A 41,136-nucleotide genomic window follows, 5' to 3' on the forward strand; every position below is an offset into this window, starting at 1 on the left:
ACCTCATGATAACTTTTCTGTAAAAAACCTACACTTGTGAGCTCTCCCCCTCTCCCCCTCTCCCCTATCTCTTGCTTAGTAGGGATTTTAAAGTGTTTCTTAAAATTCGATCATCAAGAAGAAGAATTAAATCTATTTTGGGTCTTCCAAACTAAACCAGAACAGAAATTAGTCAAAATATGGGCTATAACAGGGATGATCAAATTACTAGTAATTAAAGCCACATATCCTAACAAAAAACCCACAACTGCAGCCCAGAGAGCATAAGACCACTGTTGTGTACCATTCATATGTAGGATACCAAATAAACAACTAGAGATAATTACAGCGGCTAAATTTAAACCTAAAGCAGGTAACATAATACCCCGAAAGAGTAATTCTTCACTTAAACCAGGTAATAACCCTAACCAAATTAAATCAGACCAAGTCAAAGGTTTAATAACTAACTCTAAATAAGCATCAGCACTTTGACGATAAGCCGGCCAAAAATGATAAATTACACTACTAGCAATACTGATAACTCCTGCCAAAGCTATGCTCCAAATCAAAGCTTGAGAGGTAAATTCCCAAGCCAATATCTCAACAGAGCCGATTTTTTGCCAGAGTTTAGCGATCATCACAATAATAATCGCTGTAATTGCCATAATTATTAAAATTTGACTACGAGTTAAGGGTTCTAATTCAGAATTGTTGGGTTCATTCACAATAATTTACTTTTGGATAATGATGATAATTCCGGACGGAGAGACTCAATAGCAACTCCTGCGTTTTCAGCGACAATTACTCCTAAAGCCTCCAAATAAGATTGTACTCTAATTGCTTTAATTCCTAGGGATTCTGGTGTAACCTGCATTCTGGTCTGGTTTTCTCCTACAGCAATTACTTGAGTTTTTAGCTGACTAAAACCAAGAAGAGCAGGACTTCCACAAGCATCACCAGGAACAATTACCGCATCTACTTGGTCAGCCCAAATTGTCTCTAAATTAGCTCTAGATTGACTAGTAATTAAACGAGGAGCTCGACTCAAACCTACTAAAATACAGGGGAAAAAGGTATAACCTAATTCTTCAGCAGCAGCTTTCGGGGATAATTCTGGTTCTAAAGGTAGGGGTTGTAAAGCAGGTGCATGAGCTGCAGGAATACCAAAATTACGTACAATTAGATGGGAAATCACCGCTTCAGCTCCAGCAATGGGATCTACTCCCGAACCCTGGCGATAGTCTTGCAGCGCGGGACTGTTTTCTTCATCGGGAAAGCGCGCTACTACAGCGATCGCCTCTACTTTGGCGGTTTCAATCAATTTAGCAGCAGCTCGTAACAAACTACCTGGATTACTAATAGTTCCCCAACTTGCTCCACTAGGAGCGGAGCGCAACTCTACCCCTAGGGGAGCATCGGTAATCAGATAATCTTGGATAGTCAATCCCAATGTTGCTCTGAGTGCATCAGCTGCTTGCAGGTGTCTAAGCTGTAATTCTGGTTCTATCCCCTGGTCAAGAATTATGCCAATGGAGTTGTATTTAACTGGAGTTAATCCCCAATTTCCTAGGGCGAATTGGTCTAGAGCATAACCTTCTACATAGAGTATTTTGGGGTCTGACCAATAGAGTTGCGCACCATTGAGAACGTTAGGATGAGTAATCAAGCGATCGCATCCTTGGGCGATCGCCCTAGCTACGGGTAAAGCATCTCCTGCGTAGCCTCCTATTTTAGCGCCTATTCCTGTAGGTACTAACAAAACTACCGTATATGGTTTACTAGACACCTAGTTTATGGTTTCGTTACAATTGCTTCTATTGCTGCTTTTTGCTTAACTGGATCTACTTTAGTAATTGACCAGCGTAGGGGCTCTCCGCGTTTTTGTAGTTCTGCTTCTATCTCTTGTTGTAAGGCTTGAGGGTTTCCTTGCAGATCTATTTCTGCTGTAATAAAGTGCGTTGTCATTATTGCTTCTCTCTTAGGATTGACCAAATTGTTTGCTATAAACTATTTCTTCTTTTTCCGATTCAATCACCAGATCTGATTGAGGATAAGCTACACACAGAAGCGCATAACCTTGTTGTTGCAATTCTGGCGATATTCCCATTCCCTCACTTTGTTCTACTGTTCCTGATTTGATTAAGGCAGCACAAGTAGTGCATACTCCAGCTAGACAAGAGCTAGGTAAATCTATACCTGCTTTTTGAGCAGAAGCTAAAACTGTCTCATCTTCGGGAACTTGAATTGTGTATTCTTCACCTTGGTGTTGAATTTTAACGGTATAAGTTGTGGTCATCTCAACTATAGTTGTTTTTTTGGTTCTTTTAACTATTGTGCCAAAATTTAGCCCAAGAAATAAATATTAAGAAAATTAACTAAATTTTAATCTTAATTGCAGTTTTAGCCCTTTTGCGCTCATTTAACTCCAGAAGATGATAACTTAAGGAACACTTAAAACTAATTTACTAACAAGATGAAAGCAGAAAAAGATTTATTAGGAGCAGCAGCTACCGCAGCGTTAGGAGCAGGTGTTGTAACTTCTTATGCTGTGAGTCGAGGTCAAAACCCTTTGCTTGCTTTGGGAATAACTCTAATGGCGGCGGTTTTTGCGGTTATTTGTCACCAAGCCGATTTAATTTGAACAAAAATCCCCGCGAAAGCGCGGGGAGTGTTTTTAAGGTTAGTTAAGTCTTTGACGAGAAAAGAACTTCTCTAACTGAGCTTGACTTTCTTGTAAAAGCTGCTCGCGACTATCCTTGGTAGGTTTAAGAGGTGGTACTAAATTGCGAGCTTGTAGAGTCATATGTATTTGTAGATCCGCTACATATTCGCTGATTTCTTGTCCAGGTATTTTATTGTGTTGATTCATAATTTCTTATTGTGTTCAAAACCCAATCTTAAATCAGGCTAACACTTTTTCTGCGGTTGAAACACCAAGTCGTCAAAATTTCACAATTCTCAATATAGCGCTACGCGCAAGGCACTCTTGCAAGAGGCAAAAGCTAATACTAGGTTTCATGACTCAAAAATGCGTACTGCTATATATGGCGCTATGGGCAATTCATGCCAAAAGGGAAGTGTGGGGGGTGTGGGAAGCAGGGAGCATGGTGCAGTGTGCTAGTTGTAGAATATAATACCACCTAAAACTTAACACTTAAATTAATTTTTTCTTTTGCATCTGATTTTACTCATCCTCAAGTTCTTGTGATAATTCTGCTAGAGTTTGATAACTTAGTTTTTCTTGAAGGTGTTGATGTTTTCCCCGTCGCGAAAGACGTCGATATTTTTTGCTTTCTAATTTAGGTTCGTAATACTCTTCTCCTGAAGCACCTATTTTTAGTTTGAGTTGGGATTCAGGATCTGCTTGTTGCTGTTGTTGAGTCTCTAGATTGATCATTTCCTCAAGAAACTTGAGATAATGTTCGTAACGTTCCCAATCACCCCTGACTACACAATTAGGTTCGTCTCGGTGGAGACAATCGTTAAATTGACAGTTATTTTCTCTGAGCAGTTGTCTAATTTCGGGAAAGAAACTAGCAATTTCATTAGAGGTACAAGTTAAATTAGGTTGATTAAAGCCTGGACTATCGGCAACAAAACCATCTCCAGGTAAGGGGAATAACTCGACATGACGGGTGGTATGACGACCATGATGTAACTTTCCTGACACGCTATTAACTCGCTGATTAACTTCAGGAATTAAAGCGTTAGTTAAAGTAGATTTCCCTACTCCAGATGGACCTGCTAAGATAGTTATCTTTCCTTGTAGTCTTTCTTGCAGTTGCTTTAGACCCATTTGAGTTTTAACACTGACAATAATAGGATCATAACCCCAATTAAGTAACTTCTCTCGCCAATATTGCTGTGTATCTGTGGTGACTAAATCCGCTTTATTTAAACAGAGACTCAGATCAAGCTGACTAGATTCGGCTTTAACTAGAAAACGACTTAATTGCCAAGGATCTAGGGGAGGATCTGTAAAGGCAAATAACAGTAATAAATGGTCAACGTTGGCGATCGCTGGGCGAGAAAGTTGATTAGAGCGTGGTAAAATCTCGATAATTGAGCCTCTACCGTCACTATTTTGGGGTTCTACCGTTTTAACGCGATCGCCTACCATGACTTTTTGTCCAACTTTTTTCAGACGAGTGCGACAGGTACAGAGTAATTCTTTACTATCTGTGCGGACAAAGTAATAATTTGCTTGTACCGCCATCACCGTCCCTTGCAGGTAGTTTTCTAACCGTTCCTTACTCATTCGGGAGTCTTTTTCCGCACATAGAGAGCATAAAACTGGTCACGATTGTCGCAGGCTTCTACTTGGTGTCCATCCATAATCAAGCTATCGGGTACTTGTTCGATGGGCTCACCAGGATCTAGCCAAACTTCTAGCAATTCTCCTGGTGACATTTTCCCTAGTTGTATTTTGGTGCGGACAAAATTGAGAGGACAGGGTGTCCCCCGCAGATCTAAGAGTATAGCGGCATTCTTCATTTATGGAATAAACTCCCTAAGAATCCTTCTAAACCACCTTTCCCTGTATTTTCTTTCCTGATTTCTGCTAATTTATGCAAGAGTTCTTTTTCTTCATTGCTAATTTTCTCGGGGATATGGACATTTACCGTGATGAGATGGTCACCGCGACTGATATCGTTACCTAATTTGGGGACTCCGTGATCTTCTAGGGTTAGAACTGTACCTGGTTGAGTTCCTGCGGGTATAGTAATCTCTTCAGGTCCATCGACGGTATTTACTTCGAGCCGACAGCCTAAAATTGCTTGTAGATAGCTAATAGTAATTTCTGAGAGGATATTAATACCCTGTCGGCGAAACTCTTTGTGTGGTTCAACGGAGACAAATACGTATAAATCTCCTGGTGGACCACCTTTAGCCCCTGCATCTCCTTCGCCACTGACTCTTAAACGAGTTCCATTATCTACTCCCGGGGGGATATTAATTTTTAGCTTTTTAGTTACTTGTACGCGACCTACACCTGCACAGGTTTCGCATTTTTCTTCGATAATTTGTCCTTCCCCATTACAAGTTGGACAGGTAGAGACTTGGGCGAATGTGCCAAAGGGTGTACGTGTAGCTCTGCGTACTTGACCAGTCCCGCTACAGGTTGGACAGGTTTTTGAGCCTGTTCCGGGTTTAGCCCCACTACCTTTACAGGTTTGACAGGTTTCTAGATGAGGTATTTTGATTTCTTTTTCCCCACCGAAGATAGCTTCACTAAATTCTAGTTTGAAATCTAATCTGAGATCATCTCCTCGTGTTGGACCTCGTTTGGCACTTCGGGGTTGATTTACCCCGCCAAAACCAGAGAAGATACTTTCAAAAATATCAGCAAACCCTCCTGTAAAGTCTGAGGCGTCGTAGCCGCCTGCTGCCGCACCTCCTGAGACTCCTGCTTCACCAAAGCGATCGTATCTGGCTCTGGTTTCTGGTTCGGAGAGAATTTCATAAGCGCGGTTAATTTCTTTAAAACGCTCTTCTGCGCCTACTTCTTTGTTAACGTCGGGGTGATATTGTCGAGCGAGACGACGATAGGCTTTTTTTATGTCTTCTTTGCTGGCGTCTCTGGAAACACCAAGGGTTTGATAATAATCTTTGGGCATAGATAGCTATTTTGGTTAAAAATTACAGAATTTGTACTTATCTTTTTAGTCTACCGCTTCATAATCTCCGGTGACTGTTTCATCTTGCTCATAATTGAATTCAAAAAAGGTATCTAAACCTCCTTCTTCTGAGAATTCTTCCTCTGATATTTGATTTAACTCATTTAAGATTTCCTCCTCTATTGTTCTAAATTCTTCATCTTCTACGGCTTCAAAGCCATAGCGAGTTTCTTGAGTTGCTTCTCCGTAGATAATCACACCCAAACCATATAGTTTTTCGCGGAAGGTGTTAGCTAACTCTTTAACCTCATCTATACTGTAATTATTACTTAAAGCCGTTTCTAGTTGTACTCTTTGGCTTTGCATATCTTCTTGGAAATCTAGAGGTATGATTTTAGCATGAGTTCTCAAACTTGACTCGTATTCACGGAATAACTCATTAATCTCATTTTTCAGTTGAACAAAGACTAAGCGACGACGATCTTGTTCTGCGTATTTTTCCGCTTCTTCACGCATTTGTTCTATTTCTTTACTGTTTAAAGACCCTGTATTAGAAATAGAAATTGTTTGTATTTTCCCTGTTCCTCTGTCTTGGGCTTCTACTTTGAGAATACCGTTTACATCTATTTCAAAGGCTACCTCTATTTGGGGTACACCTCTAGGGGCGGGGGGAATTCCTGTGAGAATGAATTTACCTAGGCTTTTGTTATCTTGTGCCATAGCTCGTTCACCCTGCAATACGTGTATTTCTACTGAGGTTTGTCCGTCTGTGGCTGTAGAGAATATTTGCGATCTACTAGTAGGAATGGTGACGTTACGCTCAATTATTTTGGTAAATATTTCCCCATAGGTTTCGATGCCCAAAGATAGGGGAGTTACGTCTAAGAGTAGAAGATCTTCTACTTCTCCTCCGAGTATTCCTCCTTGAATTGCTGCACCTAAAGCTACTGCTTCATCGGGATTAACGGTGCGATCTAGAGGAATATCTGGGAAGAGATTTTGGATCACTTTTTGAATCGATGGTATTCTGGTAGAGCCTCCTACTAGAATAATACGATCTATTTCTGATTCTGATAGATTAGAATCTTTGAGAGCTTGCTCTACTGGTTGAATAGTGTTTTCTCTTAATTCTTTGGTTAGTTCTTCAAATTGAGTCCGCGTAAATTCTACTTCTAGGTGTTTTGGTCCGTTTTCGTCGGCGGTAATAAAGGGTAGATTAATCGATGTGGCGAGTATAGTCGATAACTCTATTTTGGCTTTTTCTGCTGCTTCACGCAGACGTTGAATCGCCATTTTATCTTGTCTGAGTTCTACTTGTTCTTCTTTGTGGAAATTCTCTAATAACCAGTTGACGATGACGTTATCAAAATCATCTCCCCCGAGGTGGTTATTCCCCGAGGTAGATTTTACCTCAAATACACCGTTACCTATTTGCAGGATCGAGACATCAAAAGTCCCTCCACCTAAGTCAAATACTAGGATATTTTGTTCTGTTTCCTGTTTATCTAATCCATAGGCTAAAGCTGCTGCTGTGGGTTCGTTGATGATTCTGAGTACTTCTAACCCTGCGATTGTTCCCGCGTCTTTGGTAGCTTGACGTTGAGCATCTGTGAAGTAAGCAGGTGTAGTAATTACCGCTTGGGTTACGGGTTCATTTAAAAATTGTTCAGCGTCTGAGCGTAATTTTTGCAGAATCATTGCCGAGATTTCTTGGGGGGTATAAACTTCATCCCGAATCTGGACATTAACTGTGTCGTCTTTCCCGTTAACACAATTATAGGGTACACGCGATCGCTCTATTTCTGTTTCTTCCCAACGACGTCCGATAAATCTTTTAATACTATATATAGTATTTTCGGCATTGGTTACCGATTGCCGCTTGGCTAGTTGACCAACTAGACGTTGGTCTCCTTTAGCAAAAGCCACGATACTGGGGGTTGTTCTTGAACCCTCTTGATTTAAGATGACGATGGGTTTACCCCCTTCAATCACAGATACACAACTATTAGTTGTGCCTAGGTCGATTCCAATGACTTTTCCCATAGCCGGCGGCGGTACAATTAATTAAATAAAATTTTTCTAGTTTTCTGCTGTTTCTGTAGTCGAGTCATCCACTTCCTCTTTGGGTGCTGCTACTTTTACCATAGCATGACGCAATACTTGATCGTCTAAAAGGTAACCTCTGATTAATTCTTCGATGACTGTTCCTTCTGGGTGTTCATCCGTTGGCTCTCTTAACATTGCTTCATGATAATTAGGGTCAAAGGGTTGACCTTCGGGGCGCATTGGTGATACGCCAATACGTTTGAGACTATCTACTAGGATTTTATATACACCTTGATAACTTTTATGGATCGCTTTTTCTCCATCGTTATTGGGTTTTAGTTGTGTTCTTGCACGTTCAAAGTTATCAATTACAGGGAGTAATTCCAATATTGTATTGCGCTTAACCTGACATTCTAACATTTCTCGATCTTTGTTGCTACGTTTACGAAAGTTATCAAAGTCAGCGGCAATTCTGATGTATTGTGTTTTAAAGCTTTCAGTTTTTTCTGTTTGTTCTTCTAATTGCTGTTTGAGTACAGCTACCTGTTCTTGTAGGGCTGTGATTACCTCTTGATGGTCTTGATTTTCGGTTGTAGTTGTTTCAGTTGTTGGAGATTCCTGCACTTCTACCTCTTGATTAGTAAAGGTTTCCGCTGAATTGTCAACATTGATTTCGTTTGAGTTCATGGTTTCTGGAATTGATGGATAATTAGCTTCAGGAGTAGCTTATTCTCTTGAACAAATTTTAGCATATCTGAGCTATGGTTCGTTATATTTCTTAATCAGGACTCGAACTAGAAAAAATTTTGCTGATGATCTTAATTTTAGTCCAACTTTTGGGAACTATAATCTTAGAACCAGGTAATTTATACTTATATTTTCATGAATAAATCTTCACTCCATAACAAATCATCACGAGCACTTGTACCTAGAGATTTCTTTTTCCCGTTTGGGAATAAGCTGATTGAAGCGGGTTATGTGCAACGTGAACAACTGAAACTAGCTTTACAGAAAAAAGAAGAGTCAGGAAATTCCCTGATTAACATTTTAGAAGAGTTAACTAATCGTAAACTTCCTTCAGAATTAGTCAGACAATATAAGAAACACCAATTATTTGAGCTCAAGGTGTTTTATGGTGTTGATTGCGTTGATCCTGAAGTAGATAGCATCGCTAGTATTCAAATGGCGTTGCTAATTGAGAAGGTTATTCCCATAGAAGTATGTAGGCGTTATAAACTATTGCCCATCAAAAAAGAAGAAGAAATACTGTTAGTGGCGATGGTTAATCCTGATGACTTAGAAGCTTATGACGAATTACGTCGGATTTTAGGTCAGAAAAAGCTGAGTTTACAGCGAATGGTAATTACCAAAGAAGATTATCAAAGATTATTAGATGAGTACCAAAACGCTGAATCAAAACGAGATAAAGAAAGAGCTGAAGAATTAAAACAAAAGACTTTAGAAAAACTCAGTGATGTTACCGAAATCATTGAGAATATCGAGGTAGCACCTGATGAACAAGATGATCAATCAGATGTTATTACTGATGAAAATGATAATAGTGCACCACCAATCATCGCACTAGTTAATAAAATTTTGGTTAAAGCCTTGAAAGAAGGAGCATCAGATATTCACATCGAACCTCAAGAAGAGGATTTAAAGATACGTTTCCGTAAAGATGGGGTATTGACTCAAGCATTTCCACCGCTACCTAAACATATTATCACACCAGTAGTAGCTAGATTTAAAATTATTGCAGATTTGGATATAGCAGAGCGCAGAATGCCCCAAGATGGTAAAATTAGACGGGTTTTCCAAGGCAGAAAAGTAGATTTTCGGGTCAACAGTCTGCCGAGTCGTTACGGAGAAAAAGTAGTTTTACGGATTCTAGATAACTCAGCAACTCAATTAGGATTAGATAAACTCATCAGCAATCTAGATACCTTAGCAGAAGTAAGAGAGTTAGCGGGGCGTCCTTTTGGGTTGTTTCTAGTAACAGGACCAACAGGATCTGGTAAATCTACATCATTATACTCAATTTTAGCAGAAAGAAATAATCCAGGGGTAAATATCAGTACAGCCGAAGACCCCATCGAATATTCACTACCAGGAATTACCCAAGTACAGGTAATTAGAGAAAAAGGGATGGATTTTGCCTCGATCCTCAGAGCCTTTCTGCGACAAGATCCTGATGTGATTCTGGTGGGGGAAACCAGGGATAAAGAAACGGCGAAAACGGCGATCGAAGCAGCTTTAACAGGACACTTGGTGTTAACCACTTTACACACTAACGACGCAGCAGGGGCGATCGCTCGATTGGATGAGATGGGGGTAGAGCCTTTTATGGTGTCGGGTGCGTTACTAGGGGTTTTAGCGCAAAGATTAATGCGACGGGTATGTAGTGAATGTAAGGTAGCATATCAACCATCCCAAGAAGAATTAGCCCGTTTTGGCTTATCAGCGATGAAAGATAAGCAAATAACCCTCTATAAAGCGAACACTGTCAGTGCCGAAGAAATGCAAGCGGCAAAACTGAATAAAACACTGTGTCCAAAATGTGGAGGTATTGGCTATAAAGGGAGGGTAGGGGTATATGAGTTGATGAAAAATAGTGAACAAATACAAGCTTTGATTAATCAGGGTGCAAGCACTGACCGCATCAAAGAGGTAGCAGTAGAGGAAGGAATGGTGACTCTACTAGCCTATAGTATCAATTTGGTACTAGAAGGACACACCACTCTAGAAGAAGTTGAAAGGGTAACCTTTACAGATTCTGGTATAGAAGCGGAGCTAAGAGCGAAGCGTAAATCAGTCCTCATCTGCAAAACTTGTGGAGCAGGATTACAACCAGAGTGGATAGATTGTCCTTACTGTATGACACCACGTTTCCAAGATTAAGGAGAAAAAAATTATGGAATTAATGATCGAAGATTTGATGGAACAATTGGTAGAAATGGGTGGCTCTGATATGCACATTCAAGCAGGAGCGCCTATTTATTTCCGTATTAATGGCAAATTAGGACCAATCAACGATGAGCTACTCACTCCCCAAGAATGTCAGCGTCTAATTTTTAGTATGCTCAATAATACTCAACGCAAGGAATTAGAGCAAAATTGGGAGTTAGACTGTTCCTATGGTGTCAAAGGGTTAGCACGTTTTCGGGTAAATGTTTATAAAGAAAGAGGTTGTTACGCTTCTTGTTTACGAGCTTTATCCTCGAAAATTCCTAATTTTGAACAGTTGGGTTTACCAGATATCGTCAGGGAAATGGCGGAAAGACCCCGCGGAATGGTGTTAGTAACAGGACAAACAGGATCAGGTAAAACTACTACCCTAGCAGCAATTTTAGATTTAATTAATCGTACCAGAGCAGAGCATATTCTAACGGTAGAAGATCCGATCGAATATGTGTTTAGTAACCATAAAAGTTTATTTCACCAACGTCAACGAGGAGAAGATACGAAAAGTTTTGCTAATGCGCTCAAATCAGCGTTAAGGGAAGACCCAGATATCATTCTAGTGGGTGAACTACGGGATTTAGAAACCATTTCTCTAGCAATTACAGCAGCAGAAACAGGTCACTTAGTGTTTGGTACTCTACATACAAATTCAGCCGCAGGTACTATAGACAGGATGATTGACGTGTTTCCTGCAGGACAACAAGCACAAATACGAGCGATGGTGTCCAACTCTTTAATCGGAGTATTCAGTCAATGTCTTCCTAAGAAGAAAAACCCCAAACCTGGTGAGTTTGGTCGGGTGTTAGCTCAAGAAATTATGGTGGTTACCCCAGCGATCGCTAACTTGATTCGGGAAGCGAAAGCACCACAAATTTACTCAGCGATTCAAACGGGGATGAAGTTAGGAATGCAAACCATGGAGCAATCTTTAGCTAACTACGTCAAGAGTGGGGCTATTTCTTTTGAGGAAGCTATTTCTAAAAGTGGAAAACCAGATGAGTTACAACGTCTGGTAGCTGGTAGTCTCTCGGCTAAATAATCATCATTTAGAGTATTAAGATCATGGCAACCTTTATTGTTGAAGTAAAAGATAAATCAGGGAAACTAATCAAAGAAAAAGTTGATGCGAGTTCTCCTGAACAAGCCCGTACCTTTCTCAAGCAACGTTATGACACCATAGGCAAAGTTAGTAAAGCCGGCGTCAATTTTGATATGTCACAACTGGAATTATATTTCAGTAAGGTGACAGTTAAAGATAAAGCGGTTTTTTCCCGACAATTTGCGGTAATGGTTAACGCGGGTGTAGCTATCGTCCGAGCTTTGGGGGTACTAAGTGAACACTGTGATAATGCTAAGCTTAAAAGAGCGATTAAAGGCATCAGTAATGACGTTCAACAAGGGGGGAATCTCTCAGATTCTATGGGTAAATACCCCGAATGTTTTGATCAACTTTATGTCAGTATGGTGGAAGCAGGTGAGACAGGGGGTGTGTTGGATGAAGTATTAAACCGTCTCTCTAAATTACTTGAGGATATGGCTCGTTTGCAAAACCAAATTAAATCAGCGATGACCTATCCTGTGGCGGTAGGACTATTTGCTACAGCTGTATTTTTTGGAATGACGGCTTTTCTGATTCCCATTTTTGCCCAAATTTTTGACGATTTAGGAGCAGAATTACCAGCTTTAACGGCTTTTATGGTAGAGCTAAGTAAAATAGTCAGAAGTTGGAAAATTTTGGTTCCAATTGTTATTATAGCTGTTCTTGCTTTTGCTCTTAGAACTTACTATAAAACCAAGAAGGGACGCTATCAGATCGATGCTTTGATTCTGAAAATACCCCTATTTGGTCCGTTGAATGAAAAATCCTCTGTAGCGCGTTTTTGTCGAGTTTTCGGGACGTTAACTCGTTCTGGTGTACCGATTCTCAACTGTTTAGATATTGTAATTGAGACTATCGGTAATCAGGTAATCGCTGACGCTGTAGATGCAACTAAAAGAGAAATTCAACAGGGGGGGATGCTGAGTATAGCTTTAGGTCGTCGTAATGTTTTCCCCGCGATGGCGATTCAAATGATGAGTATCGGGGAAGAAACAGGGGAACTAGACGCGATGATGATGAAAGTAGCTGATTTCTACGAAGATGAAGTAGAACAAACCATTAAAGCTTTAACTAGTCTGATTGAACCTGCGATGATGATTGGTATTGCTGGTATGGTAGGTACTATTCTTATGTCTATGTATTTACCAATGTTCTCTATCTTTGACCAGATTGCTTAAGATCTTAAAAGCAAGAGAAACTGTTTTCTTTTGCTTTTTTTTAAGTTTTGAAATAATTATGGATAAAACTAATTACGAAGAGTTACTATCTGAGTATGCTAATCCCCAAGATGTGATTACTCTACTCAAAGCCTATAGACCTTATTTAGAAAAACTACCTAGTTTACGCAGACCTGATGAAAGTTTACTAACTATCCCTCTACCAATTATTACCATACGGAAATCACCTAAAGAAACAATCCAACTACCCTGTGAGGTAGCTTTACTGATGTGTGATCCCGATTGGCAAATAAAATTAGCAGGGGAGATCTTAGTCTTTATTCATCGTCCTCTGGAGGATTTATCTGAGTTATTGAGTCGTTGGCGTCAAATTCAAGTTTGTTTGAGTTATGGTTATGAATGGCTATTACCACAATACGCCCAACATATGCTCAATGAAGGTTCAGATAAGGTTTATCCTCTGTTTGTTTTGTTTCCCGAAACCCCAGAACGGATTAAAAGAGGTTTAGCAGGATCCGGTTTACCTTATGTAGTGCAAAATCCTACTCTGTCTTCAGCAGACTTGAGGGAACATCAGACCAGGGTTTAGCTGTTTCTAATTGAGAAGCGATCGCTATTAAAGTAACTTCAGCCCCAGGACGTCCTACTAATTGAATCCCCACGGGTAAACCTTCGGGAGAGAACCCAGTGGGAAGGGCGATAGCAGGTAATGCAGAGGCGTTAGCCAAAGGACATGGTGCAATCCAACTAATAATCTTTTCTAGAGTTTCTCGGGGAGTTAAATCAGCCCATGCACCGATAGTAATGGGAGGATGGAGATAAGTAGGGAGTAATAAAACATCAAAATCTAGAAATAAAGCAACGATTTTACGAGCAATAACCTGTAATTGTTGCACAGCGCGTAAATAGTCTCCCGCTGTTCCCGCTTCGGTAGCTAACCAACGACTAAAGGGACTCAATAACTCAGCAGGAAGATTGACACTAGCTGCACCTGCTTGCCATACTTTAGTAAAAGGTTCAACTATTGAGCTAAAATCAAGGTTAGTAAACTCCAGAATATGACCCAAACCCTCTAATCTTTCTACGGTTTCCTCTACTTGTTGTTGGCAAATAGCAGATGGTTGTAAATCGGGTATCACCGTAAAAGCGTAACCAATTTTTAAAGAGGGGGGAACTTGTCGGGTTGCTTCGAGAAAAGATATCTCAGGAGTCTCTAACCAATAGGGATCTCCTACGATATAACCAGACATGACGTCTAATAGTGCAGCTGCATCAGCTACAGTACGGGCGATCGGACCATTGGTAGCAATCCCGCTTTGATAATCTCCTACAGGAGACCAAGAAACGCGACCACGAGAAGGTTTAATTCCTACTAAACCACAACAAAAAGCCGGACCACGAATAGAACCCCCACCGTCTGAACCTTGAGCGATCGCCGTTAATCCTGCAGCGACTGAAGCTGCAGCACCACCACTAGATCCGCCTGGTGTATAATCATAGTTCCATGGGTTACGGGTAGGAGCAAAACCAAGGGGTTCGGTATAAGGTAGAGTACCAAATTCAGGAGTAGCAGTTTTCCCCAAGATAATCAAACCTGCTTGTTTGAGACGAGTAACTACCCCATCATCATAATTAGGGATTTGGTCTTTAAGAGCAATACTTCCGTAAGAACAGGGTAAACCTGCTACGGAGTTGAGGTCTTTGATGGAGATAGGTACACCAAAAAAGGGGGGAAGATCTGCTAAATTTTCAGTTTGAGCTAGTTGTTCTGTTTTAGCCCTAGCATCAGCTAAAGCCATTTCTGTAGCCACGGTATAATAACAGTTTAACTGAGGGTTATAGGTTTCAATACGTTCTAGATACAATTGCACTAATTCTAGGGGGGAAATTTCCCCCTGACGAATTAATTTAGCTTGTTCTAAAGCAGAGGTAAAAGGGAGGTCATGATTATTAGTCATTGTAATTGTTTAAGTAGAAATTTTGACTTGATCTTGATCTTGTTTATACTCAATTAAAGTAGCTTGTTTACCTTGCCAACGATTTAGCCAATATTGAGCTTGACCAACAGCTTGAGCAAATTTAAACATTACTGCAAAAAAAGCATAGGCGATCGCTTCATTTTGATAATTACCTTGTTGTAAACGATTACGATAAATCCTCCCTATTAGTAGGGGGTAAGCTAATAAAAGTAATAGACTCCAACCCTGAGTAATCCAGCTTAAACCTACAGCTAAGATTGGTAAAATCAAGCCCCAAAACCAACCACTTAAATGCTGTCTAACCATATACTTTTCAGGAGGGGCACCGTGCATAGCGAAGCCTTCTGCTACAGCCCAACCTCCTCTAACTGCACGTTTCCACCATTGACTAAATTTAGACATAGCTAGATCGTGCCAAGTCATATCAGCGTCTATGCGGAGAATTTTCCAACCTTTTTCTCTCATCCGAATACACATCTCTGGTTCTTCACCACAAATGAGAGTCCCATTATAACCATTAACACTTTTAAGGGCTTCAACACGTATCAGCGCGTCTCCTCCACAAGCTTTGGCTTCTCCTATAGGTGTATTCCATTCTAAGTCTCCCAAGAGATTATAAACTGAAGCTTCGGGGTATTTTTCTCTTCGGCGACCACAAACTACAGCTATTTGACTATCTGATTCTAGAGTGGCGATCGCCTTAGAAATCCAGTCTGTAGCTAAGGTACAATCCCCATCAATAAATTGTATATAGTTTAAATTCGGGTAATTAGCAATTAACCAAAATAACCCTGCATTACGTGCTCTAGCTGCTGTATAGGGTGTTTGATTATCTAGTTCTATAACTGTTTGACAATATTGTTGAGCTAACTCACCACTACCATCGGTTGAACCTGAATCTACATAAACCAGTGGAATATTTTGATTCAGTTGCGTTGTTAAGGAAGTCAAACAGTCTCGTAAACGATCTCCTTCATTTCTCCCGATAATTACCACACCTAGATTTTCAAACATAACTTAAATCAACCTCTCTGGACCAATAGGAATAATTCCCCCAGGATTTAAGGGAAAAAGATTTCCATAATAATCCTGTTTAATCTGTTCTGCATTACAAGTCGCTGCTACACCAGGTAAAGAGTAGATACGAGTTAGATAGGCACTCAGATTGGGATAGTCAACAATCCGACGATAGTTGCACTTAAATAAACCATGGTAAACTAAATCAAAGCGAAATAAGGTGGTAAATAAGCGTACATCCACCAGAGTAATTGTTTCACCACAGAGATAGGGTTGTTGGGTTAATAAATCCTCTAACTCAGTTAAAGTGTTAAATAACTCAGTAACTGCTTGATTATAAGCTGCTTGAGTTTGAGCAAAACCACAACGATAAACACCATTATTAACGCTATGGTAGATTTTCTCGCTCAAGTGGTCAATATTTGTTTGTAAAGACTCAGGATAAAGGTTTAACTCAGAATTAGTAGCCCAAGAGTTAAAATCAGCGTTGAGAATTTGAATAATATCCCCACTCTCATTATTAACAATAGTTTTTGTTTCACTATCCCATAAAACTGGTACTGTACAACGTCCTTGGTAATTGGGTTGAGCTAATCTATATAAATCTGGTAGAGTAGTGCAGTTTTCCTCGGGTTGTTGTAGCGTCCAAATCCCGCGATCGCCAGCGGGAACAACTATAGATACAGCTATTACCTCTTCTAACCCCTTTACAGCGCGCACGACAAGAGTACGATGTGCCCAGGGACAACCTAAACCAACATAAAGACGATAACGTCCACAAGCAGGTTTATATCGACTCTCAGGCTCATTACTTAAAAAATGCCGAAATTCACTCTCAGGACGAATATAAGCCCCCAGTTTATCTCTAGGAGCTATTCTAGACATCATTTGCTGCCAGAGTGTAACCCATAACCATTTTACAGCTTTGATACTGTAGGAGGGGGGTAGAGAGGTTTTAGGCATAATTGCTAATTTCGAGGTCTGAAGTTGTCAATATTATACCTTCTTTTGTTAATTTAGCTACACCAGGTTAGTAAAAATTCTAGCATAATGTTAAACATGCTTGCTTAAACAATCTATCTATGCAGAAAATACGCATTTATTTACTGTTAATCACGGTTACTTTTTTTAGTGTTTTAATACTGCCAATATTAGCTCAAAGCAATAATGAGTTAACGATTTCAGCCGCAGGTAGTTTAACCGCCGTACTAGAAGAAATTAAACCTATTTATGAACAACAAAACCCCCAAACAACTCTAGTATATAACTTTGGTTCTTCTGGTTCTTTACAACAACAAATAGAGCAAGGAGCACCAGTAGATGTCTTCTTCTCAGCAGCAGCTAGACAAATGGATGCACTAGCATCAAAAAACTTAATTATTACACAAACTCGCCGAGATTTATTAAGCAATGACTTAGTTTTAATTACACCTACAAATACCAACATAATTTCTAGTTTTACTGACTTAACTAAGCCTGAAATTCAAAACCTAGCCATAGGAGATCCAGGTAGTGTTCCTGCGGGTCAATATGCAGAAGAAATTCTCACTTTTTACGGGATTTTAGAACAAGTAAAAGATAAATTAGTTTACGGGAGAAATGTTAGCCAGGTTCTTAATTTCGTCGAAACAGGTAATGTTGACGGGGGGATACTCTTCTTAACAGATAGTAAAAATAGCGAGAGAATTCAAGTCGTAGCTACAGCACCTCCAGAATCCCATAGTCCTGTTGTTTATCCTATTGCTGTACTCACCAGTAGTCAACAACCAGAGTTAGCGCAAGAATTTATTAACTTTTTAGCTGGTAGTGAAGCTCAAGCAATTTTTAGTAAATATGGCTTTACAACTAAGGAATAAATAAAATGTTTAACTCAGATTTATCACCTCTGTGGATATCTTTAAGAGTTTCCTTATTAGCTACTATCATTGCTTTATTTTTCGGAACATTAGTAGCTTATTTAATGTATAAATATCAAGGAAGAGGGAAAGGACTGCTCGACGGAATCTTTACCTTACCACTGGTTTTACCACCTACAGTTGTGGGCTTTTTACTATTACTATTATTAGGGAGAAATAGTCCTGTAGGAAAACTCTTAATAGCGGGAGGAATCAGCGTTATTTTTACTTGGCAAGGAGGAGCGATCGCAGCTACTGTAGTTGCTTTTCCTTTAATTTATAAAACTATTTTAGGAGCATTTGAACAAATAGATGTAAACTTAATCAATGCAGGAAGAACCCTAGGAGCTAATGATTATCGTCTATTTTGGCAAATTCTTTTACCTTTAGCGTGGCGAGGAGTAATAGCAGGTATTATCCTAGGGTTTGCTAGAGCTTTAGGAGAATTTGGGGCTACCTTAATGATAGCAGGAAATATTCGCGGTCGAACTAGAACCATTCCTATTGCGATTTTTTCTGCAGCAGAAGGAGGGGATATGCTTCAAGCTTTAGGATGGGTTTTATTAATGATTACTATTGCTTTAGTAGCGATCGCTATTATTAATTATTATGCTAAATCCTCTAGTTTTAGTAGTCCTTGGTCATTTTGGGTAGGATATTGGATTATGAAGCGTCAAGGGAAAATAAAACAGCTTCTACCCTCCACCAAAAAGGGTTTATTAATGAATATCAGTAAAAGTTTACCTGGTTTTCAACTCAAGATTAATCTAGATCATGATAACACTCCTTTAGGGATTTTAGGTGCTTCTGGTTCAGGGAAAAGCATGACTCTTAAATGTTTAGCAGGATTAGAAAAACCAGATCAAGGTAGAATCGTACTCAACGGTAAAGTTTTTTTTGATTCTGAGCGTAAGATTAATATACCTTGTCATCATCGTCGTTTAGGAATTGTTTTCCAGAATTATGCTCTTTTTCCCCATCTCACCGTAGCTCAAAATATTGGTTTTGCTATCCAAGATTTAGCTAAATCAGAAAGAGAAGAAAGGATCAAAAACTTGATTAAACTGGTAGAATTAGAAGGGTTAGAGTATCGTTATCCCCAACAATTATCAGGAGGACAACAACAGAGAGTAGCTTTAGCTAGAGCTTTAGCAATTCAACCCGAAGCTTTACTATTTGATGAAGCACTTTCCGCGTTAGATACTTACTTACGTCATCAGATTGAACAAACATTAATTGACGTTTTAGCTAGTTATCATGGAGCTTCTTTATTCGTTACTCATAAATTAGAAGAAGCTTATCGAGTCTGTAACCAATTAGTTGTCTTTAATCATGGTAAAATCCTTCAACAAGGACGTAAAGAAGATATATTTGAGCGTCCTATTAGTAGCACAGTGGCTAGAGTTACTGAATGTAAAAACTTTTCTAGTGCTCAACAAATTAACAATAACACAATTAAAGCTTTAGATTGGGATTGTGAATTAAAAGTAATTGATGTTATTCCCCCTGAATTAACCTATGTCGGAATTCGCGCTCATCATTTACAGTTTAGGGAAGATAATCAACATCAGAATACTTTTTCTTGTTGGTTAACAAATATAAGTGAAACTCAACATCGGATCAGTTTATATTTAAAATTACATCAACCTCCAGAACATCATAAAGACTATCATCTTCAAGCTGAAGTTTATAAACAAAAGTGGGAAGAGTTGAAAAATCGTCCTTTTCCCTGGTATGTTTGTTTAAATGAGTTAAAATTATTTATGATGGAAAGTTAAGTAATATCGAATTGACTAAAATTTGCTAAAAATATAACAGAAGGAAGGAACAGGAAAGAACAGGGAACACCTAATACCTAATACCTAATACCTAACTCCTAAAGATCGCTTTTTCTTTTCCATTTGATATAAGTATCCCCTAAAAATCGATTTAATAGGTAGAACCTCTGTGTCCTACTTTGATAACTAAAACTAAAAGTTCATCATCTTTAATTTTACAAATAATTCGATAATCTCCTACACGATAACGCCATAAACCGGTTTTATCGCCTTTCAAAGCAGAACCCAAGCATCGAGGATTGTCTTCACAGACAATTCTTTCTTTTAAATAAAAAATAATACGTTTTTGAATTTTTTTATCGAGTTTCTTTAACTCTTTTTGTGCCCTAGGGTCAAATTTAATCTGCCAAGTCAAGGTCTTTCTCCACTGCAGCGATATCGATATAGTGATCAGGGGGATGGGCTAGGCGTTCTTCAGCCACCTTAAGATCTTCTAAATCTTCTAAATATTCAAGAACCGCTTCTTGAATTAAGTCATCTATATCTTTACCTAATTCTTTTGATAAGGATATTAATTTATTTTGAATATGTTCAGGAAATTTTAAATTGGGCATAACTGTAAAGCCAAACATAACTTATTATTTATTTTACAACTTATGCTTTGATTTACCCTCATCTTTCTCCCCCTTTACCTCACAGGGGTAAGTTTTTTACAAAGGATTGTACTTAGGATGAGACTCCGAAGACAATCCGGGAAAGTGGACAAGGACGTGTGTGTAACTTAATAGTACAAAGCTGCAAAAACACACTTTTTTGTATGTATTATATTCCTTGAACGCCGTTTTTCCTATGTATTATCTCCCTTGTATCCTTGTCTTCATTCCTCCGAGAGTCTCATCTTCACCGAAATGTAAAAAACCTACCCTTATGAGACCCCCTTGCTCCCGCTAATATTCAGGCATAATAAATATCATAACTTACTAGGCTTGATGCCATCTAATGTTAAATGCCTAATTCTTTAACAAGGATTTTTATTGGTACTATCTTTTTCATTATCACTATGATAGTAGCAGTAGTTGGTTATATTCTTTTTGGCTGGACTACCTTAGACTCGATTTATATGGTAATCATTACCATTTTTGGGGTAGGTTATGGAGAAGTGCAACCTTTAGAAACTCCAGCACAAAAAGTGTTCACTATTTTAGTTATCATTGCGGGAACATCATCAGCGGTATATAGTGTAGGAGGTTTTGTCCAAATGATCACCGAGGGAGAAATCAATAAAGCGTTAAATACTCAACGTCAACAAAAAACCATCGACAATTTAAGCGATCATATCATTATTTGTGGTTTTGAACGTATGGGACAAATTCTCGCCCAACAACTCCATAAATCAGGAGAACAATTTATTGTTTTAGATAATAATCCTGAGAGTTTAACCATTGCTGAATCTTTAAATTATTTAATCAAAATAGGTGATGTTACTGATGAAACTTTCTTAGAAAGTATAGGGATTTTAAGAGCAAAAATTATCGCAGTTGTTTTACCTGATGATACGGCTAATGTTTTTATTACTTTAACAGCGAGAAGTTTAAACCCTGATCTAACTATTATTGCCCGAGGAGATCGCCCTTCTACTGAGAAAAAACTCCTCTTAGCTGGTGCTAATCATATTATCTTACCCGCTAGTCTTAGTGCTTTGAGAATAGCTAATTTAATCACTCATCCTACTGCTTTAGATTTTTTAGGACACAAACAAGAATTAAACTATCTTAACGAATTATTAGGACAATTAAATATAGAAATGAATGAGTTACTGATTTTGGCTGATTCTCCCTTAATTGGGAAAACTATTAGAGAATTACAGGTCAGAAGTCAAGGTAATTTTATCGTCGTTGCTTTATCCCGTAGCGATGGAGAGTTAATTATTCCCCCCAATCCTTCCTTAATTTTAAACAAGGGTGATAACTTAATCTTGCTAGGAAATACGGGTAATTTAAATAAATTAGAGTTAAGTTTTGCTCTTAAACGTAAAGAACGTCTCTATCGGGGAGTGAAAATTTAACTAAATGCTTAATCTGTTGTGGTTATTACTCTGTTCAGGTTTAGTATTTTTAATGCAAGCGGGTTTTATGTGTTTAGAATCTGGTTTAACCAGGTCTAAAAATAGTATCAACGTTGCTGTTAAAAACTTTGCTGATTTTATCCTATCTGCTGCACTATTTTGGTTGTTCGGTTATGGTTTAATGTTTGGTAAATCTTTAGGAGGTTGGTTAGGTTTTACTGACTTTTTGTTCACTCCTAATGCTCAACCAGAATTAGCGGCATTTTTTCTCTATCAAGTTATGTTTTGTGGGACTGCTACTACCATTATTTCTGGTGCTGTAGCTGAACGGTTAAAATTTACAAGTTATTTACTTATTGCGGGTTTAGTTTCAGGGATTATCTATCCTTTTTTTGGTCATTGGGTTTGGAATGCTTTAGTAACAGAAAATACGGGAGGTTGGTTACAACATCTGGGTTTTCGGGATTTTGCGGGTTCTACCGTAGTTCATAGTGTAGGAGCGTGGGTTGCTCTAGCGGCTTTACTAATTATTGGTCCTCGTCAAGGACGCTATACTCAAGCTAAGATCCAAGGATCTAATCTTCCTTTTTCGGTATTAGGGGTTTTTCTACTCTGGTTTGGTTGGATTGGTTTTAATGGGGGTAGTACTTTTGCTTTTAACGCCACAGTTCCCTTAATTATCCTCAATACTATGTTAGCTGGTGTTAGTGGGGCTATAGTTGCTACGAGTTTACATTTATGGCGATTTAAACATCTAGCAGTTGAAGCATTAATCAATGGATCTTTGGCGGGTTTAGTAGCTATTACCGCGAATTGCAATATCGTTACTGCTCCTTTGGCAGTAATTATCGGTGCTACAGGTGCAGCGGCAATGATGCTGGTAGAATATTGGTTAGATAAATATAAGATTGATGATGCAGTAGATGCAATAGCTGTACACGGTGGTGCGGGTGTTTGGGGAACTCTTGGGGTAGCTTTATTTGGTAATTTATCTCTGTTAGAAACTGATTTAAATAGGGGACAATTATTACTAGTCCAAATGTTAGGGATTGGGGTTGCTTTTTTTTGGTCTTTTGGGTTGAGTTGGTTAATTTTAAGAGTAGTTAATAGTTTTTATCATTTGCGAGTTTCTCCTGAAGCTGAACAAATTGGTCTCAATATTTCTGAACATCAAGCCAAAACAGAGACTTTTGATTTATTACAAGTAATGGAGGAACAAGCTAAAAGTTCTGATTTGAGTTTACGAGTACCTGTTGATACTTTTACTGAGGTGGGTTATATAGCTAGTCGTTATAATCAGGTTATCGATTCTCTCGCGGTTAAAAATCAAGAAAATGTCAGTTATTTAGAGAAAATCTATACTGTTACGGCTATTGCTTTGGCTAGTTTAGAAAATAATCATTTTGATCCTAATGTTTTTAATGAGTTTATTAATAGTGATGATGAGTTGGGTAGTTTAGCTAAGGTTTTACAAGGTTTAGTTCAAGAAGTTTCTGATAATAAAGAAGAACTAATTACTCTACGTTATCTTCTCCAAAACAAAATTATTGACCATCTTCAGCAACGTTTTCCTGATGCTGCTAGTCAAATTGAATCTAAGGTTAGTCAAATAGAAGATATCAATATCTTATTAGAGTTATTCACGATTAATAGTTTATCGGACTGGGATTTAAAAACACAAAAACTTACTTGACTAATTGGAAAATTTATCTTAACTTGTGTAATCTAGCTGAGAACGTTTTTGTCGAGGATATTAATTTCACTTCTTGGGCAAAAGGGATAGTCAGAAAAGCAGATCACGATTTAGCAGTAAGGTAATGTATTATAGATATATAACCTTTTGTCTGCTGTCAAAGAGGTAGATATTATGCCAAGGTAAATAAAAATGGTACGTCTTGAGAATGGTGGGGCACACCGTTAAAGAAAAAGCTTGTGGAGTCGGTTTGTCGGAGGTACAGATTGAATTAAAGTTGTATCTATAGCGCTGCTCGCTCTTGCACTCTTTAGGCTAATACTAGGTTTCATGACTCAAAAATGTCAAACACTCCAGATGCGTACTGCTATAGATAAAAGGCAATGAAGCAAGAATCTCCCGTTATAATGCGGTAGCATTTAGCCCGAGAGTGTCAACACACTCAAACCGACAATGTGGACATTAATGGCTTTCGGTGTATCTAGGGTGATAAGCTTTCACAAGAATGGTTATAGGCCCTCTTGCACTCATGCAAAAGCCAAAAGGCAAAAGTAAGATGATTTGTCTATTTCTTAGGTTAAATTAATTTTATTTTTTTACCCCATGGTGCCGAGAGAGCCACTTTTGAACCTTTTTCCCACAATTAGAACAATGCTTTAAACCCATTTTCTTGGTAAAGCAACTTTAACCACGTTCGTCAAATCTTGTGTAAAATCCACCGTATTTAAGCCAATATTGGCGTAAATCATGGTTAGGAGTATGTAAACTAGCTTTAGCTCGATAAAGCAAAACTTGTCGATGACTACCAATCCAAACCTTTTTAATGGGTTCAACAGAGATTAAAGAACCTCCTAAAGACTTAATACATTCTTCAAATCGTTCTACAGTAGTATATTCTAGGGTTTCTAAAATAAAAAAGTTACCAGAACAGATCAAATGGCGAGTTCTAATCCACGCTTGCATTTTCTTGCTAGCAATTGGTGGCAGCATAATATCTAATTTTGCTCAACAAAACAGATTTTAACATCTTAATTTTAAAGACTAGGTAATATAATAAGCTCAAAACTTGATCTAGTTAACAAGGTAAAATACCCATGGGACTTTTTTTTGATGTCTTAAGTTCGATTAATAACCCTAATCAAGGGGGAAGCATCGCTCAACTCAGTCAAATCACTGGTACAGTGAACGAACTAACTACTAATAATGGCTTGAATCCCTCGGCAATGCAGGGTATTATGTCATCTTTAGGTCCTCTTTTACGCCCTGTCCTCAAAGAGCAAGTAACAGGTGGTAATAACCCATTAGAAAATGTGATGAGCCAATTTACTGGTGGTGGTGGTGCTACTGGTGGTTTAGGTGGTCTTGAATCGATTTTTGCAGGTCCAATACAATCTCAAATCACTAATACTATAGCTCAAAAAACTGGTTTAGATAGTTCTATGTTACAGGGCATTGTGCCCAAATTATTACCCGCGGTCATGGGTTTACTAAATATGGGTAAAACTACAGGAGGAATGGGAGGAGGTGGCAACCCTCTCTTAAATGCTTTCTTAGATAGTGATAAAGATGGTGATGTAGATTTAGGAGATGTCTTTAAATTTGCTAATCGCTTTCTCAATCCTGGACGTTAATTAACACTCAAACTAGCTCTCTTGAGGAGGGCTAGTAATATTTAAAGCAACAATGAACTCTCAAGAATACTTATCTGATTATGATTACCAACTACCACCAGAACTAATCGCTCAGACTCCTGTAGTTCCTAGGGATAGTTCTCGTTTACTGGTTGTAGATTCTCTTCTTACTCATCGTCATCTCTTGTTTAGGGATTTACCAGAATTATTACAACCAGGAGACTTGTTAGTAGTTAATGATACTAAGGTTATCCCGGCTAGATTATATGGCTATAAAAAAACTGGCGCACCAGTGGAGATACTGTTATTAGAGGAGAGAGCTTCTAATCAATGGTTGGCTTTGGTTAAACCTGGTAAACGTTTTCGCGTTGGTACAGAAATTTATTTTTCTAGTTCTGATTCTAGTCAAGATAGTCTTAAAGCTGAAGTAATCGCTACAGATTCAGCAACAGGAGGACGTATTTTACGCTTTTATCCTCCTGTTGGGGTGTCTATCTGGGATATCTTGCCTTTTTTTGGTCAAGTTCCCCTCCCTCCTTATATTACTACCCCCAATCAAGAACCTTCTCAATATCAAACGGTGTACGCTACTAAACCCGGTGCGGTAGCTGCTCCTACCGCGGGACTTCATTTTACCCCTGAATTATTGACTAAGTTAACCCACATGGGTGTACAACGAACAGCAATTACTCTTCATGTAGGGGTAGGAACTTTTCGACCTGTAGAGGTTGAAAGTATCACTAGTCATCAAATGCACCAAGAATGGTTAGAGGTTAGTTCAACTACGGTAGAAACTATCAAATCTACTCAAGCTCGGGGGGGTCGTATTATTGCTGTCGGAACAACTGTAGTACGAGCGTTAGAAACGGCAGCAAATTCACCAGAAGGGTTACAAGCTTTTCGTGGTAAAACTGATTTGTTTATCTATCCTGGTTATAAGTTTAAGGTGGTTGAGGGGTTGATTACTAATTTTCATCTCCCCCGTTCTACTCTGTTAATGTTGGTTAGTGCTTTAATCGGGAGAGAACGTCTGTTGAGTCTTTATCAAGAGGCGATCTCCTCTGGTTATCGTTTTTATTCTTTTGGAGACGCGATGTTTATTACCCCTGATGCAGTTAGTTAATTTGTTTGAGAAAGTCCTTGACAAAGGCAGTGAAGTTATGCTAAGTTTGAATAGTTGCCAGCGGGTGTAGTTTAGTGGTAAAACCTCAGCCTTCCAAGCTGATGATGGGGGTTCGATTCCCCCCACCCGCTTTTTGACTTCTTCTAGTGCGGATATAGTTTAGTGGTAAAACCTCAGCTTCCCAAGCTGATGATGGGGGTTCGATTCCCCCTATCCGCTTTAACCGCCATATTGCCAACCAGTACTTTCGAGAAGCAGTTGATCGCCTTCTCTATGTATTCCTGCGGCGATGACTTCTCCTACGTAGATAGTATGATCGCCTTTAAAAACGCTATCCACTACCTGACACTCAATATAACCGAGAGAATCGCTGATAATGGGACATCCTGTGGCTTCACCTTGGTAAAATTCTACATCTTCAAATTTATTACCGACTCTACGTCGGGGTTTAAAAAATTTGGCGGCTAATTCTTTTTGATTGCTATCTAAAAAACTAATGGCGAAAACACCTGTTTTTTTGATAATCTCGTGAGAACTAGAATCTTGACGTACACAGTTAATCACCAAAGGAGGTACAAAAGAAGTCTGCATTAACCAACTGGCGGTAAAACCGTTTAATTCCTCTCCGTCTTTAACACCACAAATGTAAAGACCGTGGGGAATCTTGCGTAACATTATTTTTTTAGCTTGTTCGTCTAGCAAAGTAATTTTACCCTAATTCTCTAGAATATTATAGATTAAGGGGAGTATCTTTACGTCCTTTTTTGTGAAGGTAAATGATATAATCTATGGGATTAATTTTAAGATTAACTTATTTGAATGCAGCGTAAGCGAATATTGTTAACAGGTGGAAGTGGTTGTATTGGTCACTATCTAGCTGAAGCATTAATTAAAGAAACCGAACACGAAATCTATCTATTAGTCAGAAATCCTGGTAAGTTGCTGTTTGACTATCAATATCGTCAGGGAATCACTATTTTAGAGGGTGATTTACGAGATATCGACAAATATCAGGAGTTGTTGGGTTCAATCAATGTCGCTATTTTAGCTGCAACTTCTTGGGGGGGAGATAATGAGATTTTTGATATTAACGTTAGTAGCACTATTAAGTTACTAAATTTTTTAGATCTAGATGTCTGTGAACAAGTTATCTACTTTTCTACAGCGAGTATCTTAGATCATCAGAATCAATTATTACCCGAAGCTAGAGACATTGGTACTAATTACATTAAGAGTAAATATGAATGTTATACTAAATTGTCAGAATTAGCGATCGCCCCCAAAATTACGACTATTTTTCCCACACTAGTATTAGGAGGAGATCAAGATAAACCCTATTCTCACATTTCAGCGGGATTACCGAAGATAGTAGAATGGGTTAATTTAGCCCGTTGGTTTCAAGCTGATGGTAGTTTTCACTTTATCCACGCTAGAGATATAGCCCAAATTGTTACTTATTTAGTTAATCATCCCCCTGATGAAGTTAGAGAATTTGTGATCGGGAATGATCCTTTAACGGTTAATCAAGCGATGGAGGAAGTTTGCGCTTATTTTGGTAAAAGAATTTGGTTAAGGATTCCTTTGTCTTTATGGTTAGCCAAGATTTTTATCAAGGTTTTTTATATCAGAATGGCTGATTGGGATAGATTTTGCTTAAACTATCGTCATTTTACTTATAAAAATTATGTTAATCCTGCTCAATTTGCTTTAACTAATTACTGTAATGATTTAGGCGACGCGTTAAAACTAGCGGGAATAGTACCAAAAAAGTAAATCTAGAGGAAATTTTCAGCGAGACTACTAGCTTCTGCTTGTAGTTGTTTAGCTATTCTAAACAATTCTTGACCCGTATGTAAATTACTTTCACAATAATTTTGGGTAAATAACTCTAACTCATCTAAACCATCGCTAACCTGATTGAGACAATAGTAGAGATTAGCTGCTAGTTTAGCCAATTTAGGGGGGTTAGGTTGATGGTGGAGACAGAGACGGGCTTTAATGAGATATTTACGGGAAGAAGATAAATAAAGCTGGAAATCCCTCATGAGTTGATCATCAAAAGGATCTCCTGCGAGAGCGTCTATTTGTTGCTGTAGGGGTTCAATAATCGAGGATAACCATTGATTAATTGGGAGATAAACCTGTTGTAACCACCGTTCAAATTGTGCCTCAACTTGGCGTTCTCTCTCTCGCTGACGTTGATAATCTTTTTGTACTTGTTGGGTTCTTTTTTCCCTTTGTACATAGACTTCAGTGCGAATATGCTGACGTTGTTGACGCAGTTGGCGATCGTAGTTACGACGTCGTTGAGGATCGCCAAGTACTTCATAAGCTGCGTTGATAGAGACAATTTTATTGTGGTCAGCTTCGCTATTTTGACTATCGGGATGATATTGTTTCACTAAATTGCGATAGGCTGATTTAACCTCTGTTTGAGAGGCTTGTTGAGTAATTCCCAGGATTTGATAGTGATTATCCTCTGACATATTATGCTTTTAAATCAACTAATTGCTTAGAATCGTCTTCTTCTATGTCTTTAAACAAAGGGGTACTGAGATAACGTTCTCCAAAACTAGGTTGAATCATCACAATCATTTTACCTTGGTTTTCTGGTCGTTTACCTACTTTAATGGCTGCACATAAAGCCGCCCCTGCAGAAATACCCGAGAGAATACCTTCTTCTTTAGCTAAGCGACGACCATAAATCATGGCTTCCTCATCGCTAATGGTAACTACTTCATCGATTAATTCTACGTTGAGTACATCCGGGACAAATCCTGCGCCAATTCCTTGGATTTTATGGGGACCGGGATTACCTCCAGATAAAACTGGGCTGTTAGTCGGTTCAACGGCGATCGCCCGAAAAGAGGATTTATACTTTTTAAGTTTTTGGGCTACTCCTGTAATTGTGCCTCCTGTACCTACTCCTGAGATAAGGATATCAACTTTACCGTCTGTATCTGCCCAGATTTCTTCTGCGGTAGTTAAGTTATGGATTTCTGGGTTAGCCGGATTACTAAACTGTTGAAGCATATAAGCATCAGCAATGGAGGCTACTATTTCTTGTGCTCTTTTGATACAACCACTCATCCCTAATGGTCCTGGTGTTAATTCTAACTTAGCGCCATAGGCTTTTAACATTGCCCTTCTTTCTTGGCTCATAGTTTCAGGCATGGTTAAGATAATTTGATAACCTTTAGCTGCTGCTGCCATCGCTAGTGCTATACCTGTGTTTCCTGATGTTGGTTCAACTAGGATAGTTTTACCTGGGGTGATTAATCCCTCTTCTTCAGCTTTATTAATCATGTTAACCCCGATACGATCTTTTACCGAAGCTGCTGGGTTCATTCCTTCGAGTTTGACGATGATTTCAGCTACACAACCTTCTTGTTGGGGGATGCGATTCAGTCTAATTAGGGGAGTTTTACCGACTAATTCGGTAATATTTTCGGCAATTTTCATACTGTGAAGATTAACTTATTTTTTTTAGTATAGTCTAACTTTTGTCTCGAAAAAGCAAAAACCCCCACAGAAGTATCTGTAAGGGTAAGTTGTTGCGGGTCTGCTAGTTGAAACCTGACTGCCGGGAGGAACTCCCACAAGTACAATATATATTGACTGTTAGAGAACAGCCCCGGCGCTCAGCCGGCTAACTTCAACTAGGAGACCCATGATTTTACTACTATCTGTCATGGGCATCACCTCCTTTGCTCCCTAAGCGGTTAATGTCTTAGTTAGTTGTTGTCATTTAAGTTAGCATAGAATTTAGCAAAAGGCAAGGGATTTTTAAAATTTTGTCCAATTTTCGGGAATTAAATCACTGGTATCTCTGGATTTGACGGCAAACCATTGTTTAGGTGCACAAACTATTTTGTCGGGATTGGTATTTAACCATGCTCCCCACCAGCTAAATGTACTATTAGCTATGATGTTGTGGTTACAAAGACTCATCAGTTGTAAGTCTTCAAAATCTGGTTGACTCTTGACAAAAATCATTTTATGTGGTATGTAAAAGTTAGCTTTTACCCAGTCTAAATCATCAGAAAAGATGAAGAAAACGGGATTGTTAAGATATTGTTGGAGATAATTAACGCAGTTTTGATAATATTCGAGAGAACAAATGCCATGAATACGATTTAAATCTGGTTCGTTAACATAGTCTCCTCGACGAATGTGTAGGGAAACCGACTCACTATTATTTATTTGTTCTACAATTTTTGGATCGGGTTGAGTTTTAAAAGAAAAATCTTCTTGTAATAAAATATCGCGAATATCTTGAAAATACTTTTCTGTTTGCCAATACCCTTTTAAGTATAAATTTTTAGGTAAAGAAAATAAACTAGGGTCAAATTCAAATCTAGTTTGATTAACAATCATTTTTTGAGGAGGTAGTTGTAATAACTTACGGGTTTTTGAGTTAAGGGAACTGAGGATATTTCTTTTAAAGAAGAAGTCTAAATCTGCTTGAGTAGCGATATTGTCTTGAATATTAAAACAATTAAGGCTATATTTACGCTTCTGTTTAAAAGTTTCTACACCCTTGTACCAGTTAATATCTAATTTCAAGGAAGTGGAATGTAAAAGAGACAATTTTCTTCCTAAAGCGTATTGAAACATTTGGTTTCCTAAACCATCGGTTAGACGAACAATAATCATAAAAGATATATCTCCAAAATTTACTCTAGTATCAATCTAAGTACGCAAGACCCAAAATTTGGCATCATGACTACTATTGTCTGACTTTGTTGCGTCAAAAGATCTCAGAAACCTTAGCTAACTATGGATTCACTCAAACAACTGCGACTATTTTAGATATTGGTTGTGACTTGTCGGGAAAACCAGATATTCTTATTAAAACAGCAAAAACAATACCAATAGCTGATAATTCGATGGGGTTGTTTCCTTTCAAGTACTCGAACACGTCTGGGATTTAGACTGGTATCTAGGAGAATGTTATCGTATCTTGAAACCAGGTGGCTGGTTATATCATCCCCGTCCTACAGATTGTCGTCGTTGGACTAAAGAAAATACGGGAATTATGGAGACAACCGATACCTAGATTAGAGTACAAATAGCTTATTATTAGATTACAGGACAACCAGAGATTCCCAAGAATTATTAACCAAGTTATAGGGGAGATCCCAACGCGGGTATATTGGGTTTAGATAAGCAAAGATATAGTTCTTATGATGTTGGTCAATCTTTGTTGATTTTACCAAGTAATTGGTTAGGAATGAAACTAGGTAGATTTTTTCCTCAATTAGCGGAAAGACAATTATTAAGATTCTGGGTAATTAATGCGGTAATTAGTTCTTTAGGTTTTTTATTATAGCTAGAAAACTTAATTTTCTTCTGGAGATATCAACCTGAAAATATAGAAATCGAGGAATTATATGAAGAATAACAAATAGCAATTAAATACTTGAAGATAACTTTTTTACCTTTTAACTTGAGAGATTTAGTTCTTAAAAATAATAATTAAAGTTTAGAGAATCTGTGTCTATTATTAATAATAGTGTGGTGGCTAATTTTTGGGTTAGCTATAGTGTTAACTGTGACTTGGCTCAGGAAAGCTTTACTTTAGTAAATGTTTTGCTAAAATACAGGAAAATTAGTAACAATTGCGGCTAGAAGAGGAGGAAACGAGTGGTTTATACAGAAGAAGCCCATCAACAAACCGTAGAATCAGAAATTATCACGGCAGCTCGAAAAATATACGATACTTATTATAGATTACATGGAACAACAGCCAGAACTCCCATTGGAGTAGCTTTAGATGAGAAAACCCATAGAGGTCAATTGTTGTTTACCAAAGCACCAATATTATTACCAGGAGAGTGTTTTGTTTCCGTCAATCAACTAGAATCAGAAGCTTAAAAAAATGTGGATAAGTGCGATCGCAGATCTAGTTATACAAACCTTTGTATTTGTATTTGGCGCAGCGATAGGAAGTTTTCTCAACGTGTTAGTCTATCGTCTCCCTGCGAAAATACCCCTAACCCATCCACCTTCACGATGTCCTAAATGTTTACATCCTTTGGGAAAAACAGAGAATATACCCATATTGGGTTGGTTATGGTTGAGAGGACGTTGTCGCTGGTGTAAAACAGAGATATCATGGCGCTATCCTGGGGTAGAGACTTTCTGTGCTGTTTTATTTGTCTTGGTATTTCGTGAATTTGGGTTTAGTTGGTTTACTATTGGTTATTGGGGGTTAGTCAGTTGGCTAATAGCTTTAGCTTTAATCGATTTAGATACGATGATTTTACCCAATGAATTGACCCAATCTGGTTTAGTCATGGGATTAGGATTTCAATTTATCCTTGGATGTTACGAGGGTTCATTGACTGGAGGTATCCAAAGATTAATGGGAGGTGTGGTAGGTGCTGTTTTAGGTATCTGGTTATTTGAAGCTATAATTCTGATTGGGACGATCGCCCTAGGACAAGCAGCGATGGGAGGAGGAGACGCGAAATTAGCAGCGATGATAGGTGCTTGGTTAGGCTGGAAATATCTATTATTAACAGGGTTTCTAGCTTGTTTATTAGGAGCTATCATCGGAGGAGGAGCGATCGCCCTAGGGTGGATTAGTCGCAGACAACCCATACCTTTTGGTCCTTTTCTAGTATTAGGAGCAGGTATAAGTCTATTTTGGGGAAATGCGATAATCTCTGGTTACATGAATTTATTTTTCCTTTGAAATTGGGAATTAACTGCTACTTGATTGCTAAAATAACTATTGTGTCTTGGATTACACTGAGAACCACCGTTGCTCGCCCGGAAGCCGAACTAATGCAGCAAATACTAGCCGCTCACGATATCCCTAGTCGAGTGATTGATATAGGAGTAGGATTCTACTGTGGTCAAGGTAGTCAGGTAGCTTTACAGGTTTTGCCTAAAGACCAATGGACAGCTTACCTGTTACTGAGTCCTGTAGAAGATAATTAAATTTGAGATAAAGTTTTTAAAAATATGTCTTTGTTCGATTGGTTTGATAATTTACGAAAATCAGAGCCGAAAATTCAAAAACAGCAAGAACGAGAAATTGCTGACGGTTTGTGGACAAAATGTCCCTCTTGTGGTGTACTAACCTATACCAAAGATTTACAAGCTAATCAGTTTGTCTGTGCTGAATGTGGACACCATCTCCTGATTAATAGTAATCAAAGGATCGCTCAGTTAATCGATCCCCAAACTTGGCAACCTCTTAATGAGCATCTCCACGCAGGCGATCCTCTGGAATTTCGCGATCGCAAAGCCTATAGCGATCGACTCAAAGAAACACAGCTAAAAACGGGTCTCAAAGACGCGGTACAAACAGGAACAGGTTTATTAGGTGGATTTCCCGTAGCTTTAGGAGTGATGGACTTTCGCTTTATGGGGGGGAGTATGGGTTCAGTGGTAGGAGAAAAACTCTGTAGATTGATTGAACACGCAACTGCAAATTGTCTCCCTGTAATTATTATCTGTGCTTCAGGTGGAGCAAGAATGCAAGAGGGGATGTTAAGTTTAATGCAAATGGCGAAAATCTCAGGGGCTTTATCACTACACCGCGAAGCAGGATTGTTGTACATTCCCGTACTGACTCACCCTACCACAGGTGGAGTAACCGCGAGTTTTGCGATGTTAGGTGATTTAATACTAGCTGAGCCAAAAGCAACCATTGGATTCGCAGGAAAACGCGTCATAGAACAAACTTTACGGGAAAAACTCCCCGAAGGGTTTCAAACCTCAGAATATCTCTTGGAACATGGTTTTATTGACGCCATCATCCCTCGTACAGAGTTAAAAGAAACTTTAGCTCAATTAGTGGGTCTTCATCAACCTTTCTGCTCTCCTTTACTAATCAATGAACATGAGGATCTAGTAGTTCCAGAAGAGCAAAATCACTTAGTACCGCGATTATAACCACAATGAACCTAGGGGAGTTAAAAGGACAACATCTTGCGGTAGAATTATTAACTAGGGCGATCGCCCTAGAACAAATTGCACCAGCTTATCTATTTACCGGTAATTCAGGGATAGGACGTCGTTTAGCAACCCTAGGTTTTACTAGACTCCTCTTGTCGGGAAATGCTGAACCAAAAGACATCTTCAATCACCCTGATTTACTGTGGATAGAACCAACTTATCTACATCAGGGTAAGCTGATCACCGTTAAAGAGGCTTTAGCTAACTCTATCTCACGTAAAACAGCGCCACAAATACGTATTGAACAAATTCGCGAGATTATGGAGTTTTTGGGTCGTCCTCCTCTGTTGAGTCCTCGTTCTGTTATAGTTATAGAAGATGCTCATCAGATGAACGAATCAGCAGCTAACGCTTTACTTAAAACTCTTGAAGAACCAGGATTGGCTACTTTAATACTCATTGTTAACTCTAGTCAATCTCTGTTATCTACTCTAGTCTCTCGTTGTCAACGTATCCCTTTTTATCGACTTAGTGATAGTGAAGTGGTGGAAATACTCACCGAAAAAGGTTATACAGAGATTATAAATCAACCAGAAATCATCACTTTAGCCCAAGGAAGTCCAGGAAAAGCGATCGCCCTAGCCGAACAATTTCAAACTATACCACCAGAATTATTAACTAAGTTAAAAACTCCTCCCTATAATCTCACCTCTATTTTTACTCTAGCTCAAACAATTACCCAAGAATTAGATACAGAAAACCAACTCTGGTTAATAGACTATCTCCAAGTATATTATTGGCGCAGTAGTCAAAAAGATCAAATAGCGCTAATTTGGGAACAAGCGCGACAATTTTTACAACAATATGTCAACCCGCGTCTAGTCTGGGAATGTAGTTTACTAGAATTGTATAAGCAATGGGAAAAAGTCTCAAATTAGTACCCTGGTTACTAGCACTTCCTCTAGCTTGGTTAATAGGTTATAGTTATAACGTTATCTATGGTGGGGGGATTAGCTGGCTAAGGATAATGTATCAAAACAAATTAGAATTAGCCAGTGAAATTGATAGTCAACGTCGGGTGATCATCATTGGTGGATCAGGAGTCCACTATACCATCAATGCTGAACAAATAGAGCAAGAATTAGGAATACCCGTATTTAATCTCGGTTTAGACGGTAAATTAGGTTTAAATGTGCTTTTACCTAGCGTTTTACCCGCAATCAGAGAAGGTGATATCGTAGTTTTAATTCCTGAATATCTGATGTTGTCAGATTCCGATGGTTTAGGAGAGATTTCTAGTTGGTTTGGTGTAGCCACAGGAAAACCTGGTTTAGGTGATATCCCCCCCAAACAGTTATTACAGGATACTTGGTTATTAGGGATACCGAGTTTACGCGCCTTAACTAAGTCGGGTATAGATTTAATCACTAAAGGACAATTAGAAGAGTATTACTCAGATCCTCTTACCAACAGGGGTGATCCCACTAAAACTTGGGAAAGAAGTAGCCAATGGTGGAAATTAACGGTAAATGAGCCGATTTCTCCCCATTCGATCGCCATGATTAATAGTTTTCAACAACAAGTAGAGGCAAAAGGTGCTACCTTATTATTATCTCTTTCCTGGATTTACGGGAGTACAGATCCTCAAACAGTAAAGAATATTCAAATCACAGCCAAAGAGTTAGAGGCGATCGCACCTCTACTCTATAACCGGGAATCTCTTAATATTAAAACCGATTCTAGTCTCTTTGCTGATACTCATTACCACCTGAAACCCGAAGGGAGAAAATTACGTTCTCAAGAATTAGCCCAACAATTACAACCTTATGTTAGATAAACCAATAGAAGTGTTAATTCTCGGTGGGGGGTTTGGCGGTTTATACACTGCTATAAAATTAAGTAAATCAGCATTAGTTAAACAGCAAAAGTGTAAAATAACCCTGGTAGAGCAAAAAGAACGTTTTTTATTTACTCCTCTGTTATACGAGTTATTAACAGCAGAATTGCAACCTTGGGAAATTGCACCTTCTTATCAAAAGTTACTCACTTCCACTCCCATTAATTTCTGTCAACAACGAGTAAATAGCATAGATTTAGCACAACGTCGCGTTACTTTAGCTAATCAACAGTCACTCTCTTACGATTATCTGGTTTTAGCTTTAGGAAGTGAAAATCGTCGCGCTACTGTTACTGGTAGCGAATCTGTACTCTATTTTCGTACCCTAGCTGATGCAGAATTACTCAACGAACGCTTAAAATTATTAGAGTACACCGAAAAACGCTTTATCCGTGTAGGGGTTGTGGGTGGTGGTGCTAATGGGGTAGAATTAGCTTGTAAGCTGGCAGCTCGTTTGGGCGATCGCGCTGATATCTACTTATTAGAAAAGGGAACACAACTATTAAAACACTTTTCCCGAGGTGTACAAACAGCAGCTAATCGCGCTATTATGAAACGAAAAATTACCGTAATTTATGATAGCCAGATTAGAGAAATTACTCCAGAAAAAATTATTCTAACTAACCAAACTATACCCATAGATTTAGTAATTTGGACAGTAGGTACTCAACCTTTATCCTGGTTAACTAATCTAGATTGTCAACAAACTCCACAGGGAAAATTATTAACTACTTCTACTCTCCAATTACTTAATTATCCCGAAGTATTCACCCTTGGAGATATCCTAGAAATTCCCCATCAAATCATTCCCCAAACCGCACAAGCTGCTTATCAAGCTGCTAATTGTGTCGCGGTCAATCTCCAAGCACAAATATTAGGTAAACCCCTCAAAACCTTTCGTTATTTACACTTAGGAGATATGTTAACTTTAGGTAAAAAAGCCGCTGTAATTTCTTGTTATGGCTTTAATCTAGAAGGCTTTATCGCTGATAAAATCAGGAGACTAGTTTATATTCAGCGTCTCCCCACACAACGTCATCGTTACCAAGTTTTGAGTAATGTTTTAGGTAATTCTTTATTAAGAAAACTTCGGTTTTGTCGTTGGCAATTGAAGCGATTTTTATCTCTAACCCTACGTGCTAGGAAACGTTTAACAGAAAATAAAGAATAATATCAAAATTTCGATATTTTTGGCGACAGAACCCGCTCGCCACAGTCTGATAATCTCGTCAAGAATCGTACAAGTTGGAGCATACATCTTTTGCTTTTTGAGGATCGCGAAGTATTATTTAATTTTAGTGTAATTAAGAGAGTAAGGTGGTAAAAACAAAACTTGATGTCCGGCATTCGTTATCTACGAATCATAAGGAGTTCGGAGTTAAGATATGGGATGAGTTAATTAACTTTTGCCTGAGTACCTTTTCCCTGTTCCCCGCTCCTTATTGCCTATTGCTATTGCCTCTATTTCAGATAAACTCTATTTTCTCTCCGGGTAATAGTTCTTTTACTTGAGTTGTTAAATTACTTTGTTGCAGTTGTTGTTGTAAATTTTCTGCTGTTCCTTCTGCAGTTAGTAAAGACATTAGTAACCCTTCAAATTTGAGATCTCCTCCCGCTGCTGTAGGAATAATAAACTGGGGTTTCAACCATTGACAAACCAAGAGTGCGTTTTCTTGTCCTTTGATCACAGAACCTAACAAAGGAAGTTTTAAGTCAATAATGGGAGTAACCACTATATCTACTGGTGCATATTTTTGAATTTGCTCAGAGTGAAAACCATGGGGTTCATAGTATAATGTTTGACCTGTGGTTAAATCTTTGAGCAGATAGGCGTTTTCAATGAGAGTAGGACCAACTGGAGAACCAGGAAAAGCTCTAATTTCTACCACGTCATGGAAGTTAAAAACGTCACCATGATTAAGTGTATGAATTTGAGTATAACCGATTGACTCAACCACTTTAGCTGCATTAGGAGAAGCTACTACGGGAAGATCATGATTAAGATGTTCTAAAGTAGGCTTATGAGCGTGATCTTCTAAACCTTGTGAGAGTAAAATTAAGTCAATTTGTTCGGGTATGGGTTTAGCTATAGTGCGATCGCCTTTAAACAGCCAGGGTAAATTACCAAAGACCAGAGACCCTACCAACCAAGGATCTAGTAAAATTTGTTTACCCGCTACATCGATTAACCACGAATTACTATCAAGCCAAGTTAATTTCATAATTATTTATCTTTTCCTTTTTCTTTATTGTAAACTTTTATTAAAAATAATAGGAATCTAGACATTCATGGAATCACAGCAACCCAATAGTCTTTTGTTGGTGGTGATAGTTAATTACCGTACAGCAGACTTAACCGTCGATTGTCTAAAATCTTTAGAAGCAGAAGTTCAAAATCTACCAGGAACTGAAGTTGTCGTAGTAGATAATGCTTCTGGAGATAACTCTGTAGAACAAATTCAAAAAGCGATAGATGAACAAAATTGGCAACCTTGGGTAAAACTTATAGCCTCAGAGCGTAATGGTGGTTATGCTTATGGTAATAATTTAGCCATTAGACCAGCTTTAGAATCAACTAACCCTCCCCAATACGTTTTACTACTCAATCCTGATACGATAGTGCGTAGTGAAGCGATCGCCACTTTAGTGCAATTTATGGAAAAACATTCTGACATAGGAATAGCAGGAAGTCGTCTTGAAGATCCAGACGGTAAACCCCAGCGTTCAGCATTTCGTTTTCATAGTATATTGAGCGAATTTGAAGGGGGTATGCGTTTAGGGATGGTTTCCCAATTACTGAGTAAATGGAAAGTAGCACCTGAAGTTTCCGATGTTGACTGTAGAACAGATTGGGTCGCAGGAGCAAGTATGATTATTCGTCTGGAAGTATTCAAGGATGTAGGATTACTCGACGAGGAATATTTTATGTATTACGAAGAAGTAGATTTTTGTTTACAAGCCAAAAGGAAGGGGTGGTCTTGTTGGTATGTACCCGAGAGTCGAGTTGTTCATTTTGTCGGACAAAGTTCGGGAGTAACCAATACTAAAATTACCCCCAAAAGAAGACCACTATACTGGTTTGAATCAAGAGAGCGCTATTTTATTAAAAACTATGGTAAATTTTATACATTTCTCGCTGATTTGATGTGGATGATTGGTTTTATTGTGTGGAAAGGTAGAAACAGTATTGAAAAGAAACCCAATAATGATCCACCTTATTTACTTACTGATTTTTGGCAAAATAGTATTTTAGTAAAAAAAAATAGTATGACAACACAGCTACAAAATCCAGAGACTAAAACAGAACTAAGTTTATGGTCACAACTCAAAGAAGATTGGATCGCTCACGAAAAAGATTGGACAAGACCAGGTTTTAGAGCAGTTGCTGTATGTCGCTTTGGTGTTTGGCGAATGAAAATTCAACCCAAACTATTACGCGCACCATTTAGTATTCTTTATCGTGCTATGTATCGACACGTCAGAAACGTTTATGGTATTGAAATACCCTATTCTGTTAATTTAGGTCGTCGAGTCATCGTGGAACATCAAGGTTGTATCGTCATTCACGGGAATTGCACTATTGGTGATGATTGCGTTATTCGTCAAGGAGTTACTATCGGTAATCGTTATCTAGATAAACCACTAGAAGCACCCCAATTAGGTGCAAGAGTGAATGTAGGAGCAGGTGCTAAAATTCTGGGTAAATTAGTGATTGGTGATGATGTAAGTATTGGTGCTAACTCTGTCGTCCTAACAGATATACCTGCGGGTAAAACCGCTGTAGGTATTCCTGCTAAAATACTTTAACTCTCTGCTAAATGCTCATTAATCGCCATTTGAATATCTGTGGCTAGGGATTTCGCATCCTCTCTCGCTTGTTCTAAATTGGAGAGAGGATTAATTGGTATATGTAAGGAAACAGCTAACCAAGGTAAGCGTTTTCCTTGTAACTGAGCTAATTGATCTCGCCAAAACCAATTTTGGGGGTGAAAGCTACCACCATTTAGCCAAGCGTACCACTGAACTATAGCAAAAGTTCTCTCATTCATTCTAGCTCGTAAGAATCTCGCTGTAACGGTGTCCGATTCAGGAGCAGTAAATTTAATTCTAGTCAGAGAATCCCTTTGTAAACCTCCAGGGGCTTCTAAATCACTCCATTCTACACTAGGTTTATCTTTATAATAGGGCTGCGTTCTCATAAATAACACAGCTAATTGCTGAGGTTGTCTAGCAATAACTTGATAAACCCATTGACTCCCATCTATATATATGACTTCTACCTTAAAATTCTGCCAACCTCTAATATAGAGACCAGTTGTTTTGATTCTATTTAATTGGGATAGGTTCACCTCTTGAACATCTGACCACCTTAAATCACCAGTCCAATAACTCGGTAAAGCTATAGTTAGGATAATCACTATAAAAAAACCAACCAAGACTAAGCGAGAAAGATGTTCTTTGGCAAAATACATACTAAACAACCTGGGGAAAATGGGTAATTTCTGTGACTGCTTTCAGACTATAATGACCGTTATTAACAACTAAACTCTGAATTTTTAAAGATAGTCCTTTTAAGTAAAAATGACCTAAATTAAACAAGGCTTCGATTTCTTTTAAGACTAGCTCTGGTACGTTATTTTGGGTAACTTCCTCAACTAAGACTCGGTGACTAACTTGACATAATCTTGGTCTGAGTTGAAAGTTTAACTCTTGTTTAGATGAGATTAACTTCACAATTAAATCACCATCAGGAGCAATATAACAATTAATGCTTTTAAGACTATCAGGTTTAACTCTATTTAAGTGTTGTTCTAAATCTTTTCTACTTAAAACAAAAAAAGCCGTACCTTGACTCGGTTGAGTCAACTTAATTTTACCTATTAAAGCTTGTAGGGGATTGACAGTAATCTGTTCAAAAGTCATTCTCAAGTTTTGTAGGCTTTGATTATTAGACATAATCAATCCTTCACTATCGATAGAAAGTGATTCTACAATCCCTTTCGCTAAATTTTCGGGATTGGTTTTGACAGTTACCTTGAGTTTATCTGCTTTTAACTGATTACTTAAAGCTACTTCTGCAATTTTACTGAGAGTGTTTTCACCTAATCCTTGAAAGCTGGCAAACATAATTAGAGTCCTAATATAAAGATATATTAAGATTTTAAAACAAAAAACGCCCCCCTGACTTAGGAGAGCGTTTTATTTCTTAAGTAATTAAACTTAACCTTTGATTGCAGGAGCGCTTTCGCTGCTAGCTAAATCTAAG

At 38.4% G+C, this 41,136-nt stretch carries 42 protein-coding genes and 2 tRNA genes; 22 read left to right on the top strand and 22 right to left on the bottom strand.

Annotation, left to right across the window (positions count from 1 at the left end; all coding sequences use genetic code 11):
* Positions 1-113: 113 nt before the first annotated feature.
* The 9 genes from EA365_05485 to grpE all read right to left on the bottom strand — a co-directional run bounded on the left by EA365_05485 (position 114) and on the right by grpE (position 8,330).
* Entirely contained in the window at positions 114-704 is a 591-nt protein-coding gene (locus EA365_05485) for a CPBP family intramembrane metalloprotease (protein TVQ46333.1), read from the bottom strand.
* Positions 701-1,765 carry a DUF3326 domain-containing protein gene (locus EA365_05490; GenBank protein ID TVQ46334.1) on the bottom strand — a complete coding sequence of 355 codons (1,065 nt, stop codon included), beginning with the start codon at positions 1,763-1,765 and terminating at the stop codon, positions 701-703. The genes EA365_05485 and EA365_05490 overlap by 4 nt, the downstream gene beginning before the upstream one ends.
* A 192-nt stretch (positions 1,766-1,957) precedes the next feature.
* A complete protein-coding gene (locus tag EA365_05495; protein TVQ46335.1) occupies positions 1,958-2,275 on the bottom strand; it encodes a ferredoxin in 318 nt (105 codons plus the stop codon).
* 384 nt (positions 2,276-2,659) lie between these two features.
* Positions 2,660-2,848: a hypothetical protein gene (locus EA365_05500; GenBank protein ID TVQ46336.1), complete on the bottom strand. Its 189-nt coding sequence runs from the start codon at positions 2,846-2,848 to the stop codon at positions 2,660-2,662.
* A 315-nt stretch (positions 2,849-3,163) separates the two neighbouring features.
* Positions 3,164-4,237, bottom strand: a complete 1,074-nt coding sequence (rsgA, locus tag EA365_05505; GenBank protein TVQ46337.1) for a small ribosomal subunit biogenesis GTPase RsgA — start codon at positions 4,235-4,237, stop codon at positions 3,164-3,166.
* Positions 4,234-4,473: a sulfurtransferase TusA family protein gene (locus EA365_05510; GenBank protein ID TVQ46338.1), complete on the bottom strand. Its 240-nt coding sequence runs from the start codon at positions 4,471-4,473 to the stop codon at positions 4,234-4,236. The genes rsgA and EA365_05510 overlap by 4 nt, the downstream gene beginning before the upstream one ends.
* Positions 4,470-5,597, bottom strand: coding sequence for a molecular chaperone DnaJ (gene dnaJ / locus EA365_05515; GenBank protein ID TVQ46339.1), 1,128 nt, complete (start codon positions 5,595-5,597; stop codon positions 4,470-4,472). The genes EA365_05510 and dnaJ overlap by 4 nt, the downstream gene beginning before the upstream one ends.
* A gap of 45 nt (positions 5,598-5,642) precedes the next feature.
* Entirely contained in the window at positions 5,643-7,640 is a 1,998-nt protein-coding gene (dnaK, locus tag EA365_05520) for a molecular chaperone DnaK (GenBank protein ID TVQ46340.1), read from the bottom strand.
* A gap of 36 nt (positions 7,641-7,676) precedes the next feature.
* Positions 7,677-8,330: a nucleotide exchange factor GrpE gene (grpE, locus tag EA365_05525; protein TVQ46341.1), complete on the bottom strand. Its 654-nt coding sequence runs from the start codon at positions 8,328-8,330 to the stop codon at positions 7,677-7,679.
* A 195-nt stretch (positions 8,331-8,525) separates the two neighbouring features.
* Between grpE and EA365_05530 the strand changes: the two genes are divergently transcribed.
* The 4 genes from EA365_05530 to EA365_05545 are packed head-to-tail and all read left to right on the top strand — an operon-like array spanning position 8,526 to position 13,470.
* Positions 8,526-10,541 (top strand): type II/IV secretion system protein, encoded by a 2,016-nt coding sequence (locus EA365_05530; GenBank protein ID TVQ46342.1) that lies wholly within the window; start codon positions 8,526-8,528, stop codon positions 10,539-10,541.
* A 13-nt stretch (positions 10,542-10,554) separates the two neighbouring features.
* The gene (locus EA365_05535) at positions 10,555-11,643 is read left to right on the top strand and encodes a type IV pilus twitching motility protein PilT (protein ID TVQ46343.1); all 1,089 of its coding nucleotides are present in this window, start codon (positions 10,555-10,557) and stop codon (positions 11,641-11,643) included.
* Between the two features lie 23 nt (positions 11,644-11,666).
* Positions 11,667-12,881, top strand: a complete 1,215-nt coding sequence (locus tag EA365_05540) for a type II secretion system F family protein (GenBank protein TVQ46344.1) — start codon at positions 11,667-11,669, stop codon at positions 12,879-12,881.
* A gap of 52 nt (positions 12,882-12,933) precedes the next feature.
* Complete coding sequence (locus EA365_05545) at positions 12,934-13,470, top strand: hypothetical protein (GenBank protein ID TVQ46373.1); 537 nt, start codon at positions 12,934-12,936, stop codon at positions 13,468-13,470.
* On the opposite strand, the gene EA365_05550 is transcribed toward EA365_05545, so the two are convergent.
* Genes EA365_05550 through EA365_05560 form a run of 3 tightly spaced genes read right to left on the bottom strand, consistent with a single transcriptional unit; the run spans position 13,424 to position 16,840 of the window.
* Complete coding sequence (locus tag EA365_05550) at positions 13,424-14,839, bottom strand: amidase (GenBank protein ID TVQ46345.1); 1,416 nt, start codon at positions 14,837-14,839, stop codon at positions 13,424-13,426. The genes EA365_05545 and EA365_05550 overlap by 47 nt on opposite strands.
* Before the next feature lie 9 nt (positions 14,840-14,848).
* Positions 14,849-15,874: a glycosyltransferase gene (locus EA365_05555; protein ID TVQ46346.1), complete on the bottom strand. Its 1,026-nt coding sequence runs from the start codon at positions 15,872-15,874 to the stop codon at positions 14,849-14,851.
* Between the two features lie 3 nt (positions 15,875-15,877).
* Positions 15,878-16,840, bottom strand: a complete 963-nt coding sequence (locus EA365_05560) for a glutathione S-transferase family protein (GenBank protein ID TVQ46347.1) — start codon at positions 16,838-16,840, stop codon at positions 15,878-15,880.
* Positions 16,841-16,959: 119 nt separating this feature from the next.
* On the opposite strand from EA365_05560, the gene modA reads away from it, so the two are divergent.
* Both modA and modB read left to right on the top strand, forming a co-directional pair.
* Complete coding sequence (gene modA, locus EA365_05565) at positions 16,960-17,733, top strand: molybdate ABC transporter substrate-binding protein (protein TVQ46348.1); 774 nt, start codon at positions 16,960-16,962, stop codon at positions 17,731-17,733.
* Positions 17,734-17,738: 5 nt separating this feature from the next.
* Complete coding sequence (gene modB / locus EA365_05570; protein TVQ46349.1) at positions 17,739-19,550, top strand: molybdate ABC transporter permease subunit; 1,812 nt, start codon at positions 17,739-17,741, stop codon at positions 19,548-19,550.
* A 151-nt stretch (positions 19,551-19,701) separates the two neighbouring features.
* On the opposite strand, the gene EA365_05575 is transcribed toward modB, so the two are convergent.
* Both EA365_05575 and EA365_05580 read right to left on the bottom strand, forming a co-directional pair.
* On the bottom strand, positions 19,702-19,965 hold the full coding sequence (locus EA365_05575) for a type II toxin-antitoxin system RelE/ParE family toxin (protein TVQ46350.1): 264 nt from the start codon (positions 19,963-19,965) through the stop codon (positions 19,702-19,704).
* Positions 19,949-20,182 carry a CopG family transcriptional regulator gene (locus EA365_05580; protein ID TVQ46351.1) on the bottom strand — a complete coding sequence of 78 codons (234 nt, stop codon included), beginning with the start codon at positions 20,180-20,182 and terminating at the stop codon, positions 19,949-19,951. Before EA365_05580 ends, EA365_05575 begins: the two co-directional genes overlap by 17 nt.
* 374 nt (positions 20,183-20,556) lie before the next feature.
* On the opposite strand from EA365_05580, the gene EA365_05585 reads away from it, so the two are divergent.
* Both EA365_05585 and EA365_05590 read left to right on the top strand, forming a co-directional pair.
* On the top strand, positions 20,557-21,615 hold the full coding sequence (locus EA365_05585) for a potassium channel protein (GenBank protein ID TVQ46352.1): 1,059 nt from the start codon (positions 20,557-20,559) through the stop codon (positions 21,613-21,615).
* A 4-nt stretch (positions 21,616-21,619) separates the two neighbouring features.
* Positions 21,620-23,308: an ammonium transporter gene (locus EA365_05590; GenBank protein TVQ46353.1), complete on the top strand. Its 1,689-nt coding sequence runs from the start codon at positions 21,620-21,622 to the stop codon at positions 23,306-23,308.
* Positions 23,309-23,992: 684 nt separating this feature from the next.
* Here EA365_05590 and EA365_05595 read toward each other — a convergent pair.
* Positions 23,993-24,298 (bottom strand): CpeR family transcriptional regulator, encoded by a 306-nt coding sequence (locus EA365_05595; GenBank protein TVQ46354.1) that lies wholly within the window; start codon positions 24,296-24,298, stop codon positions 23,993-23,995.
* 104 nt (positions 24,299-24,402) lie between these two features.
* Here EA365_05595 and EA365_05600 point away from each other — a divergent pair, with 104 nt between their 5' ends.
* From EA365_05600 to EA365_05615, 4 genes are all read left to right on the top strand, one after another.
* On the top strand, positions 24,403-24,939 hold the full coding sequence (locus EA365_05600; protein ID TVQ46355.1) for a DUF937 domain-containing protein: 537 nt from the start codon (positions 24,403-24,405) through the stop codon (positions 24,937-24,939).
* Positions 24,940-24,991: 52 nt separating this feature from the next.
* Positions 24,992-26,062 (top strand): tRNA preQ1(34) S-adenosylmethionine ribosyltransferase-isomerase QueA, encoded by a 1,071-nt coding sequence (queA, locus tag EA365_05605; GenBank protein TVQ46356.1) that lies wholly within the window; start codon positions 24,992-24,994, stop codon positions 26,060-26,062.
* Between the two features lie 60 nt (positions 26,063-26,122).
* Positions 26,123-26,193 (top strand) — tRNA-Gly (locus EA365_05610).
* A 17-nt stretch (positions 26,194-26,210) separates the two neighbouring features.
* Positions 26,211-26,281: transfer RNA gene (locus tag EA365_05615), tRNA-Gly, on the top strand.
* On the opposite strand, the gene EA365_05620 is transcribed toward EA365_05615, so the two are convergent.
* Entirely contained in the window at positions 26,282-26,764 is a 483-nt protein-coding gene (locus EA365_05620; GenBank protein ID TVQ46357.1) for a flavin reductase, read from the bottom strand.
* A gap of 117 nt (positions 26,765-26,881) precedes the next feature.
* On the opposite strand from EA365_05620, the gene EA365_05625 reads away from it, so the two are divergent.
* Positions 26,882-27,835: an NAD(P)-dependent oxidoreductase gene (locus tag EA365_05625; GenBank protein ID TVQ46358.1), complete on the top strand. Its 954-nt coding sequence runs from the start codon at positions 26,882-26,884 to the stop codon at positions 27,833-27,835.
* Between the two features lie 2 nt (positions 27,836-27,837).
* Here the strand turns inward: EA365_05625 and EA365_05630 are convergent, their stop codons facing one another.
* The 3 genes from EA365_05630 to EA365_05640 all read right to left on the bottom strand — a co-directional run bounded on the left by EA365_05630 (position 27,838) and on the right by EA365_05640 (position 30,718).
* Entirely contained in the window at positions 27,838-28,548 is a 711-nt protein-coding gene (locus EA365_05630; protein ID TVQ46359.1) for a J domain-containing protein, read from the bottom strand.
* A gap of 1 nt (position 28,549) precedes the next feature.
* Entirely contained in the window at positions 28,550-29,524 is a 975-nt protein-coding gene (cysK, locus tag EA365_05635) for a cysteine synthase A (GenBank protein ID TVQ46360.1), read from the bottom strand.
* 324 nt (positions 29,525-29,848) lie between these two features.
* On the bottom strand, positions 29,849-30,718 hold the full coding sequence (locus EA365_05640; protein ID TVQ46361.1) for an alpha-1,2-fucosyltransferase: 870 nt from the start codon (positions 30,716-30,718) through the stop codon (positions 29,849-29,851).
* 307 nt (positions 30,719-31,025) lie between these two features.
* Between EA365_05640 and EA365_05645 the strand changes: the two genes are divergently transcribed.
* From EA365_05645 to EA365_05680, 8 genes are all read left to right on the top strand, one after another.
* Entirely contained in the window at positions 31,026-31,121 is a 96-nt protein-coding gene (locus EA365_05645; protein ID TVQ46362.1) for a hypothetical protein, read from the top strand.
* 587 nt (positions 31,122-31,708) lie between these two features.
* Positions 31,709-31,939, top strand: a complete 231-nt coding sequence (locus tag EA365_05650; GenBank protein ID TVQ46363.1) for a hypothetical protein — start codon at positions 31,709-31,711, stop codon at positions 31,937-31,939.
* A gap of 4 nt (positions 31,940-31,943) precedes the next feature.
* Positions 31,944-32,762, top strand: coding sequence for a prepilin peptidase (locus EA365_05655; GenBank protein TVQ46364.1), 819 nt, complete (start codon positions 31,944-31,946; stop codon positions 32,760-32,762).
* 41 nt (positions 32,763-32,803) lie between these two features.
* On the top strand, positions 32,804-33,010 hold the full coding sequence (locus EA365_05660; GenBank protein ID TVQ46374.1) for a hypothetical protein: 207 nt from the start codon (positions 32,804-32,806) through the stop codon (positions 33,008-33,010).
* Positions 33,011-33,034: 24 nt separating this feature from the next.
* Positions 33,035-33,970 (top strand): acetyl-CoA carboxylase, carboxyltransferase subunit beta, encoded by a 936-nt coding sequence (accD, locus tag EA365_05665; GenBank protein ID TVQ46365.1) that lies wholly within the window; start codon positions 33,035-33,037, stop codon positions 33,968-33,970.
* A 5-nt stretch (positions 33,971-33,975) separates the two neighbouring features.
* Positions 33,976-34,911, top strand: a complete 936-nt coding sequence (locus EA365_05670) for a DNA polymerase III subunit delta' (protein ID TVQ46366.1) — start codon at positions 33,976-33,978, stop codon at positions 34,909-34,911.
* Complete coding sequence (locus EA365_05675) at positions 34,890-35,810, top strand: hypothetical protein (protein TVQ46367.1); 921 nt, start codon at positions 34,890-34,892, stop codon at positions 35,808-35,810. The genes EA365_05670 and EA365_05675 overlap by 22 nt, the downstream gene beginning before the upstream one ends.
* Positions 35,800-37,041 (top strand): NAD(P)/FAD-dependent oxidoreductase, encoded by a 1,242-nt coding sequence (locus EA365_05680; GenBank protein ID TVQ46368.1) that lies wholly within the window; start codon positions 35,800-35,802, stop codon positions 37,039-37,041. Before EA365_05675 ends, EA365_05680 begins: the two co-directional genes overlap by 11 nt.
* 295 nt (positions 37,042-37,336) lie before the next feature.
* On the opposite strand, the gene EA365_05685 is transcribed toward EA365_05680, so the two are convergent.
* A complete protein-coding gene (locus EA365_05685) occupies positions 37,337-38,092 on the bottom strand; it encodes an MBL fold metallo-hydrolase (GenBank protein TVQ46369.1) in 756 nt (251 codons plus the stop codon).
* Between the two features lie 67 nt (positions 38,093-38,159).
* On the opposite strand from EA365_05685, the gene EA365_05690 reads away from it, so the two are divergent.
* Positions 38,160-39,677: a glycosyltransferase gene (locus EA365_05690; protein TVQ46370.1), complete on the top strand. Its 1,518-nt coding sequence runs from the start codon at positions 38,160-38,162 to the stop codon at positions 39,675-39,677.
* Here the strand turns inward: EA365_05690 and EA365_05695 are convergent.
* Both EA365_05695 and EA365_05700 read right to left on the bottom strand, forming a co-directional pair.
* Complete coding sequence (locus EA365_05695) at positions 39,674-40,342, bottom strand: cyanoexosortase B system-associated protein (GenBank protein ID TVQ46371.1); 669 nt, start codon at positions 40,340-40,342, stop codon at positions 39,674-39,676. The two genes, EA365_05690 and EA365_05695, sit on opposite strands and share 4 nt — an antisense overlap.
* A 1-nt stretch (position 40,343) precedes the next feature.
* Complete coding sequence (locus EA365_05700) at positions 40,344-40,997, bottom strand: DUF2993 domain-containing protein (protein ID TVQ46372.1); 654 nt, start codon at positions 40,995-40,997, stop codon at positions 40,344-40,346.
* Between the last annotated feature and the right edge of the window lie 139 nt (positions 40,998-41,136).

Origin of the sequence: Gloeocapsa sp. DLM2.Bin57, assembly GCA_007693955.1 — a bacterium.
Lineage (GTDB): Bacteria > Cyanobacteriota > Cyanobacteriia > Cyanobacteriales > Gloeocapsaceae > Gloeocapsa.

Bases quoted from the DNA above. Each gene is read 5' to 3' on its own strand.
- EA365_05600 (TVQ46355.1), top strand. From the start codon at position 24,403: ATGGGACTTTTTTTTGATGTCTTAAGTTCGATTAATAACCCTAATCAA.
- EA365_05530 (TVQ46342.1), top strand. From the start codon at position 8,526: ATGAATAAATCTTCACTCCATAACAAATCATCACGAGCACTTGTACCT.
- dnaJ (TVQ46339.1), bottom strand. From the start codon at position 5,597: ATGCCCAAAGATTATTATCAAACCCTTGGTGTTTCCAGAGACGCCAGC.
- grpE (TVQ46341.1), bottom strand. From the start codon at position 8,330: ATGAACTCAAACGAAATCAATGTTGACAATTCAGCGGAAACCTTTACT.
- EA365_05555 (TVQ46346.1), bottom strand. From the start codon at position 15,874: ATGTTTGAAAATCTAGGTGTGGTAATTATCGGGAGAAATGAAGGAGAT.
- EA365_05625 (TVQ46358.1), top strand. From the start codon at position 26,882: ATGCAGCGTAAGCGAATATTGTTAACAGGTGGAAGTGGTTGTATTGGT.
- EA365_05690 (TVQ46370.1), top strand. From the start codon at position 38,160: ATGGAATCACAGCAACCCAATAGTCTTTTGTTGGTGGTGATAGTTAAT.
- modA (TVQ46348.1), top strand. From the start codon at position 16,960: ATGCAGAAAATACGCATTTATTTACTGTTAATCACGGTTACTTTTTTT.
- EA365_05585 (TVQ46352.1), top strand. From the start codon at position 20,557: ATGCCTAATTCTTTAACAAGGATTTTTATTGGTACTATCTTTTTCATT.
- EA365_05500 (TVQ46336.1), bottom strand. From the start codon at position 2,848: ATGAATCAACACAATAAAATACCTGGACAAGAAATCAGCGAATATGTA.
- EA365_05535 (TVQ46343.1), top strand. From the start codon at position 10,555: ATGGAATTAATGATCGAAGATTTGATGGAACAATTGGTAGAAATGGGT.
- EA365_05700 (TVQ46372.1), bottom strand. From the start codon at position 40,997: ATGTTTGCCAGCTTTCAAGGATTAGGTGAAAACACTCTCAGTAAAATT.
- EA365_05675 (TVQ46367.1), top strand. From the start codon at position 34,890: ATGGGAAAAAGTCTCAAATTAGTACCCTGGTTACTAGCACTTCCTCTA.
- modB (TVQ46349.1), top strand. From the start codon at position 17,739: ATGTTTAACTCAGATTTATCACCTCTGTGGATATCTTTAAGAGTTTCC.
- EA365_05540 (TVQ46344.1), top strand. From the start codon at position 11,667: ATGGCAACCTTTATTGTTGAAGTAAAAGATAAATCAGGGAAACTAATC.
- EA365_05685 (TVQ46369.1), bottom strand. From the start codon at position 38,092: ATGAAATTAACTTGGCTTGATAGTAATTCGTGGTTAATCGATGTAGCG.
- EA365_05640 (TVQ46361.1), bottom strand. From the start codon at position 30,718: ATGATTATTGTTCGTCTAACCGATGGTTTAGGAAACCAAATGTTTCAA.
- EA365_05680 (TVQ46368.1), top strand. From the start codon at position 35,800: ATGTTAGATAAACCAATAGAAGTGTTAATTCTCGGTGGGGGGTTTGGC.
- cysK (TVQ46360.1), bottom strand. From the start codon at position 29,524: ATGAAAATTGCCGAAAATATTACCGAATTAGTCGGTAAAACTCCCCTA.
- EA365_05595 (TVQ46354.1), bottom strand. From the start codon at position 24,298: ATGCTGCCACCAATTGCTAGCAAGAAAATGCAAGCGTGGATTAGAACT.
- EA365_05670 (TVQ46366.1), top strand. From the start codon at position 33,976: ATGAACCTAGGGGAGTTAAAAGGACAACATCTTGCGGTAGAATTATTA.
- EA365_05495 (TVQ46335.1), bottom strand. From the start codon at position 2,275: ATGACCACAACTTATACCGTTAAAATTCAACACCAAGGTGAAGAATAC.
- EA365_05510 (TVQ46338.1), bottom strand. From the start codon at position 4,473: ATGAAGAATGCCGCTATACTCTTAGATCTGCGGGGGACACCCTGTCCT.
- accD (TVQ46365.1), top strand. From the start codon at position 33,035: ATGTCTTTGTTCGATTGGTTTGATAATTTACGAAAATCAGAGCCGAAA.
- queA (TVQ46356.1), top strand. From the start codon at position 24,992: ATGAACTCTCAAGAATACTTATCTGATTATGATTACCAACTACCACCA.
- EA365_05550 (TVQ46345.1), bottom strand. From the start codon at position 14,839: ATGACTAATAATCATGACCTCCCTTTTACCTCTGCTTTAGAACAAGCT.
- EA365_05590 (TVQ46353.1), top strand. From the start codon at position 21,620: ATGCTTAATCTGTTGTGGTTATTACTCTGTTCAGGTTTAGTATTTTTA.
- dnaK (TVQ46340.1), bottom strand. From the start codon at position 7,640: ATGGGAAAAGTCATTGGAATCGACCTAGGCACAACTAATAGTTGTGTA.
- EA365_05560 (TVQ46347.1), bottom strand. From the start codon at position 16,840: ATGCCTAAAACCTCTCTACCCCCCTCCTACAGTATCAAAGCTGTAAAA.
- EA365_05630 (TVQ46359.1), bottom strand. From the start codon at position 28,548: ATGTCAGAGGATAATCACTATCAAATCCTGGGAATTACTCAACAAGCC.
- EA365_05655 (TVQ46364.1), top strand. From the start codon at position 31,944: ATGTGGATAAGTGCGATCGCAGATCTAGTTATACAAACCTTTGTATTT.
- EA365_05695 (TVQ46371.1), bottom strand. From the start codon at position 40,342: ATGTATTTTGCCAAAGAACATCTTTCTCGCTTAGTCTTGGTTGGTTTT.
- EA365_05580 (TVQ46351.1), bottom strand. From the start codon at position 20,182: ATGTTTGGCTTTACAGTTATGCCCAATTTAAAATTTCCTGAACATATT.
- rsgA (TVQ46337.1), bottom strand. From the start codon at position 4,237: ATGAGTAAGGAACGGTTAGAAAACTACCTGCAAGGGACGGTGATGGCG.